Origin of the sequence: Acinetobacter sp. HY1485, from assembly GCF_027568475.1 — a bacterium.
Classification (GTDB): Bacteria; Pseudomonadota; Gammaproteobacteria; order Pseudomonadales; family Moraxellaceae; genus Acinetobacter.
Window position 1 is genome coordinate 1 of the sequence record NZ_JANKZG010000009.1, and the last position, 57,671, is coordinate 57,671.

Annotated in this window: 55 protein-coding genes and 1 tRNA gene; 23 read left to right on the forward strand and 33 right to left on the reverse strand. The window is 37.9% G+C overall.

Going from position 1 to position 57,671, the window contains the following annotated elements:
- Positions 1–381: 381 nt before the first annotated feature.
- Entirely contained in the window at positions 382–906 is a 525-nt protein-coding gene (def, locus tag PCI70_RS09725; protein ID WP_269915141.1) for a peptide deformylase, read from the reverse strand.
- 107 nt (positions 907–1,013) lie between these two features.
- Between def and PCI70_RS09730 the strand changes: the two genes are divergently transcribed.
- From PCI70_RS09730 to PCI70_RS09740, 3 genes are read left to right on the forward strand one after another with little or no spacing between them, the layout of a single operon-like run.
- Positions 1,014–2,144, forward strand: a complete 1,131-nt coding sequence (locus PCI70_RS09730; protein WP_269915142.1) for a LysM peptidoglycan-binding domain-containing protein — start codon at positions 1,014–1,016, stop codon at positions 2,142–2,144.
- Between the two features lie 3 nt (positions 2,145–2,147).
- Complete coding sequence (dprA, locus tag PCI70_RS09735; RefSeq protein ID WP_269915143.1) at positions 2,148–3,248, forward strand: DNA-processing protein DprA; 1,101 nt, start codon at positions 2,148–2,150, stop codon at positions 3,246–3,248.
- A complete protein-coding gene (locus PCI70_RS09740) occupies positions 3,242–3,799 on the forward strand; it encodes an L-threonylcarbamoyladenylate synthase (RefSeq protein ID WP_269915144.1) in 558 nt (185 codons plus the stop codon). The genes dprA and PCI70_RS09740 overlap by 7 nt, the downstream gene beginning before the upstream one ends.
- A 281-nt stretch (positions 3,800–4,080) precedes the next feature.
- Here the strand turns inward: PCI70_RS09740 and PCI70_RS09745 are convergent, their stop codons facing one another.
- Positions 4,081–4,938 (reverse strand): DMT family transporter, encoded by an 858-nt coding sequence (locus PCI70_RS09745; RefSeq protein ID WP_269915145.1) that lies wholly within the window; start codon positions 4,936–4,938, stop codon positions 4,081–4,083.
- A gap of 90 nt (positions 4,939–5,028) precedes the next feature.
- On the opposite strand from PCI70_RS09745, the gene PCI70_RS09750 reads away from it, so the two are divergent.
- Positions 5,029–5,754, forward strand: a complete 726-nt coding sequence (locus PCI70_RS09750; RefSeq protein WP_269915146.1) for an AraC family transcriptional regulator — start codon at positions 5,029–5,031, stop codon at positions 5,752–5,754.
- 29 nt (positions 5,755–5,783) lie between these two features.
- Here PCI70_RS09750 and PCI70_RS09755 read toward each other — a convergent pair whose 3' ends face one another.
- The 10 genes from PCI70_RS09755 to PCI70_RS09800 all read right to left on the reverse strand — a co-directional run bounded on the left by PCI70_RS09755 (position 5,784) and on the right by PCI70_RS09800 (position 13,902).
- Positions 5,784–6,203, reverse strand: coding sequence for a F0F1 ATP synthase subunit epsilon (locus PCI70_RS09755; RefSeq protein WP_269915147.1), 420 nt, complete (start codon positions 6,201–6,203; stop codon positions 5,784–5,786).
- A 17-nt stretch (positions 6,204–6,220) separates the two neighbouring features.
- The gene (gene atpD, locus PCI70_RS09760; RefSeq protein ID WP_269915148.1) at positions 6,221–7,627 is read right to left on the reverse strand and encodes a F0F1 ATP synthase subunit beta; all 1,407 of its coding nucleotides are present in this window, start codon (positions 7,625–7,627) and stop codon (positions 6,221–6,223) included.
- Between the two features lie 31 nt (positions 7,628–7,658).
- Positions 7,659–8,528 carry a F0F1 ATP synthase subunit gamma gene (atpG, locus tag PCI70_RS09765; RefSeq protein ID WP_269915149.1) on the reverse strand — a complete coding sequence of 290 codons (870 nt, stop codon included), beginning with the start codon at positions 8,526–8,528 and terminating at the stop codon, positions 7,659–7,661.
- A gap of 59 nt (positions 8,529–8,587) precedes the next feature.
- Positions 8,588–10,132 carry a F0F1 ATP synthase subunit alpha gene (atpA, locus tag PCI70_RS09770; protein WP_269915150.1) on the reverse strand — a complete coding sequence of 515 codons (1,545 nt, stop codon included), beginning with the start codon at positions 10,130–10,132 and terminating at the stop codon, positions 8,588–8,590.
- 40 nt (positions 10,133–10,172) lie between these two features.
- Complete coding sequence (locus tag PCI70_RS09775) at positions 10,173–10,709, reverse strand: F0F1 ATP synthase subunit delta (RefSeq protein WP_269915151.1); 537 nt, start codon at positions 10,707–10,709, stop codon at positions 10,173–10,175.
- A gap of 12 nt (positions 10,710–10,721) precedes the next feature.
- Positions 10,722–11,192 carry a F0F1 ATP synthase subunit B gene (locus PCI70_RS09780; protein WP_269915152.1) on the reverse strand — a complete coding sequence of 157 codons (471 nt, stop codon included), beginning with the start codon at positions 11,190–11,192 and terminating at the stop codon, positions 10,722–10,724.
- Between the two features lie 37 nt (positions 11,193–11,229).
- A complete protein-coding gene (gene atpE, locus PCI70_RS09785) occupies positions 11,230–11,475 on the reverse strand; it encodes a F0F1 ATP synthase subunit C (protein ID WP_000424060.1) in 246 nt (81 codons plus the stop codon).
- Positions 11,476–11,529: 54 nt separating this feature from the next.
- Positions 11,530–12,405, reverse strand: coding sequence for a F0F1 ATP synthase subunit A (gene atpB / locus PCI70_RS09790; protein WP_269915153.1), 876 nt, complete (start codon positions 12,403–12,405; stop codon positions 11,530–11,532).
- 92 nt (positions 12,406–12,497) lie between these two features.
- Positions 12,498–12,899, reverse strand: a complete 402-nt coding sequence (locus tag PCI70_RS09795; protein ID WP_269915154.1) for an ATP synthase subunit I — start codon at positions 12,897–12,899, stop codon at positions 12,498–12,500.
- A 160-nt stretch (positions 12,900–13,059) separates the two neighbouring features.
- Entirely contained in the window at positions 13,060–13,902 is an 843-nt protein-coding gene (locus PCI70_RS09800) for a metal ABC transporter solute-binding protein, Zn/Mn family (RefSeq protein ID WP_269915155.1), read from the reverse strand.
- 84 nt (positions 13,903–13,986) lie between these two features.
- Here PCI70_RS09800 and PCI70_RS09805 point away from each other — a divergent pair, with 84 nt between their 5' ends.
- From PCI70_RS09805 to znuB, 3 genes are read left to right on the forward strand one after another with little or no spacing between them, the layout of a single operon-like run.
- Positions 13,987–14,475 (forward strand): transcriptional repressor, encoded by a 489-nt coding sequence (locus tag PCI70_RS09805; RefSeq protein ID WP_269915156.1) that lies wholly within the window; start codon positions 13,987–13,989, stop codon positions 14,473–14,475.
- Complete coding sequence (znuC, locus tag PCI70_RS09810) at positions 14,451–15,206, forward strand: zinc ABC transporter ATP-binding protein ZnuC (protein ID WP_269915157.1); 756 nt, start codon at positions 14,451–14,453, stop codon at positions 15,204–15,206. Before PCI70_RS09805 ends, znuC begins: the two co-directional genes overlap by 25 nt.
- A 3-nt stretch (positions 15,207–15,209) precedes the next feature.
- On the forward strand, positions 15,210–16,010 hold the full coding sequence (gene znuB, locus PCI70_RS09815) for a zinc ABC transporter permease subunit ZnuB (RefSeq protein ID WP_269915158.1): 801 nt from the start codon (positions 15,210–15,212) through the stop codon (positions 16,008–16,010).
- Here the strand turns inward: znuB and PCI70_RS09820 are convergent.
- Positions 16,005–16,247 carry a hypothetical protein gene (locus PCI70_RS09820; protein ID WP_269915159.1) on the reverse strand — a complete coding sequence of 81 codons (243 nt, stop codon included), beginning with the start codon at positions 16,245–16,247 and terminating at the stop codon, positions 16,005–16,007. The genes znuB and PCI70_RS09820 overlap by 6 nt on opposite strands.
- A gap of 11 nt (positions 16,248–16,258) precedes the next feature.
- Positions 16,259–17,152: a DNA/RNA non-specific endonuclease gene (locus PCI70_RS09825; protein ID WP_333473569.1), complete on the reverse strand. Its 894-nt coding sequence runs from the start codon at positions 17,150–17,152 to the stop codon at positions 16,259–16,261.
- Between the two features lie 183 nt (positions 17,153–17,335).
- Between PCI70_RS09825 and PCI70_RS09830 the strand changes: the two genes are divergently transcribed.
- Entirely contained in the window at positions 17,336–18,382 is a 1,047-nt protein-coding gene (locus PCI70_RS09830) for a hypothetical protein (RefSeq protein WP_269915161.1), read from the forward strand.
- Here the strand turns inward: PCI70_RS09830 and PCI70_RS09835 are convergent.
- Complete coding sequence (locus tag PCI70_RS09835; RefSeq protein ID WP_269915162.1) at positions 18,379–19,320, reverse strand: DNA/RNA non-specific endonuclease; 942 nt, start codon at positions 19,318–19,320, stop codon at positions 18,379–18,381. The genes PCI70_RS09830 and PCI70_RS09835 overlap by 4 nt on opposite strands.
- A gap of 135 nt (positions 19,321–19,455) precedes the next feature.
- Here PCI70_RS09835 and PCI70_RS09840 point away from each other — a divergent pair, with 135 nt between their 5' ends.
- A complete protein-coding gene (locus tag PCI70_RS09840) occupies positions 19,456–19,692 on the forward strand; it encodes a hypothetical protein (protein ID WP_269915163.1) in 237 nt (78 codons plus the stop codon).
- Positions 19,693–19,719: 27 nt separating this feature from the next.
- Here PCI70_RS09840 and PCI70_RS09845 read toward each other — a convergent pair whose 3' ends face one another.
- Positions 19,720–21,600: a potassium transporter Kup gene (locus PCI70_RS09845; protein WP_269915164.1), complete on the reverse strand. Its 1,881-nt coding sequence runs from the start codon at positions 21,598–21,600 to the stop codon at positions 19,720–19,722.
- A 118-nt stretch (positions 21,601–21,718) separates the two neighbouring features.
- Between PCI70_RS09845 and PCI70_RS09850 the strand changes: the two genes are divergently transcribed.
- A tRNA-Ser gene (locus PCI70_RS09850) sits at positions 21,719–21,808 on the forward strand.
- Positions 21,809–21,846: 38 nt separating this feature from the next.
- On the opposite strand, the gene budA is transcribed toward PCI70_RS09850, so the two are convergent.
- Entirely contained in the window at positions 21,847–22,554 is a 708-nt protein-coding gene (budA, locus tag PCI70_RS09855; RefSeq protein ID WP_269915165.1) for an acetolactate decarboxylase, read from the reverse strand.
- A gap of 174 nt (positions 22,555–22,728) precedes the next feature.
- Between budA and PCI70_RS09860 the strand changes: the two genes are divergently transcribed.
- Positions 22,729–24,324 (forward strand): inorganic phosphate transporter, encoded by a 1,596-nt coding sequence (locus PCI70_RS09860; protein WP_269915166.1) that lies wholly within the window; start codon positions 22,729–22,731, stop codon positions 24,322–24,324.
- Here the strand turns inward: PCI70_RS09860 and ybaK are convergent.
- On the reverse strand, positions 24,310–24,780 hold the full coding sequence (gene ybaK / locus PCI70_RS09865) for a Cys-tRNA(Pro) deacylase (protein WP_269915167.1): 471 nt from the start codon (positions 24,778–24,780) through the stop codon (positions 24,310–24,312). The genes PCI70_RS09860 and ybaK overlap by 15 nt on opposite strands.
- A 230-nt stretch (positions 24,781–25,010) precedes the next feature.
- Between ybaK and ptsP the strand changes: the two genes are divergently transcribed.
- From ptsP to PCI70_RS09905, 8 genes are all read left to right on the forward strand, one after another.
- On the forward strand, positions 25,011–27,863 hold the full coding sequence (ptsP, locus tag PCI70_RS09870) for a phosphoenolpyruvate--protein phosphotransferase (protein ID WP_269915168.1): 2,853 nt from the start codon (positions 25,011–25,013) through the stop codon (positions 27,861–27,863).
- A 1-nt stretch (position 27,864) separates the two neighbouring features.
- Positions 27,865–28,791: a 1-phosphofructokinase gene (gene pfkB / locus PCI70_RS09875; protein ID WP_269915169.1), complete on the forward strand. Its 927-nt coding sequence runs from the start codon at positions 27,865–27,867 to the stop codon at positions 28,789–28,791.
- 4 nt (positions 28,792–28,795) lie between these two features.
- Positions 28,796–30,481, forward strand: coding sequence for a fructose-specific PTS transporter subunit EIIC (locus tag PCI70_RS09880; protein ID WP_269915170.1), 1,686 nt, complete (start codon positions 28,796–28,798; stop codon positions 30,479–30,481).
- A gap of 395 nt (positions 30,482–30,876) precedes the next feature.
- A complete protein-coding gene (gene mqo / locus PCI70_RS09885) occupies positions 30,877–32,496 on the forward strand; it encodes a malate dehydrogenase (quinone) (protein WP_269915171.1) in 1,620 nt (539 codons plus the stop codon).
- 67 nt (positions 32,497–32,563) lie between these two features.
- Complete coding sequence (locus tag PCI70_RS09890; RefSeq protein WP_269915172.1) at positions 32,564–33,745, forward strand: MFS transporter; 1,182 nt, start codon at positions 32,564–32,566, stop codon at positions 33,743–33,745.
- Positions 33,738–34,082: a hypothetical protein gene (locus PCI70_RS09895; protein WP_269915173.1), complete on the forward strand. Its 345-nt coding sequence runs from the start codon at positions 33,738–33,740 to the stop codon at positions 34,080–34,082. Before PCI70_RS09890 ends, PCI70_RS09895 begins: the two co-directional genes overlap by 8 nt.
- A gap of 90 nt (positions 34,083–34,172) precedes the next feature.
- Positions 34,173–35,057 (forward strand): homocysteine S-methyltransferase family protein, encoded by an 885-nt coding sequence (locus PCI70_RS09900; protein WP_269915174.1) that lies wholly within the window; start codon positions 34,173–34,175, stop codon positions 35,055–35,057.
- Positions 35,058–36,365 (forward strand): basic amino acid/polyamine antiporter, encoded by a 1,308-nt coding sequence (locus PCI70_RS09905; RefSeq protein ID WP_269915175.1) that lies wholly within the window; start codon positions 35,058–35,060, stop codon positions 36,363–36,365.
- A 15-nt stretch (positions 36,366–36,380) separates the two neighbouring features.
- Here the strand turns inward: PCI70_RS09905 and gltP are convergent, their stop codons facing one another.
- On the reverse strand, positions 36,381–37,670 hold the full coding sequence (gene gltP / locus PCI70_RS09910; RefSeq protein ID WP_269915176.1) for a glutamate/aspartate:proton symporter GltP: 1,290 nt from the start codon (positions 37,668–37,670) through the stop codon (positions 36,381–36,383).
- A gap of 372 nt (positions 37,671–38,042) precedes the next feature.
- Between gltP and PCI70_RS09915 the strand changes: the two genes are divergently transcribed.
- Complete coding sequence (locus tag PCI70_RS09915) at positions 38,043–39,416, forward strand: phosphomannomutase CpsG (RefSeq protein ID WP_269915177.1); 1,374 nt, start codon at positions 38,043–38,045, stop codon at positions 39,414–39,416.
- A 149-nt stretch (positions 39,417–39,565) separates the two neighbouring features.
- Here the strand turns inward: PCI70_RS09915 and galE are convergent, their stop codons facing one another.
- The 12 genes from galE to tviB form a co-directional block, all read right to left on the reverse strand.
- The gene (gene galE, locus PCI70_RS09920) at positions 39,566–40,588 is read right to left on the reverse strand and encodes a UDP-glucose 4-epimerase GalE (protein ID WP_269915178.1); all 1,023 of its coding nucleotides are present in this window, start codon (positions 40,586–40,588) and stop codon (positions 39,566–39,568) included.
- Entirely contained in the window at positions 40,581–42,194 is a 1,614-nt protein-coding gene (pgi, locus tag PCI70_RS09925) for a glucose-6-phosphate isomerase (protein ID WP_269915179.1), read from the reverse strand. Before pgi ends, galE begins: the two co-directional genes overlap by 8 nt.
- The gene (locus PCI70_RS09930; protein ID WP_269915180.1) at positions 42,191–43,441 is read right to left on the reverse strand and encodes a UDP binding domain-containing protein; all 1,251 of its coding nucleotides are present in this window, start codon (positions 43,439–43,441) and stop codon (positions 42,191–42,193) included. Before PCI70_RS09930 ends, pgi begins: the two co-directional genes overlap by 4 nt.
- Positions 43,442–43,453: 12 nt before the next feature.
- On the reverse strand, positions 43,454–44,329 hold the full coding sequence (gene galU / locus PCI70_RS09935) for a UTP--glucose-1-phosphate uridylyltransferase GalU (RefSeq protein ID WP_269915181.1): 876 nt from the start codon (positions 44,327–44,329) through the stop codon (positions 43,454–43,456).
- Between the two features lie 12 nt (positions 44,330–44,341).
- Complete coding sequence (locus PCI70_RS09940; RefSeq protein ID WP_269915182.1) at positions 44,342–44,950, reverse strand: sugar transferase; 609 nt, start codon at positions 44,948–44,950, stop codon at positions 44,342–44,344.
- Positions 44,951–45,011: 61 nt separating this feature from the next.
- Positions 45,012–46,148 (reverse strand): glycosyltransferase family 4 protein, encoded by a 1,137-nt coding sequence (locus tag PCI70_RS09945; protein ID WP_269915183.1) that lies wholly within the window; start codon positions 46,146–46,148, stop codon positions 45,012–45,014.
- Between the two features lie 3 nt (positions 46,149–46,151).
- Entirely contained in the window at positions 46,152–47,183 is a 1,032-nt protein-coding gene (locus PCI70_RS09950) for an NAD-dependent epimerase/dehydratase family protein (protein WP_269915184.1), read from the reverse strand.
- Positions 47,180–48,256 (reverse strand): glycosyltransferase, encoded by a 1,077-nt coding sequence (locus PCI70_RS09955; RefSeq protein ID WP_269915185.1) that lies wholly within the window; start codon positions 48,254–48,256, stop codon positions 47,180–47,182. Before PCI70_RS09955 ends, PCI70_RS09950 begins: the two co-directional genes overlap by 4 nt.
- On the reverse strand, positions 48,253–49,314 hold the full coding sequence (locus tag PCI70_RS09960) for a glycosyltransferase family 4 protein (protein WP_269915186.1): 1,062 nt from the start codon (positions 49,312–49,314) through the stop codon (positions 48,253–48,255). The genes PCI70_RS09955 and PCI70_RS09960 overlap by 4 nt, the downstream gene beginning before the upstream one ends.
- On the reverse strand, positions 49,311–50,270 hold the full coding sequence (locus PCI70_RS09965) for a glycosyltransferase family 2 protein (protein ID WP_269915187.1): 960 nt from the start codon (positions 50,268–50,270) through the stop codon (positions 49,311–49,313). The genes PCI70_RS09960 and PCI70_RS09965 overlap by 4 nt, the downstream gene beginning before the upstream one ends.
- Positions 50,267–51,496, reverse strand: a complete 1,230-nt coding sequence (locus PCI70_RS09970) for an oligosaccharide flippase family protein (RefSeq protein WP_269915211.1) — start codon at positions 51,494–51,496, stop codon at positions 50,267–50,269. The genes PCI70_RS09965 and PCI70_RS09970 overlap by 4 nt, the downstream gene beginning before the upstream one ends.
- A gap of 26 nt (positions 51,497–51,522) precedes the next feature.
- Positions 51,523–52,800, reverse strand: a complete 1,278-nt coding sequence (gene tviB, locus PCI70_RS09975) for a Vi polysaccharide biosynthesis UDP-N-acetylglucosamine C-6 dehydrogenase TviB (protein ID WP_269915212.1) — start codon at positions 52,798–52,800, stop codon at positions 51,523–51,525.
- Positions 52,801–52,995: 195 nt separating this feature from the next.
- Between tviB and PCI70_RS09980 the strand changes: the two genes are divergently transcribed.
- From PCI70_RS09980 to PCI70_RS09990, 3 genes are all read left to right on the forward strand, one after another.
- Entirely contained in the window at positions 52,996–53,679 is a 684-nt protein-coding gene (locus PCI70_RS09980) for an FKBP-type peptidyl-prolyl cis-trans isomerase (protein ID WP_269915188.1), read from the forward strand.
- 282 nt (positions 53,680–53,961) lie between these two features.
- Positions 53,962–54,654 (forward strand): FKBP-type peptidyl-prolyl cis-trans isomerase, encoded by a 693-nt coding sequence (locus PCI70_RS09985; RefSeq protein WP_269915189.1) that lies wholly within the window; start codon positions 53,962–53,964, stop codon positions 54,652–54,654.
- 98 nt (positions 54,655–54,752) lie between these two features.
- A complete protein-coding gene (locus PCI70_RS09990) occupies positions 54,753–55,448 on the forward strand; it encodes an FKBP-type peptidyl-prolyl cis-trans isomerase (protein ID WP_269915190.1) in 696 nt (231 codons plus the stop codon).
- A gap of 28 nt (positions 55,449–55,476) precedes the next feature.
- Here PCI70_RS09990 and murJ read toward each other — a convergent pair whose 3' ends face one another.
- Both murJ and ampD read right to left on the reverse strand, forming a co-directional pair.
- Positions 55,477–57,018 carry a murein biosynthesis integral membrane protein MurJ gene (gene murJ, locus PCI70_RS09995; RefSeq protein WP_269915191.1) on the reverse strand — a complete coding sequence of 514 codons (1,542 nt, stop codon included), beginning with the start codon at positions 57,016–57,018 and terminating at the stop codon, positions 55,477–55,479.
- 34 nt (positions 57,019–57,052) lie between these two features.
- Entirely contained in the window at positions 57,053–57,640 is a 588-nt protein-coding gene (ampD, locus tag PCI70_RS10000) for a 1,6-anhydro-N-acetylmuramyl-L-alanine amidase AmpD (protein ID WP_269915192.1), read from the reverse strand.
- Positions 57,641–57,671 lie beyond the last annotated feature (31 nt).

Below are 57,671 nucleotides of genomic sequence, written 5' to 3' on the forward strand. Positions count from 1 at the left end.
ATTACTAGCAATATTCGCTCAAATAAATTTTCGAGTAAATTCTTACTAATTGTAACCAATGATTTTAATTTATCAGTGATCAATCAGTAAAAATCCACACAAGTTGTTCTTCAATTCTCTTAATGATTTTCTCGCTAATTCGTCATCAGCGAGCTAGGTCGGCTATGTTACTCGATTTAAAATCTTTGTCAACATGTTTTTTAGCTTCTTCGTAATTCGTTGTTTCTTAACAACTTTTTCTCAGTCGCCCTGCCTATGGATACGCATTATAGACAATCCCCCATACAACACAACCCTTTTTTTTGCTTTTTTTAACGAGTGTTTGTTTTATAAGCAAAAAGGGATGTTTTGCACTGATTTTCCCTTTTCAGTGCATTATTTTTAGCGTTTGACTGCTACTTTTTCACGTTGGCGAACTACTTTTTCTACTTTTTCACGTGCTCGCTGACGTTTAAGTGGTGATAAATAGTCTACGAATAGTTTTCCATTGAGATGATCCATCTCGTGTTGGATACAAATTGCGAGTAAACCTTCTGCTTCTACTTCTATTATTTCGCTTTCTAAATTCATATATTGAATTTTTACATGCGTTGGACGGCTTACTTTGTCATAAATTTGTGGAACAGATAGACAACCTTCTTCATAAGGTTCTTTTTCTTGAGTGAGCGGTGTAATTTTTGGGTTAATAAAAACCATGGGTTGATCTTTGTTTTCTGATAGATCCATGACAATTAGTTGAATGTGTTGATCAACTTGTGTTGCAGCTAAGCCAATCCCTGGTGCGTCATACATGGTTTCAAACATGTCATCGACCAATTGGCGAATTTGAGCTGTGATTTTTTCCACTGGTTTAGCAATGGTACGTAATCTTTGGTCTGGAAAGCTTAGGATAGGAAGTAAAGCCATATCTCCTCCGAGTAAAATCTGGCTGAATGACAATCGGTCATAGAAATGTGTTGTATACTTTCGTTATTATAACGCAACTAACAAGTATCCTTTTAGGAATTACGATAATGAAAACTATTTTTAGTACTTTGGGGTTTAAGAAGAGTGTTGTTGCTTTGGCTTTAGGAACCGCTTTTTCTTTGGGTGCTGTATCAACTGTTGGTGCTTCGCCAAATGTTGCACCTGCAAAATTAAAAAATAATGCTGCACCTGTGTATGTAGTACGTAAGGGTGATACGTTATGGGATATTTCTGGGAAATTTTTAAAACAACCATGGCGTTGGAAAGAAATTTGGGCAGGTAATCGTTATATTAAAAACCCTAATTTGATTTACCCTGGGGATCGTTTATTGTTGTGTTCAGTAAATGGTCGCCCGCTTGTTGGTAAAGACGAGGGGGATGGTTGTGCAGGGATTATTCGTCGCCATTCTCAAACTCAAGTCGCTGAACCTCAAGTGCGTGTAGAATCAAGTACAAATAGTATTCCTTTAATTCCATTGAGTGATATTGAGTCGTGGTTATATCGTGCAGATATTGTTTCTCCTGATTCAGTTACCAATACGCCCTATGTGGTAGGTGCACCAGACGGTCGTTTAATTGTAGGCGACGGTCAAACTTTATATGCGCGTGGTAATGGCATGGAAGTTGGACAAAAATATGGAATTTATCATACGACTGAGCCTTATTTTACTGTAGATGAAAAGGGTAAAAAACATATCATTGGTGTTGAAGTAATGGAAGTTGCCTCTGGGATTGCAACCGAAATGAATGGCGATATTGCAACGGTTGAAGTATCTAAAAGTTATAATCAAGAAATTAATCGTGGTGATTTGATTTTGCCAGAATATGAATCTGGTTTACCGTCTTTATTTTTTCCAGCTGATGAGCATAGTGTACGTGAAGGTGGGCAAATTGTACGTGTCCTTGGTTCTATTGGTGATGCAGCCAAACGTAGTGTAATTACTATTAATCGTGGTACAGCTGATGGTGCTGAAATTGGACAGATATTTAATGTTTATCAACAAGGTAATGTTGTTAAAGATACGCGTTCTAATCAAATGATTCATTTACCTGATCATAAAGTGGGTAATGTTATGATTTTTAAGACATTCGATCAGTTTAGTTATGCCTATGTACTAGAAAGTGCATTACCAATGAAAGTAGGCTCTTTTGTACGTGCACCGCGAGATAGTGATTAATCTATGATGAACCAAATTTCTGAACATCATATTTGTTATATTAAACTTTGGTATTTGGTTCAACATTCTATTCGTAGTTTTAATTATCTTGTTCAGTATTTTGGTAGTGCTGAACAAGCTGTTTTACCAAAAAATTTATCTAAGTGGGCTGAACTTAAGCTTCATAAAAATCATGTAAAGCGTGCTTTAGTATTTTACACACCCGAAGAACAAAAAAAGTTTGAAATCATTTTAATTACGCTTAAACGGCATTGCGACTTTATTTGCTGTATTGAAGATGATACGTATCCTCAACAGTTATTACCCTATGAAGACAAACCGCCTATTTTATTTGGTGAAGGCAATTTAGTACTTTTAAATAAACCACAAGTTGCAATTGTAGGAAGTCGTAAAGTATCTAAACAAGGCGCACAAATTAGTTATGAATTTGCCTGTGGTTTAGGACAATCTGATTTAGTTATTACAAGTGGCTTAGCAGAAGGTGTAGATGCTGCTGCACACTATGGTGCTTTATCAAGCACAATTGCTGTGATGGCAACAGGTATAGATCGTACCTATCCTGCACATCATGTAGAGCTTAGACAGAAAATTATTCAGCATCAAGGTACAATAATTACAGAGTTTTTACCTTTTACAGCACCTTTAAAAGCTTATTTTCCACGCCGAAATAGAATTGTGAGTGGTTTAAGTTTGGCTGTTGTTGTCACTGAAGCAACTGTAAAAAGTGGTTCGTTGGGTACTGCAAAATGTGCTGCAGAACAAGGAAAAGTTATTTGTGTTGTCCCTAGTCATATTTGTAGTGAACACAATAAAGGTGGTCACCAATTAATTCGAGAAGGTGCTGTCTTAATTGATCATCCTGATCAAATTTTAGAGGAAATTGCTTTACCAGTTCAATGGCAAACTCAAAGCCATCAGCCTGATATCCCGTTACATTTAAATGAAATTTATTTAGCTTTAGATTGGATTGGCCAAGAGATTGAACAGATTGTCCAAATAACAGCTATGCCAATTCATTTAATTAATGCAGGTTTAACGGAGTTAGAAATTTTAGGCTTATGTATTCAACAACAAGGGCGTTATCTTAGGTTTAAGACATGTTAAATATTTCTGAAGCAAGTCGTGTTTTACACTCAGGTGGTACACTTGCCTATCCTACAGAAGCTGTATGGGGTTTAGGTTGTGATCCTTATAATGAACTTGCTTTTAAAAAAATTCTCAAACTAAAAGAACGCCCTATTGAAAAGGGTGTCATTTTGCTTGCAAGTTCTATTGAGCAAGTTGAACCATTGTTGCGTTCACTCAATTCAAAGCGTTGTGATGACATTATTCAGAGCTGGCTATCAGTTTCTGAGCGTGCCACCACATGGCTTTTACCTGTCACATCGGATATTCCACAATGGATTATTGGTCAGCATACTCAAGTGGCAGTAAGAGTAACGCAACATACCTTATGTAAGGCACTATGTAATGAGTTTGGAAATTTTATTGTGTCAACAAGTGCTAATCCTGCGGGGTTATCTCCTGCAACAAACTTAGAAAAAGCGAAACAATATTTTGGTAATCAAACAGAGTATATAAATGGCAATCTAGGTACATGCCAAGAACCAAGTCGTATTATAGATGCAATCACAGGACAGGTAATTCGCGGATAAAAAAAAGCTCAGTCAAAAATTGGTGACTGAGCATGAAAACGATGTAATACAAACATCTGAAGGTTCTAGAGAAGAAATTTACAGCAAATTCATTAGAACGGGACAGATTATCTACAAAATTAGTTGGAATTAAAAATAGTTTTTAACTATAAATAGAGCCTAAAAAATTAATTAGTAAATTTAAATAAAATTTCTATCTATTGGTTTTTAATCAATAAAAATTTATTTTCTATTCCTTTATAATATTCAATTAATGTCTAAAAATATGTTTATTATTTAGCCTATTGTTTTTTCTGTGCCAAAATAATGCCACCTAAAATAATTAAACCACCCACGGTATGAAATATTGTCCAACTTTCTGATAACCAAAATGTGGCAATAACTGCTGTAAAGACAGGCATTAAATTCATAAAAATACTGGTACGGTTTGGTCCAATAAAACTAACCGATTTCATCCATAAAAAAGGTGCGATTAAAGATGGAAAAATCCCTGCATACAAAATACTTGATGCGTTCTGACTATTAATATGGTCAAGTCCAAACCAATAAATTAAAGGTAAATGATAAATAAGTGCAAAGATAATCTGTACATATAAACTTAATAATAATGGAAGTTGAATTTTCCATTTTTTAAGAAAAACACCATAAAATGCATAGAAGAAAACTCCTACTAGCATTAACGCATTACCTAAAAAACTACCGTGACTTATTAGATTACTCATATGCCCCTGACTTAAAACATAAAGTAATCCTAAAAAGGACAATACACCGCCAACAATTGCAAAAATAGTGGGTTTTTCTTTAAGTACAATCAAAGAAACTAAAATTGTAAATACAGGAATAAATGCATTGATTAATCCCATATTTGTTGCCGTTGTATAGTGCGAAGCAGTGTAAGCAAGTCCTTGATAAAGTACCATTCCAAAAGCACTCAATACAGCAAGTTGCGGTAAATATTGTTTGATCTGTGGGGATTGCTGAATTACTTTTTTAAAAATAAAAGGTGTAAGCAGTAAAAAAGCAATAAGCCAACGATAAAAACTAATACTGACAGGAGATACAAATTCTGCAACATAACGAGTAACTACAATATTAAGTGCCCAAATAAAAACAGCAAAAATTGGTAATAATTGAACCATAGCCCACCTCACTTTTAATTTTGTTATTCTGAACTTTGTCTGAAATAATATAAATAAGGATTTTTGGACATTTGCTAGGAAAATAAGACATTGGATCATTTAATAGAACTACACGAATTTTTCTTTGAACCTGCTTGTGAGATAGATTTACATTCTGGTTTATGGGGTGATTTTAATTTTAGTTTGGATGGACTTTTACAATTACAAATTGAAGATCAAATTTTTATTACACCTTTGAATTATGGTTTATGGATTCCCCCTCAAGTTGCTCATTGTTGTTTACAGATAGATCGAAAAATTAGCCATTTTATTTGTATTAAAATTCATCCATCTTTATCAGAGCAAATTGCTACCACACCTAAAACATTAGTGACACAACCCTTTTTTCATTTATTAGTTAAAGAAGCACTTAAACAAAAAGAAATTTGCTTAACTTCTTATCGACATCTTTTACAAGTTATTTTTGATCAACTTAAAAATGCAGAATCTTATGACCAATATTTACCTAAAAGTAATCACCCTGTTTTAAGCGAAATTTTGAAAGAAATTGGACACACCAAACGTTTTAATGAAGCAACAGCAAAAATTTTACAAGAATTTAAATTAAGCGAACGGCATATTTTTAGATTGTGTTTACAAGAACTTGAAATTTCTTTAACCGAATGGCGAAACAGAGCCAAATTATTATTTGCGATTGCTGAGCTACAAAATAAAAAAAGTATTAAAGAGGTAAGTTATGAATTGGGCTATCAGCACAGTTCTAGTTTTATTGAATTTTTTAAACGCTATACAGGTAAAACACCCTCTCAAATATAAAAAAGCCACCCGAAGGTGGCTCTTTTTAATTACATTGCACGATTTTTAACTTTACGGATTGTTTCTAACTGACCTGCAATTTCTGAAAGAGATGCAAGTGCAGCAGTAGAGTCCAATTCAGACTTAGCATTTGCAAGCATTTGCTCAGCAGTTTTACGTGCTTCTGCAATTGCAGCTTCGTCTAAGTTTTCTGCACGAAGTGCTGTATCAGCAAGTACTGTTACAACATTTGGCTGAACTTCTAACACACCGCCTGATACATAGATAATTTCTTCTGTACCATTTTCCAAAAGAACACGAATTGGTCCTGGATGGAGTAAAGTTACAAGTGGAGCATGACTTGGCATAATACCAAGCTCACCGCCAACACCTTTTGCAATCAGCATTGTCACTGCGCCAGAGAATAAAGATTCTTTAACACTTACGACATCACATTGCATAGTTGCCATGAGATTACCTCCGAAACTTATGCTTTAGCTGCAATTTTCTCAGCTTTAGCAATCACTTCGTCAATACCACCAACCATATAGAACGCTTGTTCTGGAATGTGGTCGTATTCACCAGCAAGAAGACCTTTAAAGCCACGAATCGTTTCTTTAAGAGATACTAATTTACCAGGTGCACCTGTAAATACTTCTGCTACGTGGAACGGTTGAGAGAAGAAACGTTGGATTTTACGCGCACGGTAAACAACTAACTTATCTTCTTCTGCTAACTCATCCATACCCAAGATTGCGATGATGTCTTTAAGCTCTTTATAACGTTGAAGAATGTTTTGAACATTACGTGCAATGTTATAGTGCTCTTGACCAACAACCAATGGATCTAACTGACGTGAAGTTGAATCAAGTGGATCAATCGCAGGGTAAATACCTTGAGATGCGATATCACGGCTTAATACAACTGTTGCGTCTAAGTGGGCAAACGTTGTTGCAGGCGATGGATCTGTTAAGTCATCGGCAGGTACATATACCGCTTGGATAGATGTAATCGAACCAGACTTAGTTGATGTAATACGTTCTTGAAGAACACCCATCTCTTCTGCAAGTGTTGGTTGGTAACCAACGGCAGATGGCATACGACCTAGAAGTGCTGATACTTCAGTACCTGCTAGTGTATAACGGTAGATGTTATCTACAAACAATAATACGTCACGACCTTTTCCGTTTTCGTCTTTTTGATCACGGAAATATTCAGCCATTGTTAAGCCAGTTAGCGCAACACGTAAACGGTTACCCGGTGGCTCATTCATCTGACCGTAGACCATTGCTACTTTGTCAAGAACGTTCGAGTCTTTCATCTCGTGATAGAAGTCATTCCCTTCACGAGTACGCTCACCAACACCAGCAAACACAGATAAACCACTGTGTGCTTTAGCGATGTTGTTGATCAACTCCATCATGTTTACAGTTTTACCAACACCGGCACCACCGAACAGACCAACTTTACCACCTTTAGCAAACGGGCAAAGTAAGTCAATTACTTTAATACCAGTTTCTAAAAGGTCAGTAGACGCTGCTTGTTCAGCATAAGAAGGTGCAGCACGGTGAATTGGCATCTGAGATACAGCTTCTACAGGACCCGCTTCATCGATAGGACGACCTAAAACATCCATAATACGACCTAATGTTCCGTCACCTACTGGTACAGAAATTGGCGCATTTGTGTTTGTTACAGGAAGACCACGCTTAAGACCTTCAGTAGATCCCATTGCAATAGTACGCACAACACCGTCACCAAGCTGTTGCTGAACTTCTAAAGTAGTTTCAGTGCCATCAACATGGAGAGCGTCATAGATCTTAGGAACGCTATTGCGTTCAAACTCGACGTCGATAACCGCGCCGATGATCTGAATGATACGACCGCTACTCATTGCTGTCTCCTCAATTCAAATTTCAATATAGTTAAACGGCAGCGGCACCACCAACGATCTCAGAAATTTCCTGAGTAATCGCGGCTTGACGCAGCTTGTTGTAAACGAGTTGTAGGTCTTTGATCAGCTGACCTGCGTTGTCGGTTGCAGCTTTCATTGCCACCATACGCGCAGACTGTTCACACGCAATATTTTCAATTACGCCTTGATAAACCATAGACTCGATGTAGCGAACCAATAAACCATTGAGCAATTGTTCTGCCTCTGGTTCATAGATATAGTCCCAACCGTATTGACGGTTTAAACTTTCGCCTTCTTCTGCTGGAGCTAAAGGAACAAGTTGTTCAACTTTTGGCTTCTGTGTCATTGCATTGACAAAACCATTTGATACTAAATAAATGCGATCAAGTTCGCCTTTATCAAATGCGTCAAGCATTACTTGTACTGAGCCAGAAAGCTGATCTAAGCTTGGTGCATCACCAAGTTGTGTTGTCGCTCCAAGCACTTTACCGCCGTAGCTTTTAAAAAACGACACCGCTTTTTGACCAATTAAAGCAAATTGAACTTCAATTGATTGCTCTTTTTGTTGCTGAACGTGCTGAACAATTTTTTTAAACAAGTTAATGTTTAAACCACCTGCTAGACCACGATCTGAAGACACGATGATATAACCAACGCGTTTTACAGGACGATCTACCATATAACGGTGTTTGTATTCAGGGTTTGCCTGTACCAAATGAGCAATTACACGGTGCATATTTTCGGCATACGGACGCCCTGCAGCCATACGCTCTTGCGCACGACGCATTTTTGAAGCAGCGACCATTTGCATTGCACGCGTAATTTTTTGCGTACTTTTAATGCTGGCTACTTTGGCGCGTATTTCTTTTAAATTTGCCATATGCTTAACCTACTGTTCGAAAGCTTAAAAACAGCTTCCGAACATTGATCCGTGAAAACTTAGTAAGTTTGAGTCGCTTTGAAGTTCTCAATACCTGCTTTAATTGCAGCTTCGATGTCTTTGTCGTAGTTACCAGTTGCATCGATGTTTTGCATTAATTCAGCGTATTCTGAACGGAAGTACGCAATTAACGCTGTATCAAAGTCTACAATTTTCTTCACTTCAACGTCAGTCATGTAACCTTCGTTAGAAGCGTAAATTGAAACTGCTTGATCTGCAATTGAGTATGGCGCATATTGCTTTTGCTTCATCAACTCAGTTACACGTTGACCGTGTTCAAGTTGTTTACGTGTTGCTTCATCAAGATCAGAAGCAAACTGAGCAAATGCTGCCAATTCACGGTATTGTGCCAACGCGGTACGGATACCACCAGATAGCTTTTTGATGATCTTCGTTTGAGCAGAACCACCAACACGCGATACCGAAATACCTGCGTTTACCGCAGGACGAATACCTGCGTTAAATAATGATGTTTCTAAGAAGATCTGACCATCTGTAATCGAAATTACGTTTGTTGGTACGAATGCAGATACGTCACCTGCTTGAGTTTCAATAATTGGTAAAGCAGTTAATGAGCCAGTTTGACCTTTAACTTCACCTTTAGTGAATTGCTCAACGTAGTCAGCAGATACACGAGATGCACGCTCAAGAAGACGCGAGTGAAGATAGAATACGTCACCTGGGTATGCTTCACGACCTGGTGGGCGACGTAATAATAATGAGATTTGACGGTAAGCAACAGCTTGCTTAGACAAATCATCATAAATAATTAACGCATCTTCACCACGGTCACGGAAGTATTCACCCATTGTACAGCCAGAGTACGGTGCTAAGTACTGCATTGCAGCAGGATCAGCAGCGGCAGCAGCCACAACAGTGGTATATTCCATTGCGCCAGTTTCTTCTAGCTTGCGTACAACGTTTGCAATAGTCGATTGTTTTTGACCAATTGCAACATATACACATTTAATGCCAGAATTTTTCTGAGCGATGATCGCATCGATCGCCATTGCTGTTTTACCAGTTTGGCGGTCACCAATAATCAACTCACGCTGACCACGACCAACAGGAATCATTGTATCTACTGATTTATAACCAGTTTGTACAGGTTCATCTACACTTTGACGCCAAATTACACCAGGTGCTACTTTTTCAACAGCATCTGTAAGTTTTGCGTTAAGTGGACCTTTCCCGTCAATTGGGTTACCCAAAGCATCTACAACACGGCCAAGAAGTTCTGGACCTACTGGAACTTCTAATACACGACCAGTACAACGTGCTTTTTGTCCTTCTTGAAGGCTTAGGTAGTTACCTAAAACAACGGCACCCACTGAATCCTGTTCTAGGTTCAGTGCCATACCAAATAAGCCGCCTTCAAACTCAATCATTTCACCGTACATTGCATCAGCAAGACCGTGAATACGCACGATACCGTCAGATACCATAACAATGGTACCCTCATTTTTAGCGGTCGCACTTGTGTCCAGATCGCTGATACGCTGTTTAATGAGCGCACTGATCTCGGATGGATTCAGTTGTTGCATTGCGCTATTCCTCAATCTTTGATTAGTTCAGTCTTATTGCTTAGGCAAGAAGACGAGTCCGCATTTTTTCAAGCTTGTTAAGCGCAGAGTCATCTATCACTTGATCGCCTGCACGAATTACAACACCTGCAATAAGCGCAGGATTAACTTCTACAGATACATTTACAGCACTATTAAAACGCTTTTCTAGCGCATGTGTAAGTAGCTGTTCTTGTACAGAAGTTAATGGTAGAGCCGATTCAATTACTGCATCTACCGTATTGTTATTTTGTGCTTTAAGCTGTTCATATTCTGCTTCAATTTCAGGAAGCAATGACAAACGGTCATTTTCTGCAAGAAGTGTCAAAAAGTTTGACACTTGCTGAGTTTGCGCTTCACCTAAAACTTTAGCAAAAAGCTTAACTTGCTCACTTGGAGTAAGTTCAGGGCGATTTAAATAAGCGGAAAATGCTTCGTCTTGCACCGCAGCACTGAGCACTTGTAACGCATTCGACCAATTGTCAGTTGCACCTTGCTCCGAAGCGAAAGCAAATGCTGCTTTAGCGTACGGGCGTGCCAACGTCAAGAGTTCAGCCATGTTTCGCCTCGCTTAAAGTTTAGCAGCCAGCTGAGTCAGCATGGCATTGTGAGCTTCTGCATCAACATTTTGGTTAAGAATTTTTTCTGCACCATCAACTGCTAAAGCAGCAACTTGTTGACGTAATTCTTCGCGAGCAGAATTGATGTCTTGATCAACAGCTTCTTGAGCTTGTTGACGAATACGTTCACCTTCAGCAGATGCTTGAGTACGCGCTTCTTCGACCAATTGTGCTGCACGACGGTTCGCTTGTTCAATCAATTGAGCCGCTTGTGCTTTTGCCGCTTCTAGCTCTTGTTTCACTTGTGATTGTGCATCAGCAAGATCTTCTTTCGCTTTTTCAGCAGCATTTAAGCCATCAGCGATACGACGCTGACGCTCACTAATCGCATTGATTAGTGGTGGCCAAACAAACTTCATGCAAAATGCGACAAACATCGCAAACGCAATCGCTTGGCCAATCAATGTGAGGTTGATATTCATTGCAATTCCTCAAATGGTGGTTTAGGAATTAAGATGATTAACCTACAAATGGATTTGCGAAGATGAAGAATAAACCAATACCAACGCCGATCATAGGTACAGCATCAAGAAGACCCGCGATTAAGAACATACGAGTTTGAAGTTGTGGAGCAAGCTCAGGTTGACGAGCAACTGCTTCTAAAAAGCGACCACCTAAAAGACCAAAACCAATCGCAGTACCTAAAGCACCGAAAGCGATTAAAATAGCAGATGCAATTGCAACTAGACCTAAAGTGAGTTCCATGAAAAATTCCTCAGAGGTTTATAAATTAAGCCTAACCTTTGTTAGGCAATACCATTAATGTTTTTCGCTTGCCATGCTCAAGTAAACGATGGTTAGCATCATAAAGATGAATGCTTGCAACGTGATTACAAGAATGTGGAAGATCGCCCAAGGCACAGACAACGCCCATTGGATCCAAAACGGTAGTAACGCGATTAAGATGAAGATAAGTTCACCTGCATACATGTTACCAAAGAGTCGAAGTGCCAACGAAACTGGTCGTGCTAGGAAAGTTACTAATTCCAAAATTAAGTTCACTGGAATTAATAACGCTTTAGCAATAGGATTACTTGGGTTAAATGGGTTAAGTGCTAGTTCGCCAACAAAACCGCCCACACCTTTTTCACGAATGCTATAAAACAAGATTAAGACAAATACAGACAACGACATACCAAGAGTAATGTTAGGGTCTGTAGATGGAACAACCTTGAAGTAAACGTGATGTGGATCCATGCCAAATACGTTTGCACCAATGATTTGTGCTAGATGTGGAATCCAGTCAACAGGGATCAAATCCATTGTATTCATGAGGAAAATCCACACGAAGATAGTCAATGAAAGTGGAGCAATTAAACGTGATTTACCATGAAAGGTATCGCGAACACTTGAGTCAACAAACTCGATAACCATTTCAACAGCAGCTTGCATTTTGGTTGGTACGCCTGCATTTGCAGCTTTTGCAACACACCAAAAAATTAAGCAGAAAATGATACCAAGAGTGATTGACCAACCCATTGAGTCCAAGTGAATAGCAGAAAAACCCATTTCTTGAGCTTCTTTTGCATTCTCAGCCAATTTCCATGTACCGTCTGGCATTTTGCCATAGGTTAAATTGGTCAAGTGATGCTTGATATACTCTGTCGAAGTAAGGGCATGTTCTTCAGCAGCCATAAATCACACCTGGTCAATGTCAATTACGAAAAAGAGTGAACGAATATCGCGCGCTGCTAGATATCTCGTTACTCTCTAATATTTTTATGCGTTTATACTTGCTTTTTTTGTTGTCTAGCTACCCAAAAAGGTGCAACCCATGACATCGCCTGAACAAGCATAAAACCACAAAACAATGCGACCGGTGACAACGGTTTGACATTGCTTAAAATCAAAATAAATCCAACGATCACAATTGCAAACTTCCCCATCATGCCTTTATACATGTTGGACAGCACCTGCCGAGATGCTCGTGCGCCTGCAACTTTAAAAGATTGCCAAGAAAAATAACTGGTGGCTAACCAACAAACACATGCACCAAGTGCCATGCTCTTTGCGGCAGTTCCATCTTTTACAACCCATGCAATCAGGGCTGAAACAGGTATCATTAAGGCTTGCAAGAAGACCAAAGCTTTCGCCAATCGTCGGTCAACCAAGCGACTCGTTCGGCTCATTGTTATCCACTCACAGCGTTAATGCTTGACAAGTTTAGTTGATGATCGTTTTTAATCGCAGGCATTATAGAGTTAGCCCCCTAAACATGCAATCATTTCCCGACCTAAGACACGGCTTTTTCAAAAAAACCGTGTTTTTTTAATTTTTAATTAAGATAATCTAGTTTTGTGCACTTTGCGTACAACCTTGAATATTTTTTGCAAGGTCTGTCCATGCTTTAATAAAATCCGTTTCTGCATTTAAACTTTCATCTACTGCCTGAAAATTAATCGGCTGAAGTTTTTGATACTGATTTTTACTCGCCTCCCCTTCTGCAAGTAAACACATTTTAGGTTGTGGACGCGTGTCATTTAGCATTTTGATCTGGGCCACTGTGGGTGGTACATGTGGGTCAGATGTCAACGTACCTGCCAATTTTATATTGAGTGGACGTTCGAGGTATTGATAGGCATCGTGATATGTCCAATACGGCGTAGGTTGCTTATTACGACCAAAATCTTTGGTGGTAATCAGTAGTTTTTGAGCAAAAGCACGTGCATTTTTCCAATATTGTTCTTTATTTTCTGGGTGTTGTTTTGAGCGCAATGCCGCAATGTAAAACGCAATACGTACTGCATTATTAGGTTCTAACCAAACGTGTGTATCAACACTATTTGCAATCGCCTGTCCATTTAAATCACGCAGTGGTAAAGTGGCTAAGATACCTGAGTTAAGCAACGAAATTGCTTGCGTATTTTGACTTAATAATTTATCTAACGGTGCTTCGTGTGCCTTACCTAACCAAATCACAAGCTCAGCATCTTGCACTGCTTTACGGTTTGCAGGGGTAAGTTGTACATCGTGACCTGATTGATTAGCTAACAAAAGTTCTGGTTTTTCGATCCCTTTTGTTACCTCTTTGGCAATCAGGTAGATGGGATGAATTGAAACCACAAGCCCTTTAGCCCATAATGCGCTGGTGCTTAATAACAGTACACATATCGCCAATACACGCGTTAGCATCTTACTATCTCTATTGTAACATGTGTTATATTATAACACTAAAAAGTGTATTTTATCTTTAAAATTTCGTTCAGGTGAAAAACTATGGGTTCATGTTCACACGATAATGCAGTTCATGGCGTTCATGATCATGGCGATCTTGCAACACGCTTAAAAGAAGCAGAAGTGCTGTGCACAACCCATCAAGCACGTTTAACGCCATTACGTAAAGATGTGTTGGCATTTATTTTAAGTGCCTCAGGTCCTATTGGCGCATATGATATTTTAGCGCAAATTAAAAATACCTCAGATAAACCTGCTGCACCGCCAACCGTGTACCGTAGTTTGGACTTTTTACTCGATATGGGGCTGATTCATCGTTTAAGCTCAATTAATGCATTTATTCCATGTTGTCACCCAAGAGAAGGGCATCAAGCTGCTTTCTTAATTTGCTCTGAATGTAAAACAGTTAAAGAAGCATCAGCAGACCAACTCTTAAGCCACTTATCTCATTTAGCGCAGTCTGATGATTTTAGTATTCATCACACCACGATTGAAATTTTAGGGACATGTCAGCAGTGCAAAAGTGCTTAATTAAGCTTTCGGGTATTTATGTTCATATTGATGAACGCGATATTCTTAAAAATGTAGATTTTGAACTACAACCCAATGAAATTGTAACGCTGATTGGTCCTAACGGTGCAGGTAAATCTACCCTTATTAAAGTACTGCTCGGGATTGTAAAGCCAACAAAAGGGAAAGTTTGGCATGCACAGCATTTAAAGTTTTCGTATGTTCCTCAAAAGTTTAACCCATCGCATAGTTTGCCATTACGTGTAAAAGATTTACTTGCGCTAGAACGTTGTGATGAGACAACTAAAAAACAGATTTTGAGTGAAACAGGCATCGAAAAACTGTTAAATGCCAAAATACAATATTTATCAGGCGGTGAAAAACAACGCGTTCTTTTAGCACGTGCATTGCTTAGAAAACCTAATGTATTAGTACTTGATGAACCTATGCAAGGTTTAGATATTCAGTCAGAAGCTGAACTATATGAGTATGTACGGAGTTTACCCGAGCGTTATGGTTGCGCCGTGATTATGGTGTCACACGATCTGCAATGGGTGATGCAAGGTACACACCGTGTGGTGTGTCTAAACAAACACATTTGTTGTAGTGGTTTACCTGAAAGCGTACAACAGCATCCTGAATATCAAGCTATTTTTGGACAGCGTGTGTTTTATCAACATCACCATGACCATTGCGCACACGGCGACTCCCCTACCCCATGCGATATTATTCATCCCGAACCTGAGGCATAACATATGATGGAATGGTTACAACTGTTATTGCCTGCTTGGGTGATGGGTGGCTTGCTCATCTTACTCACCGCACCCTTAGGATGTTTAATGCTATGGCGTCGTATGTCTTTTTTTGCAGATACGATGGCACACGGTACGCTGTTAGGCGTCGCAATCGCAGGGATGCTCAGTCTACCTTTATGGGTAGGTGTAACGTGTTTAGCGTTAGCGTTGGTGGGAATTTTATGGATCTTACACGATCATCGTTTACCGAGTGATGCTTTACTTGCTTTATGCTCGGCAACGCTTTTATGCTCGGGCTTACTGCTTATTCAAAACCTACCAACACTTCGCCCTGAGCTTTTAAGTTACTTATTTGGCGATTTACTGACGATTGGTTGGAGTGAACTTCCAATCTTTGCAGGTATTATCGTTTTATCGTTAGGATTACTGTGGCGAACGTGGAAATCACAAGTTCAAATTGCGATTGACCCTGATATTGCCATGAGTGAAGGCATTAATGCCAATCTGCAACGCCTTGTCTTTATGTTGTTGTTAGCTTTATTTACGGTCTTGGCATTACGTGCTGTGGGTTCGTTGTTGATGGGCGCATTGTTAGTTATTCCTGCCCTTTCTGCCCGTTTACTTGCACACTCACCCAAACAAATGGTGATTTGGGCATTTGTAATTGGACAAATTGCGCTATGCGTTGGTTTATGGTCAAGTGCGTTTTTAAACATCGCCAGTGGATTGAGCATTGTGCTAACCATGTCTTTAATTTTTTGCTTTATTTTTGGTTGGCAAAAAATCAGAAAATCCTTATAAAAAAGGATTTTCTACTTCTTTTTGATCGGCTATTTCCACTTTTTCAGGCAACTGCTTTTTTTCTAAAGCACTTACCATCTCATTTACAAATGCCTGTAATGCCTTAGCTGTTTTTAAACCTGCTTCATCTTTTGTAATTTGCAAATTACCGTACATGTTAATGCGGTCTGTGCCATTTTCTAAGGTAAGGTCGTAAATTGCACTTGCGTCTTTGTCATTTTCAAAAGGTTTAAACATTTTTTATCCTCTTATTTTAGCATTTTAGATATAAATTCAAGTAATTCTGCCAAGATGTTTTTAAGGGTTTGCAACCAACCTTTTGCAGGCGTATGCGATGTTGCCGTACCAAAAGCTGTTTGTGATTGTTGAATTTGCTCTTGTGTCATAGCAGGAGCACATTGGCTTTTTGTATCCATTCCTGTGTAAGTAATATTCGCTTTAACATTCGTCGTACTTAGAGGTAAGTCGTAAGTTTTGCGTTTTAGCGCATCATTGAGCTGTGGAAAAATATTGATGCCCGTTAATTCTTCGACCGCACACACACTCACTGCTTTAACCTGCAGTGAATTATCGTTGGGTGCAAGATAAGCACCAATTACACCTGTTTTAGGATAATAAACCGCTTTATATACGGCTGTCGGCACTAAAACGCCATTTCCAATAGGATTAAGTTTTTTACCCGAGAAAATAGGTCCTGTTACTACATAAACATCTTGGTTTTGTTTAGTGACCATCCCACGAGTGGCTTCTTCAAGCTTACGCCATACTTCTTGGTTATTTTTAGGCTTTTGTGGCACCATGTTGGCTAAAGAAAAACTATCATTTTGTGATGCGCTATCAGGCATATCACCATTAGGTGACATGTGCCCACGGTCATAGCCTGACGCTTTATAATCTTTGAGTGTAGCGCGGTATTGCTCTGGTACTTGGTTTTCTGCATGAAAGCTATCTTCACGTTTAACTTTTTGACTTAAACGTTGTGGTGTTAAATGCTCTGCACTCCACAAGGGCGTTTTAGAAATCCCTGAGTGCATGACTGCAAAACCATTAAAGCAAATAGGTGTGACATTTTGCTTAAGCGTTTGCTTACTCAAATACGGCGGTGCATCTGCATAGAACTGATCTAAACATTGATTAGCCAAACATAATTGATATGAAAAAATACAAATACAAATAGTAATATATATTTTTATATTTTTGTTTAGCTTCATATTCATTTCAAATAAAATTTTATTACCTTAACAAGTTATTTTATACGTATCAATTTATACTGTCACATCTTAAGAATTAAAAGATTTATAAAACTTGTAAATAGGTGTATTTAAATGGGTAGTTGTAACAACTGCGGTAGATCATGGAATTATGATGGATCTATTGAGCAAGACAATAGATGCTTTAACTGTCAGAAAATCAAAAAAAATATTACTCCTGACCCATGGGATTTATGGATTGAAGTTAATAAAAATAAATTAATACATCCAGCAAATTATGAGCTACTGTTTGTAAATAAAATTTTAAGAAAAATTTCATTTCTTAAACCAAGTGATGTCTATGCTCAATACCACTTTCAAGATAGTAATGGTAAAAATCGCTATATTGATTTCTATATTAAAAATGAAGAGTTTTCTTATAATTTACCTATTGAGCTAGATGGGTTATGGAAGGTTAAAAATTATCAAGACTTTAATGATATGATGTTTAGGCAAAATTCTCTTATTCAGAAATTTAAAATATTACTCAGATATACAAACAAGCAAATACAATGTAATCCACACAATACTATTGAAGAAATTAGTAATATTTTAAAAATGCAAAAATTAAAAAAAGAAACAGAATTTTTAGAAATTATTACCAATAATCAACAACAAATGGAATATGAAAAGAAGATTAAAGAGTTAGAGCTAAAACTTAAAGACAATTTAAAACCTAGTAGTAAACAAGTCATAAACTCTAAAATTAAAAATACGATCTATAAACCTATATTTATTGTCTCTTTAATTGTTTTTATATTTGTAGCTTATGAAATTTATCTGAATATTAATAGTCATCTTACATCTAAATCACCAAATACAGAGCAAGTAAAACTACAAATTTCATCTGACAATAGTTATAAAAATATTGGAAAGAAAAAAACTATATGTGGCAAAATTTCTCAAATAAAATTTTTTACTAAAGGTGTTTACTTAAACATGGGTAATATATATCCCAATCAAGATATTAGTTTTATAGTTTGGACAAGTAATATAGATAAATTTCCTTCATTAGAGAAATTTGTAGGTACAAATCAATGTATTTATGGAAAAATCATCGAACACAAAGGTTTACCTCAAGTCATATTAAATAGTAGCAAACAGATACAATCACCTTATTAACTTAGCATTTTAGATATAAATTCAAATAATGTTGCCAAGATGTTTTTAAAGGTTTGTAACCAACCCGTTGCAGATGTATGCGATGTTGCCGTACCAAAAGCATTTTGTGATTGTTTAATTTGCTCTTGTGTCATAGCAGGAGCACATTGGCTTTGTGTGTCCATTCCTGTGTAAGCAATATCCGCTTTAACGTTCGTCGTACTTAAAGGTAGATCGTAAGTTTTGCGTTTTAGCGCATCATTGAGCTGTGGAAAAATATTGATGCCCGTTAATGCTTCGACCGCACAGACACTGACTGCTTTAACCTGCAGTGAATTATCATTGGGTGCAAGATAAGCACCGATTACACCTGTTTTAGGATAATAAACTGCTTTATATACGGCTGTGGGCACTAAAACGCCATTTCCAATACTGTTAAGTTTTTTACCCGAGAAAATGGGTCCTGTTACTACATAAACATCTTGGTTTTGTTTAGTGATCATCCCACGCGTGGCTTCTTCAAGCTTCCAAAAAATATCTATATTGTTATGGTGTGCTTGGGGTATTACATTAGCTAAGGAAAAACTATCATTTTGTGATACGCTATCGGGCATATCTTCATTAGGTGACATGTGCCCACGGTCATAGCCTGACGCTTTATAATCTTTGAGTGTAGCGCGATATTGCTCTGGCACTTGGTCTTCTTCGTGAAAGCTATCTTCGCGTTTGATTTTCTGGCTTAGACGTTGTGGCGTTAAATGCTCTGCACTCCACAAGGGCGTTTTAGAAATCCCTGAGTGCATCACCGCAAAGCCATTAAAGCAAATAGGCGTGGTATTTTGCTTAAGCGTTTGCTTACTCAAATACGGCGGTGCATCTGCATAGAACTGATCTAAACATTGATTAGCAAGTGTCGCTTGGCACACCAACGCGCCCAAAACAGCAATAAATTTACGCATACAACAGCTATCAGAAATTTTTCTAGATGTTAACGTTAAACACTTTTTTGCTCAAATATATCAACAAATTTTATACAACCTTCGCTCAACTAAGGTTTTAATATAAAAATATAAGATAAATAAGAGGGCAAAACGATGAAATATTTAGCATTAGTCGCAGGAATTTTTGCAACATCAGCTGTTTTTGCAGAACCACCTGTACAGCCGGGTCAAACATTAGAAAGCTTATCTCAAGCGCAGGTAAGTACAACTGTAAATGGGCAACCCGGTTCATTACAACAACTGATGCAAAGCGGACAATACAAACCTGTTGATGCGTCACAGCCTCAACCACCTGTAGAGACACCGCCACCTGCACCAATGGCACAATAAAAAATCGAGGCAAATGCCTCGATTTTTTTATATCTCAATTTGACTTCCCATTTCCACCACACGGTTGGTTGGAATCAAGTAAAAGTCACTCACAGGACTGGTATTGCGGTACATCGAAATAAACAGTTTTTCACGCCACGGTGCCATACCATCACCCACAGTATGAATAAGACGATCACGCGAGATAAAGAAACTCATGTGCATCATATCAAATTCAAAACCAAGCTCTTGATAAGCACGTTCTAACGCGACAGGTACATTGGGCTGATCTTTGAAACCATAGTAAATAAAAATACGGTAAAAACGTGGGTCTAATGTTTCAATCATTAAACGGTCTTTAGCATCAACATACGGCACATCTTGCGTAATTACCGTCACCATAATATTACGCTCATGCAGTACTTTATTATGCTTAATATTATGCAACATGGCATGCGGCACAATATTAGGTGTACCTGTTAAAAAGATCGCCTCACCTGGCACATATTTTGTGTCATTGCTCATTGTGGCACTTTTAATAAAGAGGTCGAGTGGTAACGCATCTTTTTCTAAGCGATTGATTACAATGGCACGTCCATCTTTCCATGTCATCAATATGGTAAAAACAACTGCACCAATTACGATAGGTACCCATCCACCTGCTACAATTTTTAACGACGTAGAAGCAACGAACATAAAGTCCATCAAGAAAAATGGAATCGCAAAGAGTGCAATTTTATACCAAGACCATTTCCAACCGCCGTATGCATAAGTGGTAATCAGTACCGTACCACATAGCATGGTCATGGTCACTGCAACACCATAGGCACTGGCTAAATTGGCACTGTTATGAAACAGTAAAATAAGAATTAAAACAGAAACGTACAAAATCCAATTAATAAAAGGCAGATAAATTTGCCCTTGCTCTACATCTGATGTGTGATGAACTTCTAAACGTGGCAAGTAACGTAACTGAATGGCTTGGTTTGCCATAGAAAATACGCCTGTAATCACTGCTTGAGAAGCAATTACTGCCGCTGCTGTGGCAAGTCCAATCATAGGGTATAAGCCCCAACTTGGTACAAGCAAAAAGAAAGGATTGGTAATAGAGGCAGGATCACGAAGTAACAATGCCCCTTGCCCTGCATAGTTTAAAAGTAAACATGGGCATACCACAAAAAACCATGCCATTTTGATTGGCATACGTCCAAAGTGTCCCATATCTGCATATAGTGCTTCACCACCTGTCATGGTTAGAACCACTGCACCCATCGTTAAAAAGGCCACCATAGGTTGATGTGCAATAAATTGAATTGCCCAATGTGGACTAATCATGGTCAGTACAAACGGCGTTTGGATAATACTCCATATGCCTGCTGCTGCAATAGACAAAAACCACAGTAACGTAATAGGTCCAAAAAATTTACCCATCGTTGCCGTACCATGACGTTGTACTAAAAATAGCGCCGTCAAAATTCCTAAAGCAATTGGCATGAGCCATTTATTAAAGGCAGGTGTGGCGATACTTAGCCCTTCTACAGCAGAAAGTACAGAAATAGCGGGCGTGATAATCCCATCACCAAAAAAAAGTGATGCACCAATAAATCCAAGCGCAATCAGATAAATCTTTTTGTTTTGGGAGATTCGGCTTGTGCGTAAATTCAAAGCTAATAATGAAATAATACCACCTTCGCCATTGTTGTCTGCACGCATAATAATACTGACATACTTTAAGCTAATTGAAAGTGTCATACACCAAAAAATGAGAGATAGAATCCCCATCACACTTTGATGACTAATACTTAAGTGTGTTGCTAAAAAGCATTCACGTATGGCATAGAGCGGGCTTGTTCCAATATCGCCAAACACCACGCCTAGAGCAGCAAGGGTCACAGCGTGCATGGACACTTTTTTTGTAGAAGTTTGCATAAAAAAACTACATTTTGAGTCTATATGGCGCAATCTTAGCACTAAGAAAATGCTTTTTCCTTAAATCTATTTTTTGTTCTTGGCATTGTGTTTTTTTTTCGTTATTATCTCGCCACTTGGTGAGGTGTCCGAGTGGCTTAAGGAGCACGCCTGGAAAGTGTGTATACGTTTGCGCGTATCGAGGGTTCGAATCCCTCTCTCACCGCCATATACTTAAAGGCTTAAACGAAAACGTTTGAGCCTTTTTTAATTCTCCGCTTGCTTAATATCAGCATCTAAATTTTCGTATTCTAAATTAGCTTGTAAAAATTCTTTTTGGGTAGGCAGTTTCATTTCTATATCTGCATAACATTGTATTTCACAAATACCCTGCTCTAGCTCTAAATCAAGCACATGCCCGCCATCTTGTTGCGCGTCATCAATAAAATGCACATGCAAACCTGCTACTGCCACACCTTGATACTGTTCTGGCGACCAAAAACCAATGAGGGTTCCTTTCACATCATCTAAGGTTTCTTCGGTTTGGTTTTTAAATACTTCCGTCATAGGTGGATAAGGTTTTTTAAGCCCTGTTGGCGGTTGGCGTAATTTTATATGTTTAAAAGCGCCTTCAACTTTAAATCCAATAAATAGATTTTTTGTATTGGCTTGCTCTAATAAAAACGCCGTCAACTCGTCTTTATTTTTAAGATGTTGAAGTGACAGTTGTTCGGTAGGTTCAAACTGTGCCACCTGTGCAAAAGGGACAAGATCTGTATTTTGCATAATTTTCAATTTTTGATTTGCCGTTGCGGTATAACAATCATCTGCTGTTAAAATCAACTCTCCTGCTAGACCGCACGTACAGCCAAGCCCTAAGTTGCCTGCTTTTTTGAGTTCTTCTACTGAGAAAAAACCATCATATAGTCCAACAAGTAAGGCATTCATGGTCGAAAACTGTGTCATTTTTTTCATATCATTCTCCTTTTTTATTATCTCAACAGGTCTTAGTGTTTGTTTCTATAGAAAGATCGTAACTTTCTATCTCAAGTCATTTTTCCATTTAATATATGCATCAAATTGTCATTGAATTGTCATATATTCGTCGCAAACTCTGCCTAATTTACATCACCTCGCGAATCTGACGGCATGACCCAACAAGCTTCAATCGCCACACAAAACTCAAATGTAAACGCTAAAACCCCTCAGTGGTTTAAATTTGCATTTATCTCTGTTGTTCTTGCTTCTATTCTTTATATTGGTACGCAACTCACTGCCGACCTCTCACATGTTCCACCGTTAAGCGCATTTTCATTTGTAATGTTAGGCGTTGCTCTTATCATTGCGCTGGGCTTTGAATTTGTAAACGGTTTTCACGATACAGCCAATGCCGTTGCAACCGTCATTTATACCAATGCCATGCCTGCACCTGTCGCTGTAATGTGGTCAGGTTTCTTTAATTTTCTAGGTGTTTTAACGGCGAGTGGTATGGTGGCTTACGGCATCATTGCACTTTTACCTGTAGAGCTGATTTTGCATGTCAATAGTGGTGCAGGATTTGCAATGGTGTTTGCGCTTTTAATTGCTGCCATTATTTGGAATTTAGGCACATGGTTCTTTGGGATTCCTGCCTCTAGCTCACACACCATGATTGGTTCAATTATTGGTGTAGGGTTGATGAATCAATTTTTAAGTACCTCGCAAGGCGTCAGTGGCATTGATGTTGATCAAATCTTTAAAGTTGCTAAAGCGTTATTCTTTTCGCCGTTAATTGGTTTTGGACTTGCAGCCATTGCTTTCATTGCTTTAAAAGTGGTGATGAGTCGTCGCAAACCGCAATTATTTGATGCACCTGATGGCAATAAACCACCCTCTTTTTTAGTACGTAGTTTACTCATTGCAACGTGTACAGGTGTGAGCTTTGCACATGGTTCTAACGATGGGCAAAAAGGTATGGGCTTAATCATGCTCATCCTCATTGGTATTGTGCCTCTTGCTTATTCTTTAAACAAAACAATGGATTCAAGCGAAGTACAATCGTTTGCGGCTTTATCAGAAAAAACGGCGCATATTTTGGTTGCCAATCCCGACCAAATGCAAGACCAACAAGCACGCCAAGTATTAACAACCTATATTCAGAACCATCAAAATAACGCACAAATTGTGCCTGCGGTGGCAGCTTTGTCTAACCATTTGGGACAAGCAGTTGCCAACTACGGCGGTATGGATAAAGTACCTGAAAAAGCAACTATTAACCTACGTAACGATATGTATTTAAGCAGTGCGAGCTTAAAAGCATTGGATAAAAGCCATCAGCTTCAACTCAGTGCAAGCCAAAAAGCAACGGTGGATGACTACCGTAATAACTTAGACCGTGCAACACAGTACATTCCAACTTGGGTAAAAGTAGCGGTGGCACTAGCACTTGGTTTAGGCACAATGGTGGGTTGGAAGCGCATTGTAGTGACTGTTGGCGAACGTATTGGTAAAACACATTTAACTTATGGACAAGGCATGTCGGCTGAACTTGTGGCAATGGGAACCATCATTGCAGCAGATAAGTTTGGACTTCCTGTAAGTACTACGCACGTTTTAAACAGTGCTGTTGCAGGGACCATGACTGCAAATAAATCGGGCTTACAATGGAGCACTATTAAAAGCATTTTAATGGCATGGGTACTTACGCTTCCATGTGCCATGATTTTATCTGCATCGTTATATTGGTTGTTCTCACGCTTCGTTTAATATATCTGCAAATGTTGCCCCAAGCACTTGGCTTAAGTCTTGGGGTGCAAGTCCAATATCAAACCCGCGTTTTCCCCCACTCACATACATTTTGTCTTGCGCTCTAGCAGATATATCTATCACGGTTTTTAACCGTTTTTTTTGCCCCAATGGGCTAATACCACCCACCAAATAACCTGTTAAACGTTCTGCATCTTGTGGTTGCGCCATATGTAATTTTTTACAGCCAAATATATGTGCCACTTTCTTTAAATTGAGTTGGTGATCTACAGGTAGGATTGCCACAAAGTACTGTTTATCATCTGTCACTAAAAGCGTTTTAAACACCTCTTTTGCTTGTAAACCTAATTTCTCTACGGCTTCTAAACCAAAATTTGTCACAGTTACATCGTGTTGATAATGATGCTCGGTATAGTTAATTTTTTTTGATTTCAATAATTTACAAGCAGGCGTCATACATATTCCTTTGTTCACCATTTAAGTATCTTACATCATACTTTTGGCTGATAAAATAATCGCCCTACACGCAAAATTTTCGAGTAAAATTCAATCTAGGATCTACAATAAAATGCCCAGTATTTGAAAAGAACTGATTTAAAGGGCAAATCATAGTAGAATTTGCCTTTTATTTTTTTTCAGCAAAGGCATCGCCTCACTCGACTTATGATGGTTTTCAAGGATTTTTTATGTTAGCGCTAGATGTACAACATGTTCGAATGAATCAACATGCTGTTGATAAGGCTCAGGCGTTACAGTGTCTTGTTGATATTTTAGTAGAAGATCAACTCGTTACCCCTGAGTATATAGAAGGTTTAAAAGCACGCGAACAACAAAGTGCAACCTATCTTGGTCAAGGCATTGCAATTCCTCATGGCACCCCACAATCACGACAATATATTTTAAAAACAGGTGTCCGACTTGCACACTTTCCTGAAGGTGTAGTGTGGGATGGGGAAAATAAGATTTATTTGGCAGTTGTTATTGCTGCAAAATCCGATGAGCATCTGCAAGTCTTACAAATCTTGACGCGTGCGCTAATTGATGATGTTTCCGACAGAGTAAAAAATGCGACCTCTGCCGAGCAAATCATCGAATTATTACAAGCTCAACCCCCTTCTTTAGCCCTTCACGAAAATCTCATTACCACGCAAGTACCCGCCCAAGATATAGAAGACCTTCTTTGGCATGGTACCCAACTGTTAAAACAACAAAAATTAGTTGAGTGTGGATTTTTAACGGCGCTAGACCCAAAACAAATGATTCATCTAGGTGAAGATATTTGGTCAATTACAGCAAGCCAACATGTGTTAAGCCCTGCGGTGAGTATTGTTAAAGCAGAAGAACCTTTAACCTATAACAACAAGCCACTTGGCACACTGCTTTGTATTGCAAGCAACGATCAGCTTGATATGACGCAGTTTAACCGTTTGATGGATATTTTATTTGATCCTGCAAAACTGCAACAGTTAAACCAAGAACAAGATAGCCACCAAATTGCACAAATGATTGGTGCAGAAATTATTCCTGATTGGCCAGCACGTACTGTGGTACTTGCCAATGCACACGGCTTACATGCTCGTCCTGCAACGCAACTTGTCAATATCAGCAAAACCTTTAAAGGTGATATTCAAGTCTGTGCAGATGACGGTACATTTGTATCAGCAAAAAGTTTAACCAAGTTATTGTCAATGGGTTGTAAGCGTGGGCAAGTGCTTAAGTTTATTGCAGAACCTAACACAGATGCCGTAGAAGGTTTAGAGCAAATCATTGCAGCTGTTAAAGCAGGTTTAGGCGAAGAAGTTGAACCGATTGACGATCAAGCACCAAAGCAAGAACCACAAGAAGATGTTTTAACATTTGAACAAAGCGTTAATGCCAACGGAAACAAAACAGGTATTCCCGCTTCGGCAGGTTTAGCATTTGGTCCTGCACATGTGGTTAAACCACGCGAGTTTAACTATGACCGTCACGGTAGCAGTGTAAAAGCCGAAACCGATAAGCTCCAAAAAGCCATTGAACAAGTTAAAGAACATATTCGTCAGTTTATTGGTACTACCAAAGTAGAAGCCATTAAACAAATTTTCATGGCACATCTAGAAATGCTAGATGACCCTGATCTTATTCAAAACGTCCATAAAGGTTTAAAACAAAACCTCTCTGCCCCTGCTGCTTGGCATGAGTACATTGAAAGTGCAGCCAAAGCACAAGAAGCTCTTAAAGACCATTTACTTGCAGAGCGTGCAGCCGATTTACGTGATATTGGCGAACGTGTGTTGGCTGTACTTTGTGGCGTACCTGATGTGGTAGAACCAGAAGCACCGTATATTTTAATTATGCACGATGTGGGCCCGAGTGATGTTGCACGTTTAAACAAAGACCGTGTGGCGGGGATTTTAACTGCAGTCGGTGGGGCAAGTGCGCATAGTGCAATTGTGGCACGTGCATTGGCTATTCCTGCTGTCGTAGGTGCAGGTGCAGAAGTTCTCAAAATTGAGAGTAACACCACTGTTTTAATTAATGGTGATAACGGCGAATTTATTGCAAATCCTGAACAAAGCTTAATTGACCACGCCATTGAAGAACGTGAACGTCAACGCCTAATCCGTATAGAAGCAGAAAAACACAGCATGGAACCTGCCATTACTTTAGATGGTCATCAGGTTGAGATTGCTGCCAACATTGGTAAAGTTGATGCCACTAAAAAAGCCGTAGAATGTGGTGCAGAAGCGATTGGACTACTGCGTACAGAACTTGTGTTTATGGCACATAAAAGTGCGCCAAACGAAGAAGTCCAAGAAGCCGATTACCGTGTGGTATTAGATGCTTTAGAAGGTCGCCCTGTGGTGGTACGTACCCTTGATGTAGGTGGTGACAAACCATTACCATACTTACCCATTGCACCTGAAGAAAACCCGTTCTTGGGTATTCGTGGTATTCGTTTAACTTTGCGTAAACCTGAATTGTTGCGTCAACAGCTAACCGCTTTACTTAAAGCAGCCGATGACCGCCCATTACGTATTATGTTCCCAATGATTGGGCGTGTAGAAGAATGGCGTGCAGCAAAAGCCATTTTAGATGAAGTACGCGAACAATACCCAACTAATAACCTTGAAGTGGGTATTATGATTGAAGTACCTGCAGCAGCCCTACTTGCGCCAATTTTGGCACAAGAAGTTGACTTCTTTAGTGTGGGTACCAATGACTTGACCCAATACACTATGGCAATTGACCGTGGTCATCCTCAACTTTCAGCCGAGGCAGATGGTTTACACCCAAGTGTATTGTTACTCATTGATCTAGCTGTTCGTGCAGCACATCAATATGGTAAATGGGTCGGTGTTTGTGGTGAGTTGGCAGCAGATCCAAAAGCTGTACCTGTACTCATGGGCTTAGGGGTAGACGAACTAAGTATGTCAGCTACCAGCATTCCTTTAGTTAAAGCACAAATTCGTAAACTTAACTTTACAGAATGCCAAAAAATTGCACAGCAAGCACTTCACTGCGACAGTGCAACAGCCGTACGTGAATTAGGGGAATAACATGGCGAAAATTCTAACAATTACGCTTAACCCTGCCATTGATGTAACGGTTGAGCTTGATACCCTCAATATTGGTGAGGTCAATCGCCAAAAAGCATCGCAAAGCCATGCAGCGGGTAAAGGTTTAAACGTTGCACAAGTACTGCGTGACTTAGGACACGACCTTGTCGTAAGTGGCTTTTTAGGACAAGGGAATCGTCAGATCTTCGATCAGCATTTTGAAGAACAAAGTTTTGATAATCAGTTTATTTATGTAGAAGGCGAAACTCGTCAAAACATTAAAGTGGCTGAAAGTTCAGGACGTATGACCGACATTAATGGCAAAGGCTTTTGGGTAAGTGAGGAAGCAAAACAAGCACTTAAACAAAAACTTGAGAATATTCAAGTTGATGCGGTGGTAATTTCAGGCAGTTTGCCTCAAAACTTCTCCGTACAAGAATTTGCAGACCTCATTACATGGTTTAAACAACAAGGGCATAAAGTAGCGGTAGACACCAGTGGTCAAGCACTTGAAGCTGCTATTACAGTAAATCCTTGGTTAATTAAGCCAAATACCGACGAGCTGACAGAAACTTACCACTTACCTGCAACCACATTTGCCGAACAACAGGCAATTTTTGCAAAACAACAAACGCAAATTGAAAATATTGTCGTATCTATGGGCGAGCACGGCGTAAACTGGTTACGTAAAACAGATTCAATGCATGCCTCTGCACCTAAAGTAACAGTCAAAAGTACCGTCGGTGCAGGTGACTCTATGGTGGCAGGTATGGTGCATGGTTTACTCAGCCAACATACACCTCAAGAAACTCTACAAACTGCAACGGCAATTGCAAGTAATGCAGTCACACAAATCGGCTTTCAATTACCCCCTCTTTCTACAATCGAAGATTTGAAGCAACAAATCTCCATTAGCTCACTGGGTTAAGATAATGAAAAAACATATTTTATTTGTCCCAAATAGTCCTGAGCAACCTGTCAATGCTTTAATTTTGGCACGTAAGCTAGCAAATGTTGCTTCAACACTGGGATACGAAAGCGAAGTTGCTGCATCTGGTACAGATGCAAGCCAAAGCACTGCCGATATTATTATTGCTATTGGACAGCGCCTCAATCTTACAGATAAAGATGTGCGTGTGATTGGGCTTAACCAAGCACAAAATGATGGCACAGAAACACTACAGGCAGCACTTGATAAAACCGTACAAGAAGATGCTGCAGAAACAAGTACAAGCGCAACGCGTTTTGTTGCGATTACGGCTTGTCCAACAGGGGTTGCACATACGTTTATGGCCGCCGAAGCACTGCAACAAGGTGCTGCAAAACATGGCTATACCATTGATGTAGAAACACAAGGCTCAGTGGGTGCAAAAAATATTTTAACCCCTGAAAGCATTGCCGCAGCAGATGTTGTTATTTTAGCCACAGATATTGAAGTGAACACAGATCGTTTTGTAGGTAAACGTGTGTACCGTTGTGGTACAGGCTTTGCACTTAAACAAACCGACAAAGCATTTGAAGCTGCCATTAAAGAAGCGAAAGTACTTGATGGCAACACTCAAGCAAGTTCAAACAGCTCAGAAAAAGACGAAAAAGTTGGTATATATAAGCATCTGCTCACAGGTGTTTCTTACATGCTTCCAATGGTGGTCGCAGGTGGTTTGCTTACTGCTCTTTCTTTTTGTTTTGGTATTGAAGCATTTAAAGAAGTCGGTAGTTTAGCAGCTATTTTAAAAGACATTGGTGGCGCAGCTTTCTTACTAATGGTACCAATGTTTTCAGGCTATATTGCCTATTCAATTGCAGACCGTCCAGGGCTTACTCCAGGTTTAATTGGTGGTATTTTAGCAACCAATTTACAAGCAGGCTTTTTAGGTGGGATTGTATCGGGCTTTTTAGCAGGTTACATTGCCTTATTTATTGCCAAAAAATTAAAACTTCCAACCAGTTTAGAAGCACTTAAACCAATTTTACTCATTCCTTTGCTTTCTAGCTTAATTGTTGGTTTGCTTATGTACTACGTGATTGGTACACCTGTTGCTCATATTTTTGAAGCCATGAAAGATTTCTTAAATAATATGGGAACAACGAATGCTGTTTTAATGGGTGCTATCTTAGCAGGTATGATGTGTATTGATTTAGGTGGCCCAATTAATAAAGCAGCCTATGCCTTTACGGTGGGACTACTAACAACGCACACGTATATGCCGATGGCAGCAACGATGGCAGGCGGTATGGTACCTGCAATTGGTATGGCAATTGCCACTTTCTTGGCAAAAAGTAAATTTGATGAAGCAGAACGTGGTGCAGGTAAAGCTGCTTTTGTTCTAGGCTTGTGTTTTATTTCAGAAGGTGCTATTCCATTTGCAGCCAAAGACCCTGCACGTGTGATTGCAAGCTCAATTGTAGGTGGTGCAATTACAGGAGCTTTAGTTGCACTTGCACACTGTGAACTACAAGCACCTCATGGTGGTGTATTTGTATTACTTATTCCAAATGCCGTGACTCATCCACTCATGTATTTAGGTGCTATTGCAGCCGGAAGTGTTACAACAGGCATTATTTATGCTTTCTTAAAGCAACGTCAGCCACAGCCTAGCGCAGTTACAACTCAATAATTAAGTCTAATTATAAAAAAAGCCTCGTATACCACGGGGCTTTTTGTTTATTTTTTAACCAATTATAAATATTTTTTTTATATAAATTTACATTTTATGCATATGTGTTTGTTAAGTATAAATTTACAGATGCTTAAATAACCTACTAAAACTCTTGGTTTTTTTAAAACATAAAACAAAAAATGAACAAATATTTTTTTTGTAATCATCCCTGCTGTAAAAAAATACATTTGTGTACAAACCCGATGATTTTAAGCATCTCTATTAAAAAAAACGAACGATTGATATACTAGTCACCATCATTTGAGTGATCTATTTCATAGCACGTTTATATCCTCGGCAATATTAAATCTCTCTATCTATGGAAAGTCATTTAATTTTTTAAGGTAAATTGAATGAAAAAATTTTGGAAGTATCTACTAGTTGTTCTTCTTGTACTAGTAATTATCGCAATCGCGTTTTTGTTTAGACCTATTGCATCTAAACCAATTAAAACAGAAAGTGGCGAACCTGTTGTTGACGTTGTCTTAATTGGCGGCGGTATTATGAGTGCAACTTTGGGCACATACCTCACAGAATTACAGCCAAATTGGCAAATTCGTATGTATGAGCGTATGGATAAAGTTGCCCAAGAAAGCTCTAACGGCTTTAACAACGCAGGTACTGGTCACTCAGGTTTCATGGAAATGAACTATACCGAAGAAAAAGACGGTAAAATGGACATTTCTAAGGCTGTAAAAGTTGCAGGTCAATTTGAGATTGCAAAACAGTTCTGGGCACATCAAGTACAACAAGGTGTTTTAAACACACCAACGACGTTTATTAATCCAGTACCGCATATTGCTTTTGTGTGGGGCGATAACGTTTCATTTATGGAAAAACGTTATGCAGCAATGGTTAAAGATCCATTGTTTGCGGGTATGAAACTTTCTGAAGATCCAAAAGAAATTGCACAATGGGCACCATTGGTGATGCAAGGTCGTGATCCAAACCAGAAAGTAGCTGCAACACGCATGGACGTTGGTTCTGACGTAAACTACGGTGCAATCACCACTCAGCTAGTAAGTAACTTAGAAAAGCATTCTAACTTTAAGTTACAAAACTCAACTGAAGTAACAGGCATCAGCCAAAACGAAGATAAAACGTGGACAGTAGAGTTCAAAGATTTAAAAACGAACAAAACAAGCCATGTAAAAACTCGCTTTGTATTTATTGGTGCAGGTGGCGCAGCTATTAAAATGCTACAAATGACTGGTCTACCAGAAGCACAACAATATGCCGGCTTCCCTGTAGGTGGTGAGTTCTTAATTACAGATAATCCTGAAATTACCTCTAAACACACTGCAAAAGTTTATGGTCGTGCTGATCTTGGTGCACCTCCAATGTCTGTACCACATATTGATACACGTTATATTGACGGTAAAAAGTATGTATTGTTTGGACCATTTGCAACCTACTCAAACAAGTTCCTTAAAAATGGTTCTCAGTTAGACCTTGTTGCATCTACCAACAAAAATAACGTATTACCAATGACTGCTATTGGTTTACAAAACATGGATCTTGTTCAGTACCTTATCAGCCAAGTGATGATGTCTGACGAAGACCGTATGAATGAATTACGTAAATACTACCCTGAAGCGCAAGCAAAAGATTGGCATGCAAACCAAGGTGGTCAACGTGTTCAGATCATCAAAAAAGAGCCAGGAAAACCCGCTAAATTACAGTTTGGTACAGAGATTTTCACATCTTCAGACAAATCTGTAAGTGCGTTACTTGGTGCTTCTCCAGGGGCGTCTACTTCTCCGTACACAATGTTAAACGTACTTGAGAAAGCATTCCCTGAACAAGTGAAAGGTGAATGGAATCCTAAACTTCATGAGATTGTACGTTCTTACGGCCAAGATTTAAGTAATGATCCACAATTGCTTGATCAAACCCGTCATTATACAAGCTCAACTTTAGGTTTAAATTACACAACACCTGAAGCGTTTAAAAAAGCAGAAGCTCAAAAATAAGTTCTGAGCTAATTTTGAAAAGGGATGATTTTTCATCCCTTTTCTTATTTTAAGAAGTTTGAATGCAATGACCATTTTTTCATATCAAGATTTTAAGTTACTCACCATTAACCAATGCTGTTTAACACTTGCAATTGTGATGCAAGAAGTGATTATTGCCTTCCAACTTTATACGATTACTCAAAATCCGTTGAGTTTAGGTTTAGTTGGATTAACCGAATTTATCCCATTTGTATTGTTTTCTTTATGGGGTGGCTATATTGCCGATCGTTTCAACCGCCAACGTATTTTGCAAATTTGCTTTAGTTTATCTATGCCGCTTACTGCTTTGTTATGGTGGTGTACCGACCAACAATACATTATTTTAATTTACACAGTTTTATTCTTGTTTGGTTGTATACGTGGTATTTATAGCCCCTGTTTTAATTCACTGCGTCCATTTTTAGTGCCTAAGCTACTTTATGCACAGGCTGCCACTTGGACAAGTTTATGTTGGCAAGTTTGCGGTGTATTGGCACCTATATTGGGTGGGCTTTGTTTAAGCTACTTAGGTTTAAATAGTACCTTCGGACTAATCTTTGTTTTATTTATGATGGGTAGTTTGGCTTTATGGTGTATGAGCCAACGTACTTTCCCTGCTAGTGTTGCTACTTCTGTTTTATCAAGTTTAAAAGAAGCGATTCAATTTATTTATCAAACTAAAATTATATTTTGGGCAATTTTTTTAGATTTAGCCTCTGTGTTTTTTGGTGGTATTGTTGCACTACTTCCCATTTTTGCTCAAGATATTTTACACCTACAAGCCGATGGTTTTGGTTTATTACGGGCAATGCCTGCGATTGGTTCTTTAATTACCATGAGCATTTTAGTCCGTTATCCTATACAAAAAAACTTATGGCGTACCATGTTATGGGCAGTAACAGGCTTTGCATGTTGCACGCTCATGTTTGCACTTACACGGCAAATTTATTTATCTATGCTTGTACTGTTTGTTATGGGTGCATGCGACAGCGTGAGTATTGTAATACGACAAAATTTATTACAGTTGATTCCACCGCAACATCTGCTTGGGCGTGTGGCTGCAATTAACGGTATTTTTGTGACTTCAAGTAATGAACTTGGTGCGTTTCAATCAAGTGTTGTAGCACGATTTGTGACGGTTGTTCCTGCAATGCTCATTGGTGGTACACTCTCTTTACTCACTGTTTTTCTCACTCATAAAAAAACACGCCATATTGATTATGACTAAACACATCATTGTTACCATTCTCCTTATTTTACAATCACTGTACTTGGTTATTTTTGATGGTACAGCGGGTTTTCTAATTGTTAGCCTTGCTCTTTTATTTATGCAAGCTTTTATACAGTACAAAAAACTGATTATGGTACTTGCAATTATTTTACTCTGTTTGCTACATGCATTTTGGTTTATCCCTCTTGCTGTGATTGCATATTTTTGTGTATCTAAATCACTACCACAGTGGATACTGTTAGTTAGCCTTGCAATTGCCCAAGGGTATTATCAACACTCGTTTATAACATCTGATAGTTCTGGCGAGACATGGCAAAAATATGGTGCATTGTGAAAAACACTCATCATTAAATGAATAATTTTCAGCATAGAGTCATTAAAGCAATTCGATATACTGATATGTTTTAATCAGAAGGATCTACAAATGAAAATTTTAGATGGTGGTGTAGGTCGAGAATTAGCACGCCGTGGTGCACCCTTTAAACAACCCGAGTGGTCAGCTTTGGCACTTTGGGAAGCACCCAATACTGTAAAAGAGGTGCATCTTGATTTTATTCAAGCAGGTGCAGATGTAATTACAACAAACAATTATGCTGTTGTACCTTTTCATATTGGACAACAACGCTTTGACCAAGAAGCACGTCACCTGATTGAAGTAAGTATTACACAGGCAAAACTTGCCATAGAAGGAAGCCAAAAAGACGTTAAGATTGCAGGTTCGCTACCGCCTTTGTTTGGTTCATATCGTGCAGATTTGTTTGAAGAACATAAAGCTGAACTTAAAAAAATTGCACATCCAATTATTGATACGCTTACCCCTCATATTGATTTTTGGTTGGCAGAAACGCAATCTTGTTTAGAAGAAGTAGAACAAGTCCATGCTCTTTTACCTCAAGACAATAAAGCCTATTGGGTGTCTTTTACACTTCAAGACAATGTCCAATTAGATGAACCACTTTTACGTTCGGGCGAAACCATGGCACAAGTTGTCAAAACACTTCAAAAAATTAAAGCAGATGCTGTGTTATTTAATTGCTGTCAGCCTGAAGTTATTTTACAAGCCATTAAATACATTAAAGCTCACCTACCGCAAATTGAGATTGGTGCTTATGCAAATGCATTTCCGCCACAAGATGAAAATGCAACCGCAAACGATGGGCTAGACGAAATTCGTAAAGAATTAGATGAAAATGCATATCTTGCTTTTGCTAAACAATGGCAAGATGCAGGGGCAACTATTATTGGTGGCTGTTGTGGTATTACACCATCACATATCCAAACGCTTTCTCATTTTTTTAAGGAAGCATAGATGTCTAGCAACAAAATTGGACTATTGTCATTAACGGCATTGGTCTTTAGTTCTATGGTGGGGTCAGGCGTATTTAGCCTGCCTCAAAATATGGCAGCTGTTTCTAATGGCGCAGCATTACTCATAGCTTGGCTCATTACAGGCGTGGGTATCCTATTTTTGGCATTTTCTTTATTGTTTTTATCCCGTCAGCATCCTGAACTAGATGGTGGTATTTACAATTACGCCCGTGCAGGTTTTGGCGAACTTATCGGCTTTTTCTCTGCTTGGGGATATTGGCTCTGTACCACTATTGGTATTGTAGGCTATGTGGTGGTTGCCTTTTCTGCTTTGGGTATGCTGTTTGATACGCCCGATCATGTCATTTTTGGTGAAGGTAATACACCATACGCCATCTTAGGCTCGTCTATATTTGTATGGCTGGTACATTGGGTGGTCAGTCGTGGCATCAAAGAAGCCGCAATTGTGAACCTACTTGCGACCATCTGTAAAATTGTGCCTATGGTCGTGTTTATCTTTTTTACCATCATTGCCTTTAAGTTAGAGCTGTTTAAACTCAACTTTCATGACTTTTCGTTAGGTGTTCCACTTTGGCAACAAGTCAAAGATTTAATGCTCATCACGTTGTGGGTATTTACAGGGATTGAAGGTGCTGTTGTTTTATCATCGCGTGCTAAAAACCGTAATGATATTGGCAAAGCAACGGTACTTGGCGTATTACTCGCGCTCAGTTTTTACATTATGGTGACTGTTTTGTCTTATGGTGTTGCAAGCCGTGCAGATATTGCAGGTATGCACAATCCATCTATGGCAACCATTTTAACGCAACTGATTGGCTTACCTGGTACCATTGTCATTATTGTGGGTCTGATTATTTCCGTGACCTCTTCTTATTTAAGTTGGACGTTATTTGCCACAGAAATTCCATTTTTAGCAGCAAAAAACAATGCCTTTCCCGCACGTTTTTTAAAAACTAATGAAAATAACGTACCAATCAGCTCATTATGGCTTACATCTATTGTGGTACAAATTTGCTTAATTGCTGTCTGTTTTTTTAATAAAAATTACACGCAACTTTTGATGATCTCATCGGTTATGATTTTATTGCCCTACTTTTTAGTTTCGGCATTTTACTTAAAATCTTCTGTACAGCATAAACGCCAAATGCACATTGCCATTGCTTCAGTTGCAACGATCTATGCCGTATGGCTTCTTTATGCAGCAGGACTTTCTTTACTGATGTTATCAGGCGTTTTATATGCCGTTGGCTTGATGATCTTTTTATACTCACGAAAAAAACGGTTCTAAAAAGAACCGTTTTTTTTATTTTTTCAATGACAGCTCATATTGTTGAGCTTTTTCTTCATCAAATTGATTTTCCCACTTACTAATCACAAGTACCGCAAGCGAGTTACCAATCACATTTAGTGCGGTACGTGCCATATCTAAAATACGATCTACACCTGCAATAAATGCTAAGCCTTCTAGTGGAATACCCACAGAACCCAATGTTGCAAGCAATACAACAAATGATACCCCTGGTACACCTGCAATCCCTTTAGACGTTACCATCAAGGTAAATACTAAAGTGACTTGCTGTGTAATGGTTAAATCAATACCGTAAAGCTGTGCAATAAAGATTGCTGCAATACTTTGATAAAGCGTAGAACCATCTAAGTTAAATGAATAACCTGTTGGAATAACAAAACTTGAAATCGCTTTTGGCGCACCATAAGCTTCCATTTTTTGCATAATACGTGGCAATACTGTCTCAGAACTTGCCGTTGAGAATGCTAAAATGAGCTCATCTTTTAAAATTTTAATAATTGTAAAGATGTTTAAGTTACAGAATTTTGCAACACCACCCAACACTATAATACCAAAGAACAAAATGGCAAAGTAAACAAGACCAACCAACTTAGCCAATGGAATAAGGGATGCAAAACCAAATGTTGCCACTGTTACCGAAATCAGTGCAAATACACCAACAGGTGCATACATCATAATGGTGTTAGTCACTTTAAACATTGATTCAGCAACAGCATCTAAAATGTTTAACAGTGGTTGCTTTTTCTCAACAGGTAAAGATGCAAGTGCAATACCAAAAAATACAGAGAAAAAGATGATCTGTAGCATATTACCGTTGACCATCGCACCAAACATATTGGATGGAATTAACGATAAAATGGTATGGAAAATACCATGAGATTCGGCTTGAACGCTTTCGGTTGTATGCTGATATTGGCTAATATCTGAAGCATGAAGCGCACTCATATCCACACCAATACCTGGATGGAATACATTTGCAAGTACTAAACCAACCACAATGGCAACAGTTGTAATAATTTCAAAATATACAATTGTTTTTACGCCAAGCGTACCTAGCTTTTTAGAGTCACCAACGCCTGCAATCCCTAAAATAAGAGTAGATATTACGATTGGAACAACAATCATCTTGATCAGGGTAATAAAAATCTGACCAGCAGGTTTTAAGTAATCTTTAATAATATTTGCTTGTAGTTCGGGGTGGTTATGTAAAAATGTACCAAACCCAATACCCAACACTAAAGCAATTAAGATTTGCCAAGCAAGACTAATCTTTACTTTTTTCATAGGCTAAAAAACCCTATTGAATCCAACTAGATGCAAAAGAATAAATACAAACCGCACTAGGGGAAAATGGAAAGATAAAGCATGAAATCTCAAGGTTAGATTTCAAAAGTGCTCTGCTAAAAACCGAACTAATGTACTAACCGCTTATTCATGCGTCAACATAAAATTACACTTAATACCTAGCAAATGCCATACCACTTTAGTCAAAATTATGCTAAATGTGAGATCCATTTAATTTAAATAAATATTTAAAATACAATATCTTAATAATAAAATTCACTGTTCAAAAAAAGCTTGATGTATTTGCTTACATCTTTTTTAATGATTGAAGAAAAGATCGTTATAATAAATTATTTGAGTGTAGAACCTAAAATGACAAATCTGACCTGTTTTAAAGCATATGACATTCGTGGAAAACTAGGCACAGAACTTAATGAAACGATTGCTTATAACGTAGGACGTGCATACGGACAAATTTATCAACCGAAAACCATTGTGGTGGGTTGTGATATCCGTGAAAGCAGTGAAAGCTTAAAACAAGCCACTATTCAAGGCTTAAATGATGCAGGTGTAGATGTTCTAGATTTGGGCATGACAGGCACAGAAGAGGTCTATTTTGGTGCGTTTCATCTAGATGTACAAGGTGGTATTGAAATTACAGCAAGTCATAACCCTATGGATTACAACGGTATGAAGCTTGTTCGTGAAAATGCGCGCCCAATTAGTGCAGATACAGGTTTAAAAGAAATCCAAGCTTTGGCACAAAGCCAAGAATTTTTAGACGTAGCAAAAAAAGGAACGACGCAATCTTATAATATTGTGCCTGAATTTGTAGACCATCTACTGACTTACATTGATATAACCAAAATTCGTCCGCTTAAATTTGTGGTGAATGCGGGTAACGGCGCAGCAGGACATGTCATTGATGCACTTGAAGACAAATTCAAACAACTTCAAGTTCCTGTCGAATTTATTAAAATTCATCACGAAGCAGATGGTACATTTCCAAACGGTATCCCTAACCCATTATTAGTAGAAAACCGTGACAGTACCCGCCAAGCTGTCATTGAACATCAAGCAGATATGGGTATTGCTTGGGATGGCGACTTTGACCGTTGTTTCTTGTTTGATGAAAAAGGACAATTTATTGAAGGTTACTATATTGTCGGTTTACTTGCCCAAGCCTTTTTACTTCAAAAATCAGGCGAAAAAATTGTGCATGACCCACGTTTAGTTTGGAATACGCTTGATATCGTAGAACAAAATGGTGGTATTACTGTTCAATCAAAATCTGGACATGCCTTCATCAAAGAAATTATGCGTGAAGAAAATGCAGTCTATGGTGGCGAGATGAGCGCACATCATTACTTTCGTGATTTTGCCTACTGTGATAGCGGTATGATTCCATGGTTATTGGTCACTGCTTTACTGTCTGAAACAAAACAGTCGCTTTCTACACTTGTAGAAAATATGATTGCAAAATTTCCATGTAGTGGCGAAATCAATTTTAAAGTTACAGATACGCAAGTCACTATTCAAAAAATCTTTGATTTCTATGCAGATCAACAACCACAAATTGACCGTACTGACGGCGTAAGTTTAGATTTTGGTGCATGGCGTTTAAATGTGCGTGCTTCTAACACAGAACCACTTTTACGCTTAAATATCGAAATTCGTGCAAGTGAGGCTCAGCAACCCTTACAATTTTATGTTGATGAAGTATCTAATCTCATTACAAACGTATAATTTTGTTTATGAACACAGCTTAGTTTATAAAACAGAAAATAATTGAATCCAAATCATGGAAAAATATTTTTCTTAAAAGAGATAATTCGATTTAAACTTTCTCTGTAACATAATCTAAAAAAACTCGGTCAATGACCGAGTTTTTTGTTTCACGTGGAACGATAACCTTGTGGATTTTTTTTCTGCCAATTCCAACTGTCCTTCAGCATTTCTTTTAAACCACGCTTAGGCTGCCAACCTAACTCATCTAAAGCACGTTGGTTATCTGCAAAACAGGTTGCAACATCACCTTCACGGCGTGCAGAATATTCAAATGGCACATCAACCTGATTGATGTCTTGGAAGGTATTGCGAATCTGTAAAACTGAAAAACCGTTACCTGTTCCAATGTTCCAAGCACGGCATCCTGTATCTTTTAAACGATTATTTAACGCACACAAATGCGCATCGGCTAAATCTACAACATGAATATAATCACGCACGCCTGTTCCATCTACCGTGTCATAATCATGACCAAAAATAGATAATTTTTCGCGTTTACCAATCGCAACTTGAGTCACATAAGGCATTAAATTATTGGGTATCCCTTGTGGGTCTTCGCCAATTTCACCACTTTCATGTGCCCCTACAGGGTTAAAATAACGCAGTAAAGCAATCGACCAACGAGCATCAGCCTCAGCAAGTTTTTCCAACATTTGCTCAACAATTAGTTTGGTATAGCCATAATTATTGTTCGGCATTCCCGTTGGCATGGTTTCTTTAAGTGGCGATGGATGAGTATCACCATATACGGTTGCAGATGAACTAAACACCAATGTAAACACCTGCGCTTTTTCCATTGCTTTAAATAAGGTAGTACTGCCTGCAACATTATTATCAAAATATGCTAGTGGAATTTTTTGACTTTCGCCCACTGCTTTTAAGCCTGCAAAATGGATCACAGCATCAATTTGATGTTGTTGGAAAACTTCATCAAGTTGCTGTTGCTTGCGAATATCGCCTTCAATAAAAATAATATTCTTTTGTGTCAGCTGTTCTACACGCTGTAAAGATTCAACACTACTGTTACATAAATTATCAAAAACGATAACGTCATGCCCTGCATCTAACAGCTCTACACATGTATGTGAACCAATAAAGCCTGCGCCACCTGTTACTAAAATATTAGCCACGTTTTTTTCCTAACAAAATATCAAGTAAACCTTGCGTTGAAGTGTCTAATGCATCGGTATTCACTTGTTGTCCATTTAGAATTGGTAAGAGTTGATTGGCAATTTCTTTGCCTTTTTCAACCCCCCACTGGTCAAATGGATTAATGTTCCAAATAACAGATTGCACAAATACTTTATGCTCATACAGTGCTATCAACATCCCTAACGTATAAGGGTTAAGTTCCTGTATCAGCATAGTTGTACTTGGCTGATTACCTTCGTATTGTTGATATTCAGGCAAGGTTTGTTCAATGGCTTTATTACCAAATGCCAAAAGTCGTGATTGTGCTAAACAGTTAGACAATGCTAAGTGATGTTGTTCCACTAAAGCTTCTGCATTTTCGGCATATGTAAATTGTTTAGCGTTATAACGTTTTACAGGTGCAATAAAGTCACAACTTACAAAATGCGTTCCTTGATGCAGTAACTGATAAAACGCATGTTGCGCATTGGGCCCAACCTCTCCCCATACAATCGGGCAGGTACTTAACGTTACTTTCTGGCTGTCTCGTTGGGTAGATTTCCCATTAGACTCCATCTCAAGTTGTTGTAAATATGCTGCAAAGTATTTTAAACGACCGTCATAAGGTAACACTGCATGGGTCTGCATATTCAAAAAGTTGGTATTCCAAACCCCCAATAAACCCATTAAGACAGGAATATTTTGGGGAAATGGCGCATTTTGAAAATGCTCATCCACAGCATAAGCACCTGCTAAAAATTGCTTAAATCCTTCAACTCCAATGGTCAGTGCAATCGGTAAACCAATACAAGACCAAAGCGAGTAACGTCCCCCTACCCAATCCCACAATAATAATTGCTTATCTTCAGCAATGCCCCACTCTGCCATTTTTTCAGGTTTTGTGGACACACCAATAAAATGACTTTTAATCACCTTATCTTGTTTACCTAATGCTTTTTCTAACCATAAACGAACGGTTTGCGCATTGGACAAGGTATCAATTGTCCCAAATGATTTAGAAGAAATAATAAACAGTGTTGTTTCGGGGCGCAGTTGATGAAGTAAATCGGATAACTGACTGCCATCCATTGTAGATACAAAATGAATATGTAGGGGTTTTTCTGTTTTTAATTTAAAGTCTGAAAGTGCATGGCTTGCCATGAGTGGACCTAAATCTGAGCCACCCACGCCAATATTAACCACATCTTGAATCACTTCGCCCGTTGCACCACGGAATTGCCCTGCATGAATTTTTTCTACTAACGCATACATTTTTTCAAGCTGTTGATGTACTTGTTGGGCAAGTGTAGTATGCCGACTTCCATGCTGTGGTAAACGTAACGCCCAATGCATTGCCGCACGGTGCTCTGTATAGTTAATCTCTTCTTCAGAAAATAACGTGTTTATCCACTGTTTTAATTGTTTTTGTTCAGCATAACTCATTAACTCTTTAAGCACATTTTGATCAATACGGTGTTTACTATAATCAAAAAGAAGGTGCTGAAATTCAAATGAGTAATGTTCAAAACGCTGTGGATCTTGCTCAAATAAATCATTTAAATGTAGATGAGCAAATGTTTGGGCGCAGTCTTGTAATTTTTTCATATACGTCCTACTCCCTCGTAGGCAAAGCCTTGAGATTTTACAAATGCTGCATCGTAAACATTACGACCATCTAAAATCAGTGGATGTTTCATTAATTGGTGTAAATACTGATAATCAAGTCCTAAGTATTCTTTCCAAGCAGTTAGTAAACACAACGCATCAGCACCTTTTACTGCTTGGTAACGATCTTCACATAAAATAAGATCTGCACGTTCGCCATATTGTTCTAAAATAAAAGGAAGTGCTTGCGGGTCATGTAATTGAACAATTGCCCCTTGTGCCCATAATGCTTTGAGCATGGTATGAATAGGTGAATAATGAATTCGAGGTGTGTTTTCTTTGAAAGAAGCACCCCAAATTGCAATCACCTTACCCTTTAAATCGCATTGGTAATAATTCCAAAGTTTACGAAATAAAATCTCTTTTTGTTGTTCGTTAATTTGCCAAACTTGTTCAAGTAACTCACTTTTTACACCGACATCGGCAATGGTATCGGTTAATGTCAGCACATCATGAGAGAAATTTGCACCACCAAAACCAACACCCGGGGCTAAATATGCATCACCAATGCGTGTATCTGCACCCAAACCTAAACGTACATTTGCAATATCAATATTAAGTTTTTCAGCCACTTGTGCTAAATCATTCATAAAACTAATACGTGTGGCTAACATGCCTGAAATACTTAATTTAGTAAACTCAGCATCCAAAATTGGCATAAATACATAATCATGATTCGCAGGGTAAAAAGGACGTAATAGTTCTTTTATTTTAGGCTGTACACACAGTGCATCTACCCCTACTAAAACATGCTTAACGTGCAAGATACTATTTAAAGCATTACCTTCTTGAATCATATCAGGCAAGTAACACCAATCATCTTTTGGTGCTTGCTGTTGTAATTTTAAAGTACCATTTAGATCAAAGTTTGAACTGTTAATCATCAATTTAGGATGAATAATAGGTTGTTGACTCAGCCCTTCTAAGATGTCTTGTGCTAAATGATATTCATGTGAGTTAAATGCAAAAAAATGACTCTCAATTTCTGAAGAGGGAATATCTGAACATGCACAAATAATGAGAGATTGCTGTTTGATCTGCTTATCAATTAAATCATTAACTTCTCGATCTTGGTACTCAATTTGATTGATTAAATCAAGACACCAATAGACTTGGTGTCCATATTCAGCAAATAAGCCTGCCATGACACCTGCATTTAATGTTGTTCCATAGATTGCGATTTTCATGGCAACTCCTATTTACAGATCAAGTTCTTTAATAAGATTTTTAAAATCTGTGCCTAATTTTTCATGTGCAATACCATAATGTAGAACTGCTTTTAGATAACCTAACTTACTACCACAATCAAAAGTTTGACCCTGCATACGATAAGCTTCAACTGTATTTGATTGTTGTAAAGTTGCAATGGCATCGGTCAGCTGAATTTCGTTGCCTGCACCTTTTGGTGTGGTTTCTAATAGCTTCATAACCTGATTAGGTAAAACATAACGTCCAACTACTGACAAATTACTTGGCGCATCTTCAATACTTGGTTTTTCTACAATACCCTCCATTTTAATGCTTTCGCCTTCATTTGGGTTTTGCGCAACATCCACAATACCGTATTGATTGACTAAGTTTTCAGGCACTGCCTCTACCATAATTTGAGCGGCATCTACCTCATCAAAACGCTGAATCATACGTTGTAAATCATTTAATTCTGTTTTTTCTTTTACCAACACATCAGGAAGTAAAACCGCAAAATCATCATCACCTACAATATCTTTTGCACATAAAACTGCATGCCCTAACCCTAATGGTTGTGGCTGTCGAACACTCACGATACTCACATGCGGTGGCACAATGTTAGTGATGGCTTCTAATAAGTCGTATTTTTTCTTTTGCTCAAGTGTCGTTTCTAATTCAAAATTACGGTCAAAGTAGTTTTCAATCGATGCTTTTGACGCATGCGTCACTAAAATAATTTGCTCAATACCTGCTTCTACTGCTTCACGCACCACATATTCAATTGCAGGACGATCAACCACTGTGACCATCTCTTTTGGAATGGACTTACTTGCAGGTAAAAAACGCGTGCCTAAACCTGCTACAGGAAGAATTGCTTTTTTAATCATATTCATCACTACTTATTTAGAATCTTTTGAATGATTGCCTTTAAAAATAGAAGGTCCAACATGCCCAGGTGCATTAATTCCTTCTTTTTTTAACATTACAGAAACTGTTTTAAACATTATTTTAAGGTCGATAAAAATATTATGATGATCGACATACCATACATCAAGCTCAAAACGTTTTTCATAGTCTAGTTCATTACGTCCGCTAATTTGAGCTAGTCCAGTCATACCTGGCTTAACCTCTAAACGGCGTGCCTGTTCAGGTGTGTAATGCTGAATAAATTCTTTTAACATTGGACGTGGACCCACAATACTCATATCACCCTTAATCACATTCAGTAATTGTGGCATTTCATCTAGACTTGTGGAACGTAATTTTTGTCCAAATGGTGTAATCCGTTCTTCATCTGACAAAAGATTACCCTGAATATCACATATATCTTTCATTGAACGAAATTTCATCATTTTGAAAAGCTGCCCATTTTTTCCTGGACGTTCTTGATAGAAAAATATAGGCGCACCAAGATTTCTTCTTACTTTGATTAAAGTATAGAAAAAAACAGGAGAGAGTACTAAAAGTGCGAGTAAGGCAATGGAAATATCTAATAATCTTTTTAGCATAACTCAACCTACTCAGGTATTAAGCTGACACAACGTCATGGGCTATTGAACAATTTTGATATTATAGAATTTCTTTTCGCATCTGTGTATTTACTTTTTTCACATCATATTTTTCTAAGATAATACTGTGTGATCTTTCCCCCATCATTTCTATTAATTTAGGTTCTTGAATGAGTTTAATCATGGCTTCAGCTAACTTTTGACTATTTTGAATAGGAACTTTGAAGCCATTTTCGCCCTCATTCACTGTTTCTTTACAACCAGGTGCATCCGTTGTAATCACAGCTCGCCCCATTGCCATTGCTTCTAAAACAGAGCGTGGTATTCCCTCACGGTATGAGGGTAAAACAAAAATATTCGCTTGCTCTAAAATTGGACGAACATCTTCTAACTTTCCCCAAAAATTAATTAATCTTTCATCAATCCAACGATTTAAATTTTCTTTTTTGATCGCAGCGGGGTTTTCGTCAATCCAACCCACTAAGTGAAACTTAGCTTGTGGATATTGCTGTTTGACATGTTTAGCCGCCTCAATATATTCGTGAACACCTTTATCTTTAAGTAAACGCGCCACCATGATAAAAATGGGTTGAGGTTGTTGTGTTTCATCTAGAACTAAAGACTTTTTTTGAAACTTTTGTATATCAACGCCTGAACCATTGACCACTGCCGTTGGAATCTTTTCTAAATGTCCAAGCTGTTGAATCAGTTTTAAATCATCTTCATTTTGAAAAATAACTTTATGCGATTGCTTGATTGCACAACGAAACAGTTGGTCAAAAATTTTTTTAATGTATTTGAATTTACCTTGTGCTTTCTCATTTTGAAATGCAAACCCTAAACCACTGAGTAGCACATAACGCTCGGGTACTTTTGCCCATGCAGCAGCCAATGTGCCGTAAATCACAGGCTTAATGGTATAACTTAGTATTTTTTGAGGTTTAATTTTCTTTAGAATTTTATAAATAGTCCAAAGGGTCTTTAAATCTACAAATGGGTTTGTTCCCATTTTTTGCATAGAAAAATGGTGAAGTGTAAAACCATGATCTTCAAAAAATAATGCATCTTTAGAACATACTTCAATATTAGGTGCCAAAATATGTACTTCATAGCCTTGATGGGCAATTTCTAATAATAGTTCGCCCCTAAAGTTATAAACCGTATGTAAGTCATTGGAGATAATACAAAAACGTTTCATGTATTATTCACTTTCTAAATGCTGTACATACCAAGGCATTGCTTTTTCAATCCCTTGTGCAATCGTAAATTCAGGAGCATATCCCAAGCGTCGCTCAATTTTAGAAATATCAGCTTGCGAATGCTTTACATCACCCACTCTAAACTCTCGGTAGATGGCAGATTGTGAGTAATCAATATTGTGTTGTGCAAGGTTAGTTTTTAACATCTCAAATAATGTATTTAAATCTGTACGCCCACCCACAGCAACATTGTAAATTTGGTTCAAAGCATCTTGATTTTGTGTGGTGGCAGCCAATAAGTTGGCTTGTACGGCATTTTCAATAAAATTGAAATCACGGCTTGTTGTACCATCGCCATTAATATAAACCGTATCGTGTTTAATCATTGCCGCTGTCCATTTTGGAATAACAGCAGCGTATGCACCATCGGGGGTTTGGCGTTTACCAAAAATATTAAAATAACGTAAACCAATGGTATTTAAACCATAACAACGATAAAACACGTTGGCATATAGCTCATTGACATACTTTGTGACAGCATAGGGCGAAAGTGGATTGCCAATAATATCTTCTTGTTTTGGGAGTGCAGTATGGTCGCCATAAGTAGAGCTACTCGCTGCATATACCATATTTTTAATATTGGCTTCTTTGGCTGCCACTAACATATTTAAAAAGCCATCAATATTACTGGCATTGGTTGCAATTGGGTTTTGCACCGAGCGTGGTACAGACCCTAATGCTGCTTGATGCAACACATAATCCACATCTATACACGCTGTTTTGCAATCTTCTAAATTACAAATATCGCCTTGGATAAATTTAAAATTTTGCCATTGCTGAGCAGAAACTGTGGCTTTTACTTCGTCTAAGTTATGCTGAAAACCTGTTGAGAAATTATCTAAACCCACCACGTTTTGATTCAGTAGTAATAGTTTTTCGAGCAAGTTAGAACCAATAAAACCCGCCACGCCTGTAATTAGCCATGTTTTAGGTTGTTGTAAAAGCGTCTCGCAACATTGTTGATATTGGTTCATTTGTTTGCCTTTGTATAAATTTCTAACCATTGGTTAAGCATGCGTTCTACTGAATAATGTTTAATTATTCGTTCACGATTTTGCTGTCCAATCTGTTGTTTTTGATGCGTAGATAATTGTACTGCTTGTTGCATTTTTTCGCTTAACAATTTGCTATTTTGAGGTGGTACTAACCATTCAGGTTGGTCAAGCACTTCTTTTACACCGCCACAGTCTGTTGCAACTATCACTCGTTCACAACTCATGGCTTCGGCAACCACTAAACCAAAACCTTCCCACGCAGAAGACAGCACAAATATATCGCTCATACACAATAGTTGTGCGACATCATCACGCGCACCTAACAATGTAATATTAGAATGCCCTTGAATTTTTGCTTCAAGCTGAGATCTTAGTTTTCCATCGCCTATAATATAAAGTTTTATAGTGTTTTGTTGTTTAAGTTGCAAAAAAGCATCAATTAAGTTGGGGTAATCTTTTGCCTCATTAAAACGCCCTACTGCCATAAAAACAGTTTCGTTTGTTAAACCAAATTTTTGTCTTAGTTCTATGCGTTGGTTTGGCTCAAATTTAAATTTCGGCGTATCAATCCCATTGGTTACCGTACAACTGCGCTGTTTTAAAAAAACCTTTTGTTCAATAAAATAAGCTGTGGCTTCTTCACTTACATTGGTGTTGATATCAGATAAATCATCTGTTACACGATACAACCATGCTCGTGCTTTACCCCCAATCGCTTTGCTATGAGCTGTACACACCAAACGTGGCATCGGCTGAGTAATACGCACCAAACGTGCCAATAAACACGCATGGAATAAATGCGCATGAACCACATCGGGTTTAAATTCTTGAATAATTTTTTTTAAATTTTTACACGCTTTGATAAAGTTTTTTATACCATCAAAACCTAAATGAATTAGCTCAACATTTTGATGCGGACGAACAATGACATCGCCTCGTAAATAAGCAATTTTAACCTGATGTCCTCTTGCGATTAGCTGATTGACAAGCGTCACCACCACTTGCTCTGCTCCGCCTAACCCAAGCCCTGTAATTACAAATAGAATTTTCATGCGTTTATGAGTTCTAGCCAACGTGGCAAGATAGCATCTGCTTGGTATTGCTGAGCATGTTTTTTATTTTGCACTACAATCGCGTCATACTGTTTGGCTTGCATGGCAATCATATTGCACAAAGCATCTGCCAACGCTTGCGTATTTTCAGCTTCAACTAATGTATTAAGCGTATTTTTTAAAATTTCTTTCGGTCCAATTTTACAGTCAAATGCCACAATCGGTAGCCCAAACGACATCGCCTCAACCAATACCATACCAAAACCTTCAAAACGAGATGGTAAGCAATAAATAGATGCCTGTTGATAACTTAGTGTTAAATCTGCGGTATTGGGGATAAATTGAATGTTATCCACAACCGTTGTAGATTGTTTAAGTTGATCTGCCTGTTCGCCACTACCAATAATTTTAAGTTGCCAATTGGGGTACTGTTTAACTACCTGTTGCCATGCTTGAATAAGCAAATCAAAGCCTTTTTCATGGCGTAACCGCCCTACGGACAGTACGGTTTTATTGACTTGTGTTGGATTCGTAGTTTGAATATTAAAAGCAGATAAATTAGCAATTGCTATAATTTTAGCGTGATGATGTGGCAACGCATTTTGCCAATGTGTGGCATCATGCTCTGTCAGTGTTACCACTGCATCGCAGTAACGGCTTGCTAGTTTTCTACCCCAATCACGTAACCGTGTGCCTAAATTAATATCAAAATTAAAATGCTCCCAACAAATATGCTTGACGTTTAACCCCATCAAAGCAGGCACAGTAAAGACACAAGAAATACTATCTACCACAATTAAACAATCAATTTGATGGGCTTTTATAAATGCTCTAATTTTTAAAATAGTTGAAATGGCATAACGTTTCATTGATACAGGATGATCAAATAAATATGCATTTTTTATATTAGGTTGCAGGGTAAAAAAAGGGGTTTCACCTTGCTGAATATTGAGGGTAAAAATCTCATGATGCTGAGATAATGCATTGGCAAGCAGTATTGTGGTACGTTCTGTACCCCCTGCTAAATTTAAATTACCCACTAAAAAACAGATGTTCATTTTTGAATACCAAGCTTTCTAAGTATTTTATCAAGTAATAAAAACCAAATACCAAATTTAAAAAATAAACGGTTACCCCGATTTAAAATGAGGTGCTCATCTAAATGATAAGCCTTTAAATTTAAATTATTACAACGCTCATATGCTGTTTTAAAACCTTCTACATTTAGGCTATCGTAAATATAAGATTGTGAAATAGACACCAATGTTGGCGTTAAAATAGGGTACTTTTTAATATGCTGTAAATAACACAATGCCCCACCACCTAAGTCATCAATATTCTTTTTAGATTTGGTTGCCGTAATACCCTGTAAATTAATACGGTACTGCAGTAACACTTGATTGGTTATATAAATAGACTGTGCTTTTAAAAATAAAAAAGGAGTCGTGTAAGCATCTTCGTAGTTTTTCCTCACAGGAAAACGAATACCATCAAATAATTGTTTTTTATAAATTCTTAACCAAGAAAACCAAGCAGAACGGTTAAAAATTTCTAAGCGTTGTGGTTCATTTAAAGTTAAATAACCTTCTTGTGGCATTGGTTTTAAAAATACAGAAGTTTGCCCTACATCATCAATACGTTCTGCACAAAACTGAATTAAATCGGGCGATTGCTTGGCTAGAATATTAAGTAACGTTTTAAAATAATTGGATTTTAAAATGTCATCAGAGTCCAAAAACGCAATATATTCTCCCTGTGCCTGTTCTAAGCCTGTATTTCTTGCACCACTGAGCCCTAAATTTTCTTGATCAATACAAATAAACTGCTGTGCAACTGCTATATTTTGGCGTGCTAAAAAGCGTTTTACCATCTGCATAGATTGATCGGGCGTACCATCGTTGACCACAATAATTTCGATACTTGGCTCAGGCAGTTGTTCACATATACTTTCTAAACAAGCAGTAATATATTTCTCAACCCGATAAACAGGCACAATCAAGCTGATTTTTTTCATGGTTTACGGCGATAAGTAGAGGGTTTAAATATACGCAGATGAGCATTTAAAATAAGCCCATTTTTAAAGAAATAATTAAACACCGTCAGTGATAAAATTTCCGTGGCAAGAATAGCAAAAATTGCACCATATAATGAATAAAAATGTACAGCAACATAAGTTAAAATAACGTTAAACAGCACCAAAACCATCGTCTTTTTATGCAAATAATCATATGCATTAAATTTAATTAAGTATTTCTCTGCCACCGTAGACATACCCGAAAATAGCGTAACCATTACGGCAAGTAATAAAATTTGGTTGACTTGTTGGTAAGCCGAACCGTACAACCAATCAATAATATAATGTCCAAAAATAAGAAAAAAACCACCTGCCATAAGTGCAATACTTGCCACTAAAGCACTGAGTTTTGCCACCATGTTTTGGCTTTGTTCCATATCTTTTTGGGCATAAATTTGAGTTAAGAAAGACGAAATAAGCGCATTGAGTACAAAATAAAAGCTACTCCCCAACGTCATCGCAACGGTATAAATGCCTAAATCGTGCTGTGAAGATAAGCCTAAAAACAACTGCGAGGTTTTAGTAAAAATAGCAATCGATAAACTATACAACACTAGTTTTTTACCCACCGCTAACATATAACGGCGGTAGTACTGTATTTTATGAGATGTCTTAGGTGTAATAGCTTTATGTTTAAACAAAAACCAACGCATTACAAAAGGAATGAGCGTAATGAGGACAATGGGTAAGCTTAAATAAGCCACAGGTAGCTGAAGTTTTGCAATACAGTAGCGAACCACTAAACTGACTAAAATCGCTGTTACATTACAGATGGTATTGATATACGACTGCAAGGTAGCATTAAAATAAATGTTATAAACATCATGTAATGCAAAATAAACCGCAATACATGAAGCCACCGAAAAAATAAATGTGAGTTGGTCTACGCTGTAATATAAATATGCCAAAACAACCGTTGCAAATATGGCATACAACACATTACGGATCTGCTGGGTAGCGTGAATAATTCGCTCACCTGTTTTTTTATTTTTACTGGTTTTTTGAAAAATAATATTGTCAGAACCAAACATTGCTAATGTTTGTACAATAGCAAAAATGGACGTAGCAAACGTAAGCTTACCAAAATTTTCAGGTCCGATATAACGTGCTACAAATGATGTCACAAAAATTAAGCCAAAAATGGACAGTAATTTTTCAGACATCATCCATAACGAATTAAGATAAACCTTTCTCACAAACGAATATCAACGTCTTGCTTATCCATCACATATTTTAAGTCATATAAAACAAAATTTTCTTTTGCCATATTTGCAATATCAGCACGGTTTAATATCTTAAATTGCTGATGTGCTACTGCCATGACCACTGCATCGTAATAGTTTTTTTTAGGTGATGAAATTACATCAATACCATATTCGTGCTGTACTTCACTTGGCTCAACCCATGGGTCATAAACATCTACATCAATATGATATTCTTTAAGTTCATTCACAATATCAATAATTTTGGTATTACGCACATCTGGGCAGTTTTCTTTAAAACTTAAGCCTAAAACTAACACTTTTGCTTCTTCAACCTGAATCCGTTTTTTAACCATGGTTTTTACAAGTTGCGTGACGACGTAAGCCCCCATGCTATCGTTTAAACGGCGACCTGCTAAAATAATTTCAGGATGATAACCAATGGCTTGTGCTTTATGCGTTAAATAATACGGATCTACCCCAATACAATGCCCACCTACAAGCCCCGGACGAAACGGTAAGAAATTCCATTTTGTACCTGCTGCTTGCAAAACTTCTTCTGTATCAATACCCATTTTATTAAAAATGAGTGCAAGCTCATTAATGAGGGCAATATTTACATCACGTTGCGTATTTTCAATGACTTTGGCAGCCTCTGCCACTTTTATAGATGTTGCTTGATGTGTGCCTGCTTTAATAATCAGGTTATAAACAGCATCTACATAGTCTGCAATTTCAGGTGTAGACCCCGATGTAATTTTTAAAATATTAGTTACACGATGTTCTTTATCACCCGGGTTAATACGCTCAGGACTATAGCCTGCAAAAAAATCTTGGTTGTAACGTAAACCCGATACTTTTTCTAAAATTGGAATACATACTTCTTCGGTTGCACCCGGATAAACCGTCGACTCATATACCACAACATCACCTTTTTTAAGTATCTGCCCAATACTGTTTGAGGCTTTAATTAAAGGTGTTAGATCGGGTTGTTTGTATTCATCTATTGGCGTGGGTACTGTCACAATATAAAAATTACAATCTCGTATGTCTTGAATATCTGTTGTATAGCTTAGGTATGTTGCCTGTTTGAGTTCTTCACTTGAAGTTTCAAGCGTATGATCATTGCCTGCTTTGAGTGCTTCAATACGTTTTTCATGAATATCTAAACCCACTGTTACAACTTTTTTACCAAACTCTACAGCTAGGGGTAAACCCACATAACCTAGTCCTACAATTGCAATTTTAAGCTGATCGAGTTGCAACATCATGCGTTTGATCCTAAAGAAAAACAACAGAAAAGTGCCAACATCAAAAATGTTGTTGTACTTCATATACAATACAGCGTAGTACGCCATATTTACATAGTGATCATATATTTTATCGTGATTTAGCAGTATTTTGGCAGTATTCTTTTTTATGTGATTTTATCGTCATATCTAGATAACGATTTGGATGTTCTTATGAGTAAAGCGTTACCACTTTCTGTTGCTGTATTACTAACAGGTTTAGCATTAGTTCCTGTTGCATGTTCTAAACACAATGACTCAGCAGAAAAACCAGCGAAAAGTTCTGACCCCATGGCAATTTTAAGCTATGCACAAGGGTACCAAGCAGGGGCTCAAATTCCAGCGGAACTGAGTATTGACCAACTTGCAAACGGTATGCGTGATAGCCAAGCCCATAAAGACCCAATTTATTCAGAAGCAGAAATTAAAAAAGCAGCTGAGCAATATCAAAAAACACTGCAAGAAAAAGCTGCCAATCAAGGTAAATCAAACGAAAAGTTTTTAGCAGATAATGCTAAAAAACCTGAAATTAAAACAACAGCTTCAGGCTTACAGTACCAAATCTTAAAAGAAGGTACAGGCAAAACACCAACGGCTCAATCTACTGTTAAAGTAAACTATGAAGGTAAGTTGGTAGACGGTACGGTATTTGATAGTAGTTTTGCACGTAAAGAACCAGTTGAGCTTCCATTAGGTTCAACGATTCCAGGTTGGATTGAAGGCTTACCTTTAATTAAAGAAGGCGGTAGTATGATGCTTTATGTACCTGCAAAACTTGGTTATGGTGAGCAAAGTGTAGGAAGTATTCCTGCAAATAGTGTTTTAATCTTCAAAATTGAATTAATTTCAGTAAAATAAAATAAAGGGAGCAATATGCTCCCTTTTTAATTGATGTAAAACTATAAAAATGCTTTATTTTTATGAATAAAATGTGATCTTTTTCACTAATTTACAAAAAGTTTATTTTTTATCCTACACATCTAAAAATAGTACACTTATAATTTACCAACTAAAAGTTTACTAAAACAGTATACTTTTTATTTAAGTTTGCAGTTTTGCTGCATACAGTTTACTTCTCTTTGAAGGTAAACTTTTTTTATATATCTATAATTTTATCTCCCCACTTAGGAACAATATCCTATGAAAAAGATGTTTGTATTTGCATGTACAATCTCATGTTTTTCTACTGCCGTTTTTTCAGCAAATGGTCAAAGCAACGAACAGAACGCATATCAAAAAGGCTATCAAGCAGCACAAAGCAATAAAAATGCAGATGCATTTATTCAAGGTGTTCTTGCATCTACCCAAGATAATCGCTTAGCTGAACAGCAACAAAGTAGTCGTAACAATACTACGCAAGTACAAAATACTCGTAATGATAATCAAGCGATAAATAATCGTAGTGAGCAAACACAAAATACCCGTAATGATAATCGTCAGTACGCAAACAATACAATGAGTACAACTAATCTTAAAGAAAAAGCATTTTTTAACGAGAATGAACGTCAGTTAGGAATGATTACAACACCTTCAGGTTTGCAGTATAAGGTCCTCAAAGCAGGTTTAGGACGTATGCCACAAAGTAGCAATAATGTTAAAGTCTCATATGAAATACGTTTACTTGATGATAGTGTTGTTGAAAAACATGAAGACCGTGTGATACGTGTGAGTCGTTTTTTTGAAGGTTTAACAGAAGGCTTACAAACGATGCGTGAACGTGGGAAAACTCGTTTCTTTGTTCCTTCACGCTTAGCATACGGTGAAGCAGGCACAGGTAACGTACCATCAAACAGTACTCTTATTGTTGATGTGGAACTCTTAAAAGTAGAATAAGATTACGCTTTCCATACTTTAATTTATTTTAAAGTACAGTATATTCAAGAAAACTGCCTGACACTGTTCAGGCATTTCTTGCTCAGTGAGGTACAATAATGAAAAAATGCTTAGCACTTTTCTGCTCTGTCACTTGTTTATCAAGTGCACTGTGGGCAGCACCAACAATTAACGCGCAAAGCAGTTTGAGCGATCAAGCAGGTTATAGTTTAGGGTATCTACTTGCTAAAAATAATGCTGACGCCATGCGTGGTTTAGATTTAGATGCTTTTATTCAAGGAATAGTAACAGCTTCGCAGCAAAAGCAACCCGTACTTTCTGAACAACAGATGAAACAAGCGATTGGTACTTACCGCCAACAAGCAGAAAATCAAGAATTTATTAAACTACAACAGCAAGCGAAAAAAAATAGTGATGCTGAGCGTATTTTTCTAAGCCAAAATGCTAAAAAGCCAGATATTAAAACGCTCGCTTCAGGCGTGCAATATACAGTTTTACAAATGGGTAAAGGGATTACACCGCAGCCTAATAGCAATGTCACGATTAATTATGAAGGTCGTTTAATTGATGGCACGGTATTTGACAGTTCAATTGCACGCCAACAAGAGGTTAACGTTAATATGAGTGATTTAGTGCTAGGCTTACAGCAAGGTTTAGCCACTATGAAAGAAGGTGGTAAAACGCGTTTCTTTATTCCGGCAAAATTTGGTTATGGCGAAATTGGAACAGGTGATGTGATTGAGCCAAACTCTACCCTTATTTTTGATGTTGAACTGATCAAAGTAAATAAATAATAAAAAAAGCACTCTGAGAGTGCTTTTTTTATGGACGTAAATGGCGTGGTCTAAAACCTGTTGCTAACAATGCGACTGCATAAGCTAACGTACCTATTAAACATAATCCCACTACCTCAGAAATACGTAACCATTGTGATAGCGTGCCATCATAAAAATGTAGGCCAACAGCCAGTGCAAACACCATGGCTAAATTAGCCACCATGTATTGCACGGCAATTTTTTTCCAATGTAAACCAAAGCTAAAAATGCCACGCTTATGCAAAAAGTAATACAGTAGCCCTGCATTCACCAATGCAGATGTAGAAGATGAAATGCCTAACGCCATATGCGGTGCATACCAATCGATATGTTTAAAAATACTAATGAGTATTACATTCATAATGGCATTAGTTGCAACAGCCGCTAAGCCAATCCTTACAGGTGTTTTTGTATCTTTTTGAGCATAAAACCCTGGTGCAAAAATTTTAATAAGCATAAAGGCTAAAACGCCACCACTCATGCACTGCAATGCCAATGCCGTCATTTGGGTATCTTGTACGGTAAATTCACCACGTTGGAACAACGACTGAATAATTGGGGTTGAAAGCATAAATAGTGCAATACTTGCAGGAACACCCACCAAAATAATGACACGTGCGCCCCAATCAATCATCGCTCTAAATTTTTGTGTGTCTTGCTCTGCATGGCGTGCCGATAAAGAAGGTAAAATAACTGTACCAATTGCAACACCAATTAAACCTAAAGGAAGCTCGGTCATACGTTCGGCACTATACAGCCAAGATACCGAACCATCTTGCATAAATGATGCCCAAATGGTGTTAAGTAATAGATTAATTTGCGTAACAGATACACCAAATAGTGCAGGCAACATTAACTTTAAAATTTGGCGAACGCCTTCGTGTTTAAAATCAACTTTTGGTGGGATCAGCAATTTTTTATGCCACAATTCAGGAATTTGAATCGCAAGCTGAATAATCCCTGCCGCTATAACTGCCCAACCTAACGATAAAATTGGCGTATCCATGTACGGCGTAAGCCACCATGCACCTGCAATCATGGCAATATTAAGCAGGACAGGAGAAAAAGCAGGACTAAAAAAAGAACCGTAACTGTTTAAAATGCTACTTGCAAATGCCGTTAACGACATAAACATTAAGTACGGAATAGTCAAACGAAACATTTGTACAGCATGCGCAAATTTTTCAGGATGATCATGAAATCCTGGGGCATAAACATACACAATGGTAGGTGCGGCAATCATGGCAATCAACGTTATGGTTGACATCAGCATGAGTAAACAACCAAATACACGGCTAATTAAAATTTGTACTTCTGCATGTAAACGCCCTGTTTTGTATTCGGTTAAAACAGGAATAAACGCTTGAGAAAATGCCCCTTCGGCAAATAATCGCCTAAAAAAGTTAGGAATACGAAAGGCAACAACAAAAACGTCAAACTCCTTCCCTGCCCCAAATACGTTGAGCAACACCATGTCGCGTACAAGTCCTAAAACTCGCGATAACATCGTCATTGCACTTACGACAAATGTCGATCGCCAAAGTGCCATTGCTTTACCCTATATTTCTTTTAAAGCGGCTATTCTAATCAAAAGTGCTTAAATTTTCGTTATAATTTTTTTGTTGTGACAAAAGTGTACGCATATATACCCAATCAAAATAAGGGCCTGGATCGGTTTTTCTTAAAGGTGCAATATCAGAATGCCCTGCAATATGATGCTGTGTTTTAGGATAGGTAAGCTGTAACTGTTTAATAATCTTAGCTAATGTTTGGTACTGCTCACTTTCAAAAGGTGAGTCATCCGAACCTTCAAGCTCAATACCAATAGAGTAATCATTACATTCTTGTAAACCTAAATAACTTGAACGTCCTGCATGCCAAGCGCGGTCATTAAAATTGACAAACTGTATTGCCTGTCCTGTACGAAGAATTAAAAGGTGAGCAGAGACCTGCATGCCTTCAATTTCTTTGAAATATGGATGAGTGTTCCAATCCAGTTGATTTTGAAAGAATTGTTGAATATATCCACCACCAAATTGAGAAGGTGGCAAACTAATGTTATGTACTACAATTAATTGAATCTCTGTATTTTTCGGACGTTGATTAAAATTAGGAGAAGGTATTTGTTTGGCACCCTGCAACATACCATTTACCACGTTAAACTGCGTCATTGCTACATCATCATCAATTACTTAACGCTAT

Bases quoted from the DNA above. Each gene is read 5' to 3' on its own strand.
- def (WP_269915141.1), bottom strand. From the start codon at position 906: ATGGCTTTACTTCCTATCCTAAGCTTTCCAGACCAAAGATTACGTACC.
- PCI70_RS09730 (WP_269915142.1), top strand. From the start codon at position 1,014: ATGAAAACTATTTTTAGTACTTTGGGGTTTAAGAAGAGTGTTGTTGCT.
- dprA (WP_269915143.1), top strand. From the start codon at position 2,148: ATGATGAACCAAATTTCTGAACATCATATTTGTTATATTAAACTTTGG.
- PCI70_RS09740 (WP_269915144.1), top strand. From the start codon at position 3,242: ATGTTAAATATTTCTGAAGCAAGTCGTGTTTTACACTCAGGTGGTACA.
- PCI70_RS09745 (WP_269915145.1), bottom strand. From the start codon at position 4,938: ATGGTTCAATTATTACCAATTTTTGCTGTTTTTATTTGGGCACTTAAT.
- PCI70_RS09755 (WP_269915147.1), bottom strand. From the start codon at position 6,203: ATGGCAACTATGCAATGTGATGTCGTAAGTGTTAAAGAATCTTTATTC.
- atpD (WP_269915148.1), bottom strand. From the start codon at position 7,627: ATGAGTAGCGGTCGTATCATTCAGATCATCGGCGCGGTTATCGACGTC.
- atpG (WP_269915149.1), bottom strand. From the start codon at position 8,528: ATGGCAAATTTAAAAGAAATACGCGCCAAAGTAGCCAGCATTAAAAGT.
- atpA (WP_269915150.1), bottom strand. From the start codon at position 10,132: ATGCAACAACTGAATCCATCCGAGATCAGTGCGCTCATTAAACAGCGT.
- PCI70_RS09775 (WP_269915151.1), bottom strand. From the start codon at position 10,709: ATGGCTGAACTCTTGACGTTGGCACGCCCGTACGCTAAAGCAGCATTT.
- PCI70_RS09780 (WP_269915152.1), bottom strand. From the start codon at position 11,192: ATGAATATCAACCTCACATTGATTGGCCAAGCGATTGCGTTTGCGATG.
- atpE (WP_000424060.1), bottom strand. From the start codon at position 11,475: ATGGAACTCACTTTAGGTCTAGTTGCAATTGCATCTGCTATTTTAATC.
- atpB (WP_269915153.1), bottom strand. From the start codon at position 12,405: ATGGCTGCTGAAGAACATGCCCTTACTTCGACAGAGTATATCAAGCAT.
- PCI70_RS09795 (WP_269915154.1), bottom strand. From the start codon at position 12,899: ATGAGCCGAACGAGTCGCTTGGTTGACCGACGATTGGCGAAAGCTTTG.
- PCI70_RS09800 (WP_269915155.1), bottom strand. From the start codon at position 13,902: ATGCTAACGCGTGTATTGGCGATATGTGTACTGTTATTAAGCACCAGC.
- PCI70_RS09805 (WP_269915156.1), top strand. From the start codon at position 13,987: ATGGGTTCATGTTCACACGATAATGCAGTTCATGGCGTTCATGATCAT.
- znuC (WP_269915157.1), top strand. From the start codon at position 14,451: ATGTCAGCAGTGCAAAAGTGCTTAATTAAGCTTTCGGGTATTTATGTT.
- znuB (WP_269915158.1), top strand. From the start codon at position 15,210: ATGATGGAATGGTTACAACTGTTATTGCCTGCTTGGGTGATGGGTGGC.
- PCI70_RS09820 (WP_269915159.1), bottom strand. From the start codon at position 16,247: ATGTTTAAACCTTTTGAAAATGACAAAGACGCAAGTGCAATTTACGAC.
- PCI70_RS09830 (WP_269915161.1), top strand. From the start codon at position 17,336: ATGGGTAGTTGTAACAACTGCGGTAGATCATGGAATTATGATGGATCT.
- PCI70_RS09835 (WP_269915162.1), bottom strand. From the start codon at position 19,320: ATGCGTAAATTTATTGCTGTTTTGGGCGCGTTGGTGTGCCAAGCGACA.
- PCI70_RS09840 (WP_269915163.1), top strand. From the start codon at position 19,456: ATGAAATATTTAGCATTAGTCGCAGGAATTTTTGCAACATCAGCTGTT.
- PCI70_RS09845 (WP_269915164.1), bottom strand. From the start codon at position 21,600: ATGCAAACTTCTACAAAAAAAGTGTCCATGCACGCTGTGACCCTTGCT.
- budA (WP_269915165.1), bottom strand. From the start codon at position 22,554: ATGAAAAAAATGACACAGTTTTCGACCATGAATGCCTTACTTGTTGGA.
- PCI70_RS09860 (WP_269915166.1), top strand. From the start codon at position 22,729: ATGACCCAACAAGCTTCAATCGCCACACAAAACTCAAATGTAAACGCT.
- ybaK (WP_269915167.1), bottom strand. From the start codon at position 24,780: ATGACGCCTGCTTGTAAATTATTGAAATCAAAAAAAATTAACTATACC.
- ptsP (WP_269915168.1), top strand. From the start codon at position 25,011: ATGTTAGCGCTAGATGTACAACATGTTCGAATGAATCAACATGCTGTT.
- pfkB (WP_269915169.1), top strand. From the start codon at position 27,865: ATGGCGAAAATTCTAACAATTACGCTTAACCCTGCCATTGATGTAACG.
- PCI70_RS09880 (WP_269915170.1), top strand. From the start codon at position 28,796: ATGAAAAAACATATTTTATTTGTCCCAAATAGTCCTGAGCAACCTGTC.
- mqo (WP_269915171.1), top strand. From the start codon at position 30,877: ATGAAAAAATTTTGGAAGTATCTACTAGTTGTTCTTCTTGTACTAGTA.
- PCI70_RS09890 (WP_269915172.1), top strand. From the start codon at position 32,564: ATGACCATTTTTTCATATCAAGATTTTAAGTTACTCACCATTAACCAA.
- PCI70_RS09895 (WP_269915173.1), top strand. From the start codon at position 33,738: ATGACTAAACACATCATTGTTACCATTCTCCTTATTTTACAATCACTG.
- PCI70_RS09900 (WP_269915174.1), top strand. From the start codon at position 34,173: ATGAAAATTTTAGATGGTGGTGTAGGTCGAGAATTAGCACGCCGTGGT.
- PCI70_RS09905 (WP_269915175.1), top strand. From the start codon at position 35,058: ATGTCTAGCAACAAAATTGGACTATTGTCATTAACGGCATTGGTCTTT.
- gltP (WP_269915176.1), bottom strand. From the start codon at position 37,670: ATGAAAAAAGTAAAGATTAGTCTTGCTTGGCAAATCTTAATTGCTTTA.
- PCI70_RS09915 (WP_269915177.1), top strand. From the start codon at position 38,043: ATGACAAATCTGACCTGTTTTAAAGCATATGACATTCGTGGAAAACTA.
- pgi (WP_269915179.1), bottom strand. From the start codon at position 42,194: ATGAAAAAATTACAAGACTGCGCCCAAACATTTGCTCATCTACATTTA.
- PCI70_RS09930 (WP_269915180.1), bottom strand. From the start codon at position 43,441: ATGAAAATCGCAATCTATGGAACAACATTAAATGCAGGTGTCATGGCA.
- galU (WP_269915181.1), bottom strand. From the start codon at position 44,329: ATGATTAAAAAAGCAATTCTTCCTGTAGCAGGTTTAGGCACGCGTTTT.
- PCI70_RS09940 (WP_269915182.1), bottom strand. From the start codon at position 44,950: ATGCTAAAAAGATTATTAGATATTTCCATTGCCTTACTCGCACTTTTA.
- PCI70_RS09945 (WP_269915183.1), bottom strand. From the start codon at position 46,148: ATGAAACGTTTTTGTATTATCTCCAATGACTTACATACGGTTTATAAC.
- PCI70_RS09950 (WP_269915184.1), bottom strand. From the start codon at position 47,183: ATGAACCAATATCAACAATGTTGCGAGACGCTTTTACAACAACCTAAA.
- PCI70_RS09955 (WP_269915185.1), bottom strand. From the start codon at position 48,256: ATGAAAATTCTATTTGTAATTACAGGGCTTGGGTTAGGCGGAGCAGAG.
- PCI70_RS09960 (WP_269915186.1), bottom strand. From the start codon at position 49,314: ATGAACATCTGTTTTTTAGTGGGTAATTTAAATTTAGCAGGGGGTACA.
- PCI70_RS09965 (WP_269915187.1), bottom strand. From the start codon at position 50,270: ATGAAAAAAATCAGCTTGATTGTGCCTGTTTATCGGGTTGAGAAATAT.
- PCI70_RS09970 (WP_269915211.1), bottom strand. From the start codon at position 51,496: ATGATGTCTGAAAAATTACTGTCCATTTTTGGCTTAATTTTTGTGACA.
- tviB (WP_269915212.1), bottom strand. From the start codon at position 52,800: ATGTTGCAACTCGATCAGCTTAAAATTGCAATTGTAGGACTAGGTTAT.
- PCI70_RS09980 (WP_269915188.1), top strand. From the start codon at position 52,996: ATGAGTAAAGCGTTACCACTTTCTGTTGCTGTATTACTAACAGGTTTA.
- PCI70_RS09985 (WP_269915189.1), top strand. From the start codon at position 53,962: ATGAAAAAGATGTTTGTATTTGCATGTACAATCTCATGTTTTTCTACT.
- PCI70_RS09990 (WP_269915190.1), top strand. From the start codon at position 54,753: ATGAAAAAATGCTTAGCACTTTTCTGCTCTGTCACTTGTTTATCAAGT.
- murJ (WP_269915191.1), bottom strand. From the start codon at position 57,018: ATGGCACTTTGGCGATCGACATTTGTCGTAAGTGCAATGACGATGTTA.
- ampD (WP_269915192.1), bottom strand. From the start codon at position 57,640: ATGACGCAGTTTAACGTGGTAAATGGTATGTTGCAGGGTGCCAAACAA.